The 57,671-nt window shown below is 43.9% G+C and carries 41 protein-coding genes (1 of these 41 running past the window's edge); 23 read left to right on the top strand and 18 right to left on the bottom strand.

The annotated features are described in order from the left end of the window. Nucleotides 1-1,434, bottom strand: partial view of an aminodeoxychorismate synthase component I gene (pabB, locus tag NFR56_RS07380; RefSeq protein ID WP_251458434.1) — the 5' portion only. The gene continues 294 nt to the left of window position 1, outside the view; 1,434 of the gene's 1,728 nt are visible here — the first part of the coding sequence; the start codon lies at nucleotides 1,432-1,434; its stop codon lies beyond the left edge, outside the window. 118 nt (nucleotides 1,435-1,552) lie between these two features. Between pabB and NFR56_RS07375 the strand changes: the two genes are divergently transcribed. The 7 genes from NFR56_RS07375 (at nucleotide 1,553) to NFR56_RS07345 (ending at nucleotide 13,475) form a co-directional block, all read left to right on the top strand. Continuing rightward, nucleotides 1,553-2,608, top strand: a complete 1,056-nt coding sequence (locus NFR56_RS07375; protein WP_251458431.1) for an acyltransferase family protein — start codon at nucleotides 1,553-1,555, stop codon at nucleotides 2,606-2,608. Nucleotides 2,609-2,909: 301 nt separating this feature from the next. After that, entirely contained in the window at nucleotides 2,910-8,309 is a 5,400-nt protein-coding gene (locus tag NFR56_RS07370) for a Cna B-type domain-containing protein (RefSeq protein ID WP_251458428.1), read from the top strand. 625 nt (nucleotides 8,310-8,934) lie between these two features. Further along, on the top strand, nucleotides 8,935-9,537 hold the full coding sequence (locus tag NFR56_RS07365; protein WP_251458425.1) for an ECF transporter S component: 603 nt from the start codon (nucleotides 8,935-8,937) through the stop codon (nucleotides 9,535-9,537). Beyond that, nucleotides 9,537-10,328 carry an energy-coupling factor transporter transmembrane component T gene (locus tag NFR56_RS07360; protein WP_193389732.1) on the top strand — a complete coding sequence of 264 codons (792 nt, stop codon included), beginning with the start codon at nucleotides 9,537-9,539 and terminating at the stop codon, nucleotides 10,326-10,328. The genes NFR56_RS07365 and NFR56_RS07360 overlap by 1 nt, the downstream gene beginning before the upstream one ends. Beyond that, entirely contained in the window at nucleotides 10,304-11,140 is an 837-nt protein-coding gene (locus NFR56_RS07355) for an ABC transporter ATP-binding protein (RefSeq protein ID WP_049490421.1), read from the top strand. Before NFR56_RS07360 ends, NFR56_RS07355 begins: the two co-directional genes overlap by 25 nt. Continuing rightward, on the top strand, nucleotides 11,127-11,927 hold the full coding sequence (locus NFR56_RS07350) for an energy-coupling factor ABC transporter ATP-binding protein (RefSeq protein WP_134974624.1): 801 nt from the start codon (nucleotides 11,127-11,129) through the stop codon (nucleotides 11,925-11,927). Before NFR56_RS07355 ends, NFR56_RS07350 begins: the two co-directional genes overlap by 14 nt. Before the next feature lie 609 nt (nucleotides 11,928-12,536). Further along, the gene (locus NFR56_RS07345; protein WP_134974623.1) at nucleotides 12,537-13,475 is read left to right on the top strand and encodes an AEC family transporter; all 939 of its coding nucleotides are present in this window, start codon (nucleotides 12,537-12,539) and stop codon (nucleotides 13,473-13,475) included. Nucleotides 13,476-13,523: 48 nt separating this feature from the next. On the opposite strand, the gene NFR56_RS07340 is transcribed toward NFR56_RS07345, so the two are convergent. Genes NFR56_RS07340 through NFR56_RS07330 form a run of 3 tightly spaced genes read right to left on the bottom strand, consistent with a single transcriptional unit; the run spans nucleotide 13,524 to nucleotide 14,916 of the window. Further along, nucleotides 13,524-13,856 carry a glucuronide permease gene (locus NFR56_RS07340; protein ID WP_134974622.1) on the bottom strand — a complete coding sequence of 111 codons (333 nt, stop codon included), beginning with the start codon at nucleotides 13,854-13,856 and terminating at the stop codon, nucleotides 13,524-13,526. 34 nt (nucleotides 13,857-13,890) lie between these two features. Continuing rightward, a complete protein-coding gene (locus tag NFR56_RS07335) occupies nucleotides 13,891-14,361 on the bottom strand; it encodes an HXXEE domain-containing protein (protein ID WP_251458422.1) in 471 nt (156 codons plus the stop codon). A 15-nt stretch (nucleotides 14,362-14,376) separates the two neighbouring features. Continuing rightward, the gene (locus NFR56_RS07330; RefSeq protein ID WP_251458442.1) at nucleotides 14,377-14,916 is read right to left on the bottom strand and encodes a TetR/AcrR family transcriptional regulator; all 540 of its coding nucleotides are present in this window, start codon (nucleotides 14,914-14,916) and stop codon (nucleotides 14,377-14,379) included. 132 nt (nucleotides 14,917-15,048) lie between these two features. Here NFR56_RS07330 and NFR56_RS07325 point away from each other — a divergent pair, with 132 nt between their 5' ends. Further along, nucleotides 15,049-15,954, top strand: a complete 906-nt coding sequence (locus NFR56_RS07325) for a cation diffusion facilitator family transporter (protein WP_251458420.1) — start codon at nucleotides 15,049-15,051, stop codon at nucleotides 15,952-15,954. 78 nt (nucleotides 15,955-16,032) lie between these two features. Then, nucleotides 16,033-17,070 carry a zinc-binding dehydrogenase gene (locus tag NFR56_RS07320; RefSeq protein ID WP_251458417.1) on the top strand — a complete coding sequence of 346 codons (1,038 nt, stop codon included), beginning with the start codon at nucleotides 16,033-16,035 and terminating at the stop codon, nucleotides 17,068-17,070. A 58-nt stretch (nucleotides 17,071-17,128) separates the two neighbouring features. On the opposite strand, the gene NFR56_RS07315 is transcribed toward NFR56_RS07320, so the two are convergent. From NFR56_RS07315 to NFR56_RS07300, 4 genes are all read right to left on the bottom strand, one after another. Continuing rightward, complete coding sequence (locus tag NFR56_RS07315; RefSeq protein WP_251458414.1) at nucleotides 17,129-19,843, bottom strand: DEAD/DEAH box helicase family protein; 2,715 nt, start codon at nucleotides 19,841-19,843, stop codon at nucleotides 17,129-17,131. A gap of 149 nt (nucleotides 19,844-19,992) precedes the next feature. After that, a complete protein-coding gene (locus NFR56_RS07310) occupies nucleotides 19,993-21,411 on the bottom strand; it encodes a VWA domain-containing protein (protein ID WP_251458411.1) in 1,419 nt (472 codons plus the stop codon). A gap of 301 nt (nucleotides 21,412-21,712) precedes the next feature. Continuing rightward, the gene (locus NFR56_RS07305; RefSeq protein ID WP_251458408.1) at nucleotides 21,713-22,588 is read right to left on the bottom strand and encodes a LysR family transcriptional regulator; all 876 of its coding nucleotides are present in this window, start codon (nucleotides 22,586-22,588) and stop codon (nucleotides 21,713-21,715) included. Between the two features lie 111 nt (nucleotides 22,589-22,699). Continuing rightward, a complete protein-coding gene (locus NFR56_RS07300) occupies nucleotides 22,700-23,050 on the bottom strand; it encodes a helix-turn-helix domain-containing protein (protein WP_003008684.1) in 351 nt (116 codons plus the stop codon). Between the two features lie 392 nt (nucleotides 23,051-23,442). Here NFR56_RS07300 and NFR56_RS07295 point away from each other — a divergent pair, with 392 nt between their 5' ends. After that, nucleotides 23,443-25,068, top strand: a complete 1,626-nt coding sequence (locus NFR56_RS07295; RefSeq protein ID WP_118228478.1) for a malolactic enzyme — start codon at nucleotides 23,443-23,445, stop codon at nucleotides 25,066-25,068. A gap of 83 nt (nucleotides 25,069-25,151) precedes the next feature. After that, complete coding sequence (locus NFR56_RS07290; RefSeq protein WP_070665571.1) at nucleotides 25,152-26,099, top strand: AEC family transporter; 948 nt, start codon at nucleotides 25,152-25,154, stop codon at nucleotides 26,097-26,099. A gap of 90 nt (nucleotides 26,100-26,189) precedes the next feature. On the opposite strand, the gene NFR56_RS07285 is transcribed toward NFR56_RS07290, so the two are convergent. After that, nucleotides 26,190-26,999 carry a Cof-type HAD-IIB family hydrolase gene (locus NFR56_RS07285; protein ID WP_251458405.1) on the bottom strand — a complete coding sequence of 270 codons (810 nt, stop codon included), beginning with the start codon at nucleotides 26,997-26,999 and terminating at the stop codon, nucleotides 26,190-26,192. A gap of 12 nt (nucleotides 27,000-27,011) precedes the next feature. After that, nucleotides 27,012-27,755: a DeoR/GlpR family DNA-binding transcription regulator gene (locus tag NFR56_RS07280; protein WP_118227854.1), complete on the bottom strand. Its 744-nt coding sequence runs from the start codon at nucleotides 27,753-27,755 to the stop codon at nucleotides 27,012-27,014. Nucleotides 27,756-27,932: 177 nt separating this feature from the next. Here NFR56_RS07280 and NFR56_RS07275 point away from each other — a divergent pair, with 177 nt between their 5' ends. The 10 genes from NFR56_RS07275 (at nucleotide 27,933) to NFR56_RS07230 (ending at nucleotide 43,174) form a co-directional block, all read left to right on the top strand. Beyond that, nucleotides 27,933-28,502, top strand: a complete 570-nt coding sequence (locus NFR56_RS07275) for a sugar O-acetyltransferase (RefSeq protein WP_049490387.1) — start codon at nucleotides 27,933-27,935, stop codon at nucleotides 28,500-28,502. Continuing rightward, the gene (locus NFR56_RS07270) at nucleotides 28,499-29,263 is read left to right on the top strand and encodes a nucleoside phosphorylase (protein ID WP_251458388.1); all 765 of its coding nucleotides are present in this window, start codon (nucleotides 28,499-28,501) and stop codon (nucleotides 29,261-29,263) included. Before NFR56_RS07275 ends, NFR56_RS07270 begins: the two co-directional genes overlap by 4 nt. A gap of 31 nt (nucleotides 29,264-29,294) precedes the next feature. Continuing rightward, nucleotides 29,295-30,677: a TrkH family potassium uptake protein gene (locus NFR56_RS07265; protein ID WP_251458385.1), complete on the top strand. Its 1,383-nt coding sequence runs from the start codon at nucleotides 29,295-29,297 to the stop codon at nucleotides 30,675-30,677. Nucleotides 30,678-30,686: 9 nt separating this feature from the next. Continuing rightward, nucleotides 30,687-31,352 (top strand): potassium channel family protein, encoded by a 666-nt coding sequence (locus NFR56_RS07260; RefSeq protein ID WP_151190945.1) that lies wholly within the window; start codon nucleotides 30,687-30,689, stop codon nucleotides 31,350-31,352. A 122-nt stretch (nucleotides 31,353-31,474) separates the two neighbouring features. Next, nucleotides 31,475-32,233, top strand: a complete 759-nt coding sequence (locus tag NFR56_RS07255) for a CPBP family intramembrane glutamic endopeptidase (protein WP_247923613.1) — start codon at nucleotides 31,475-31,477, stop codon at nucleotides 32,231-32,233. Between the two features lie 147 nt (nucleotides 32,234-32,380). Further along, complete coding sequence (locus NFR56_RS07250) at nucleotides 32,381-34,612, top strand: glycoside hydrolase family 31 protein (protein WP_251458382.1); 2,232 nt, start codon at nucleotides 32,381-32,383, stop codon at nucleotides 34,610-34,612. A 68-nt stretch (nucleotides 34,613-34,680) separates the two neighbouring features. Beyond that, entirely contained in the window at nucleotides 34,681-36,288 is a 1,608-nt protein-coding gene (locus tag NFR56_RS07245; RefSeq protein WP_251458381.1) for an alpha-glucosidase, read from the top strand. A gap of 578 nt (nucleotides 36,289-36,866) precedes the next feature. Continuing rightward, a complete protein-coding gene (gene metE / locus NFR56_RS07240) occupies nucleotides 36,867-39,116 on the top strand; it encodes a 5-methyltetrahydropteroyltriglutamate--homocysteine S-methyltransferase (RefSeq protein WP_251458379.1) in 2,250 nt (749 codons plus the stop codon). A gap of 113 nt (nucleotides 39,117-39,229) precedes the next feature. Beyond that, nucleotides 39,230-40,105 (top strand): methylenetetrahydrofolate reductase [NAD(P)H], encoded by an 876-nt coding sequence (gene metF / locus NFR56_RS07235; RefSeq protein ID WP_251458378.1) that lies wholly within the window; start codon nucleotides 39,230-39,232, stop codon nucleotides 40,103-40,105. A gap of 132 nt (nucleotides 40,106-40,237) precedes the next feature. Then, nucleotides 40,238-43,174, top strand: coding sequence for an ATP-binding protein (locus tag NFR56_RS07230; protein ID WP_251458377.1), 2,937 nt, complete (start codon nucleotides 40,238-40,240; stop codon nucleotides 43,172-43,174). 143 nt (nucleotides 43,175-43,317) lie between these two features. Here NFR56_RS07230 and hutG read toward each other — a convergent pair whose 3' ends face one another. The 8 genes from hutG to NFR56_RS07190 form a co-directional block, all read right to left on the bottom strand. Further along, nucleotides 43,318-44,310 carry a formimidoylglutamase gene (hutG, locus tag NFR56_RS07225; protein ID WP_024054987.1) on the bottom strand — a complete coding sequence of 331 codons (993 nt, stop codon included), beginning with the start codon at nucleotides 44,308-44,310 and terminating at the stop codon, nucleotides 43,318-43,320. Between the two features lie 82 nt (nucleotides 44,311-44,392). Continuing rightward, nucleotides 44,393-45,934: a histidine ammonia-lyase gene (gene hutH, locus NFR56_RS07220; RefSeq protein ID WP_251458376.1), complete on the bottom strand. Its 1,542-nt coding sequence runs from the start codon at nucleotides 45,932-45,934 to the stop codon at nucleotides 44,393-44,395. Between the two features lie 217 nt (nucleotides 45,935-46,151). Next, on the bottom strand, nucleotides 46,152-47,495 hold the full coding sequence (locus NFR56_RS07215) for an APC family permease (RefSeq protein ID WP_251458374.1): 1,344 nt from the start codon (nucleotides 47,493-47,495) through the stop codon (nucleotides 46,152-46,154). A 21-nt stretch (nucleotides 47,496-47,516) separates the two neighbouring features. Beyond that, on the bottom strand, nucleotides 47,517-48,095 hold the full coding sequence (locus NFR56_RS07210) for a HutD/Ves family protein (protein WP_003013270.1): 579 nt from the start codon (nucleotides 48,093-48,095) through the stop codon (nucleotides 47,517-47,519). A 15-nt stretch (nucleotides 48,096-48,110) separates the two neighbouring features. Continuing rightward, complete coding sequence (locus NFR56_RS07205; protein WP_003008645.1) at nucleotides 48,111-49,784, bottom strand: formate--tetrahydrofolate ligase; 1,674 nt, start codon at nucleotides 49,782-49,784, stop codon at nucleotides 48,111-48,113. Between the two features lie 35 nt (nucleotides 49,785-49,819). After that, the gene (locus tag NFR56_RS07200) at nucleotides 49,820-50,449 is read right to left on the bottom strand and encodes a cyclodeaminase/cyclohydrolase family protein (protein ID WP_070466505.1); all 630 of its coding nucleotides are present in this window, start codon (nucleotides 50,447-50,449) and stop codon (nucleotides 49,820-49,822) included. A 12-nt stretch (nucleotides 50,450-50,461) separates the two neighbouring features. Next, nucleotides 50,462-51,361 carry a glutamate formimidoyltransferase gene (ftcD, locus tag NFR56_RS07195; RefSeq protein ID WP_118227864.1) on the bottom strand — a complete coding sequence of 300 codons (900 nt, stop codon included), beginning with the start codon at nucleotides 51,359-51,361 and terminating at the stop codon, nucleotides 50,462-50,464. An 83-nt stretch (nucleotides 51,362-51,444) separates the two neighbouring features. Then, nucleotides 51,445-53,475, bottom strand: a complete 2,031-nt coding sequence (locus NFR56_RS07190) for a urocanate hydratase (protein WP_049490357.1) — start codon at nucleotides 53,473-53,475, stop codon at nucleotides 51,445-51,447. A 199-nt stretch (nucleotides 53,476-53,674) separates the two neighbouring features. Between NFR56_RS07190 and hutI the strand changes: the two genes are divergently transcribed. Together hutI and NFR56_RS07180 are read left to right on the top strand one after the other, a co-directional pair. After that, entirely contained in the window at nucleotides 53,675-54,922 is a 1,248-nt protein-coding gene (gene hutI, locus NFR56_RS07185; RefSeq protein WP_118227865.1) for an imidazolonepropionase, read from the top strand. Nucleotides 54,923-55,213: 291 nt separating this feature from the next. Then, nucleotides 55,214-57,598, top strand: a complete 2,385-nt coding sequence (locus tag NFR56_RS07180) for a phosphoketolase family protein (protein WP_049517932.1) — start codon at nucleotides 55,214-55,216, stop codon at nucleotides 57,596-57,598. The last annotated feature ends 73 nt before the right edge of the window (nucleotides 57,599-57,671 follow it).

Genomic DNA, 57,671 nt, shown 5'->3' with positions numbered 1-57,671 from the left:
CGTTTTGAAATAAGTAAATGGCGTCGCTAAATCAAGCTTTTGCTCGGTCAGTTGGGCCTGTAGATAGCTAGCGGGCAAGTCTGTCAGCTCCGTGATTACTAGGTGAAAGGTCCCGTTTTTTTGCAAGGCGATCCGACAACGATAGTCAAGGTTGGATTCCAAATGAGCAAGCTCTTCTTGAAGTTCTTTCAGGAGTTTGGGTTCATCATAAGGATAGGCAAAGTAGCGACTAGCTTCTCTCAAGCGTGTTACATGTTTGTCTAAGAAAGTCAACTCTCCTTGGTGGATGCGGCCGGTCGTCAGGAGCTCAAAGTGAGGCTCTTGCCGGTAAAGGACAGCTGATTTTTGCTTGGTTTCCTGGTATTCACTTTCCCATTTACTGTCCCAAGTGATGCCTCCTCCCACGCCATAGATGGCTTGATCCCCCTGCATTTGAAGGGTCCGGATGGCTACATTAAAAATCCGTTTCCCTTTTGGAAGAAGGATGCCGATCGTTCCACAGTAGACACCTCGAGGAGCCTTCTCTGTCTTGTGGATGATTTCCATAGTGGAGATCTTCGGTGCTCCTGTAATCGAGCCACAAGGAAAGAGAGCTCGGAAGGTTTGGACCAGGTCGACCTCAGCTCGCAAGCGACTTTCAATAGTCGAGGTCATCTGCCAAACGGTGGAGTATTGCTCGACTTGGCAAAGACGGGTCACCTGCTCACTTCCAATCTCCGAAATCCGGTTCATGTCATTACGGAGGAGATCCACGATCATCATGTTTTCTGCTCGATTTTTTGGATCGGCTTCTAGCCAAGCAGCTTCTTGAAGATCTGCTTGGTTAGTGAGACCACGGCGCATCGTTCCCTTCATAGGGCGCGTGGTCAGCAGCCGGTCGTCTTGCTCAAAAAAGAGCTCAGGGCTGATGGAGAGGATGGAGACATCATCGTGCTGGATGAAGGCATTGTAATGGGCTTTTTGCTCAACCACTAAGCGGTTGTAGATGGTCAAAGGGTCAGACTTTAGCTCTTGAGAAAGCTGGACGGTGTAGTTGACCTGGTAGGTATCTCCTTGGCGGATATGGTGATGGATGGTCTCGATGGCTTCTTGATAAGCAGGCGCCTCTACCTCTTCCTTCCAATTGGCTGGAAGATCCACAGCTTCATAGTGCTCTGGGAAAGGAAGGGTTTCGACCTCCTCGTGGATCGTAAAATAGAGGAGATACTCTCCCATAAGAGGTGCTGGATGGACAGCAAACTTCTTCTCAAAAGCAGGAGCAGCCTCATAGCTGACATAGCCAACAGCATAAAAGCCTTGCTCCTGGTAGGCTTCGACTTCTCTAAGAAGAGCCTCTACCTGGTCGAGGTTTCTAGTTTTTAATTCCTTTATAGGCTTGGTGAAAAGGTGGCGCAATCCAAGCTCTTTAAAATCAATAATCGTTTGTTTATGCATGCTTTGAGTATATCAAAAATAGAGGAAAAAAGGTAGATAAGGATGTAAGATTCCTTGCTTGGCCTTCCCTTTCATGCTAAAATAACCATAGAAACTGCTTTGGGCAAGGAGTAGGAATATGCAAAAGAATCCCCTCTATAACACCTCTAGTATCAGCTTTTTTCAATACCTCTTTGCGATTGCAGTGATTTTGGTGCATAGTGGTCGTTTAACCTCTTATGAGCCACTGCATTTTGGTCTCAAGAGTATGCTCGGCCGGCTAGCGGTGCCATTTTTTATCGTCTGTGCCAGCTTTTTCCTCAAGCAATCACTAGGGAATTCTAAGAAAATGAAGACCTATCTGGCCAAAATCGTAAAAACCTATTTGTTTTGGAGTTTTGTTTACCTTCCTTATGCCTGGCTCTTTTTCTCTAGTCTCCATCTTCCTATCTATCTTTTTCCAGCAGGTGTTCTCATTGCACTGATCTATCTGGGGATGTGCTACCAACTCTGGTATATCCCAGCCTTTTTGCTGGGTTTTGTTTTGGTCAATCAATTGGTCAAACACCTAGGTATGGTTTGGACGGGGTTGATCACCTTTCTTCTTTACTGCTGGGGCTTGATCGAGACCTATTCGGCTTATCTGGACACCACAAGTCTTCTCAAAGGTTACCAGCTCTACAGCAATTTATTTTTTACAGCGCGAAATGGTCTCTTTTACACGCCCATTTTTATTTATATGGGTTATTATCTGTATGACCATTTTCATGCACAAACTTTTAGAATTCACCGTTGGCAAAAGCTAGCACTTGCCTTTGGTTTGTTCTGTATGGAAGGCATCATCATTTTTCAACACCAAGGAATTGATAAGAACTTTTTCTTTCTTCTTCCTTTTGTGACCGTTTATTTGGTCAATGCCTGCCTGCGATCGTCCTTTTTGAAAAGCTATGATTTACAGTATTTAAAGCAAATGAGTATAGCTCTTTACTTTTCGCATCCGATCTTTATCGAGTGGGCTCGCTATGGCTTTAGCAGCCTCCCTCTCTCTTATCCAGACAGGGGCAAGCTGATTTTTGTGACGGCCTTGTTTGGCAGCCACCTCTTTGGACTAGCCATGCTGTGGGTACGAGAGAGAAGGGAAAAACAAAAGATTCCTTCAAATGGTGAAGAGTTAGATAAAATAACCAACCAATAGTAGGGTGTACAAAACTCAAGCAGATGTGTTTGAGTTTTTTATATATAGAAAATCAAGGAAGAATAAGAATTGGCAGACTGCTCCTCCTTGTTTATAAATGTTTTATTTTCTTGCCCTTGGATAGAAGAAAGGGGAAATCAGTACCAGATAGTGATTTATAATATAGACATCATTGCAAATAATGTCTATATTATTGAATAGTGATGATTTAATTTGAAAAGCAAAGGATATTTTAAAAAATAAGTGATAAAATTAAAGGGAGGGCCTTTTGGAAGGCTAACAAAAGTAAAGGAGATAAGACATGAAAAAGCTTCGTTCATTATGGAAAGACTTTTTGAAAAAAGGTTTTGCCATTTTAACAATTTTCATGATGCTAGGCCAGCTTGGTCAAGGGGCGATCACAGCCTTTGCCAATGAGCTAGCAGTCGGGGATAATGGGGCCTTGGATGTTACCCTTATGTATGGGGATAAACAGAACCATCCAGATGGGATGTCCTATTACACAGGAGATACCATGTCTGGTTATATCCAGATCACCCCTAAGAATTTGACAACGGATATTAATGAAGTAACGGTGACCTTGAAGGTTCCTGGAAAGTACTTACGAGAAGTTAGTTTCCCTGACTTCAATAGTGCTTCAGAGCATGACAAACCAACGGTTACAAAAGTTGGAGATGATTATCAAGTCACACTTCACTTTAACAATTACCAAAAGTCAGAGGTCCTAACTCTACCATTTATTGGAAAATTTAAAGTCGGTTATGCACCGACCAATTATTCATTGGATATTACGGGTACCTTGAACATCAATGGGCAGGAAACAGCGCTCAATGATATCATTTGGAAACCCAAGTACAACGACTATCGCTTCACCAAGTACATCAACCAAAACTTGAACGAAGCCATGTCTAAGGACTATGCGGAAGCAATGCCAGGTATTGTCAAAGGTGTGGATGGTAAGAACTATATTGAAACACCAACTTCTGTCCCATTTGCCTTCCAATTGGACGGAATGCGTGGTCAATACGGTGGTCAATACCGTCAGTTAGAATCAGCAACGATCACTGATAAGTTACCAACCTATACAGATAAAAGTGGGAAGACTCGTACAGCTGTTCTTGATACAACCAAGTCTGAAGGCTGGGTAGACAATGGAGATGGTACAGTTACGAAGACTTTCAAGGCGGATGCAAACGACAATCCAGCAGCTTATCACCAAGAATTTATGACCAAAATCAAGGATACAAGTTACCTCTACTTGAAATTCCCTGATTTGGTCTTAGAAAAAGACCAAACCCTCAAGGACGTTCTTAGTAAGGATTTGACCAATACTGGTAGCATCGTAGGAATTCCTGCCAACCGTGGAGAGGGAGAACCAGATATTACTGCGGAAGATTCTCTTATTTTCCGTTTGACTTCACGTGACCTTGAAGGGGCTGGAAGCTTTGCTAAAAAAGCAGATGGTGATGTCTATGATTCAACTGAATACAAGGCAGCAAACTATAAATGGATCATCGCTTTTGATAATAAAACTCCTTCGACACAAAAGAATTTTGTTTTCTATGATGAGACAGTGGACTCTCGGTTAAAATTCACCAAGATTGATTACGCTCGTCTTATGCAAGGAAATTACGGTATTGGTGAGCATATCAGTAAATACGTAAAACGCTTGACCCTTACTTTAGAAGATGGTAGCCAAAAAGAAATTCAGCCGGAAACAGACAAAGATGGCAATGGCTTGATTGATTTAAGCAAGTATGGAACCGTTGTCGGTTGGCGGATGGAAATGAAGGATGATTTTGTCCTAAAATCTGGTCAAGGAATTCGCCTCAATACCTATACAAGCTTCAAAGATCCAGAAAAGACTCGTTACGATGAAAATGATGCGACCAAGAATGAATTCAAGAATACAGGTCGTGTCACTTATCAAACACAATCAAATATTGCTAAAGACCAAACATCAGATTGGACCTTTAAGCTGATTCCTTTGAAGGAAAGCTTTGAGATTTCAAAAACGACGGATTACAATGATGTTCGTTATACTGATGGACAAAATATTCGTTTTGGTTTGATGGCAACCAAAGTAGTTTTAGATCCTGATAAGGATTATGGAGACCTGCGAATCATTGATCTTTATGATCCAAATACCCTTAAAGTCGACTATAAAGATTTTGAGAGAAACCTTGCCTCTAATGAAAAAGGGATGAAATTCTTAAAGAGCTACGATGTCATTGAAAACTACCACAATTCTGGACGGACAGCTCTCATCATGCATTTGGACCAAAAAGAGTTTATTAAAGCTTCTCTTCAAGATATTAATCGCGTGCGTCTACCATTTATCGTGGCCGATCTGAAAGGGAAAGACGATGGTGGGACTTTCACCAATAAAGTTTATGTCGCTGGAAACGGCATCCACGATCTTGAAAATGCCAACCCTGATCGGGTAACGGAAGACGTTTACGATCTGAACGGGAATGGTTCAACAACAGATAAGATTCCATATGCCCAATCAAACTATACAATTGTGGCTGCTGAGGGAATCTATGCCCGCAAATACATCGCTAAAAATGATGACCTGTCAGACGCTTCGATTGTGACACGTACCTTCAAACCAGGTGAAACCTTTAACTACAAACTCACCATTAAAAATAATACGGATAAGGCAGTAGAAGACGGAGTCGTCTATGATGTCCTACCAAAAGTAAAAGACGTTAACACACTAGACGGATCTGGTCGGATGACAGAATACACGGTCAGCCTTCGTGGACCAGTGACAGCTCCAGAAGGATGGACGGTCTACTATACAACTGATACAGGCGTTACGACAGATACCATGGCGCAAGCTGCTGACAAGGATATCTGGACGACAGCTGTGGCTGATTACAGTCAAGTAACAGGAATCAAGTTAGTTGCAAATGCTGGGACTACGATTCCTGCGCGTGGAGAAGCAAGCTTTGGTGTCCCAGTTGTAAATCCAAGTGAATTGACTGATGAAGTCAAGGCCTTGATGCAAAAACGCACCAAAGATAATGAAGATAACGGCGGTCGTTCTGGTCTTGTTCAAGCCCATAACCAGTTTGGTTACAAGGCGAAAGGTCATGAAGGAAATCGTGAGTCTAATACCGTCACTGCACAAATCTTCTCGGCTGCTTTCCACGTCAAGAAGGTGGACAAGGATGATCCTAAGAAAGTTCTTGAAGGTGCTGAATTTACCTTAACTGATGCAAATGGCGCGGTTGTTGCGACGGCAACTTCTGATAAAAAAGGGGAACTTTCCTTTAACACCTTAACAGAAGGAACCTATACGCTCAAAGAAACCAAAGCACCTGAAAACTACAAGTTGGATGAAACAGAACATGCTGTGGTTGTCACCTATGATGCGGACAAACAAATCTACCACGTCACGGTGGATGGAAAAGCGGTTGGATCAAAAGCAGTCCCAGTTGAGATCGCTAATGAAGCAGATATCAAGTATCTCGATCTTGAAGCTTCAAAAGTTTGGGATGACCAAGACAACCAAGAAGGGCTTCGCCCAGAAAGTGTGGAATTCCAACTCTACAAGAATGGCAAAGCTCAAGGAAAACCAGTCACGGTTTCAGCCGCAACAGACTGGAAAGCCCACTTTACGAATCTTCCGGATAAAGACAGTGATGGCAAGCTCATTACCTACACTGTCAAAGAAGTGAAAGTACCGACTCATTATACGGTCGATACAGAAGAAGCTAGCTTCACAGATGGAAAAGCCACCATCACTAACAAGCGCACTCCTGAGACCACGACGGTTACAGTCAAGAAAGTCTGGGATGATGCACAAAACCAAGATGGTCTTCGCCCATCTACCATCAAAGTTCACCTCTTGGCAAATGGAACAGAGGTTCAAGCTCTTGATCTGACTGGTGAAGGAGATGAATGGACTCATACCTTCTCAGATCTACCAGTCTATAAAGATGGACAAAAAGTTGTCTACACAGTGACAGAAGACAAAGTGGACAATTACACCACTAAGATTGATGGCACTACAATTACCAATACTTACAAACCAGGTAAGACAAGCCTGACTGTTACGAAAAACTGGAAGGATGCCAATAACCAAGATGGCCTTCGTCCAAAAACAATCAAGGTTCAATTGTATGCTGGTGATCAAAAGGTTGGTAAGGCTGTTGAATTGTCAGCAGATAACAAATGGACCCATACCTTCTCAAACCTAGATGAGAAGAAAGCTGGCCAAGTTATCAACTATACAGTCAAAGAAATCGATGTTCCAGAAGGCTACACACAAGCCGTCGAAGCAAGCAATCCAGGTCAAGTAGTCGTGACCAACACGCACGAACCAGAAAAGACCAAAGTAGAAGTGAGCAAGAAGTGGGAAGATGGAGACAACCAAGACGGCCTTCGTCCAGCCAGCATTCAAGTTCAATTGTACAAAGATGGTCTTGCGACCGATCAAGTATTAGAACTTTCAGCTGCGAATGACTGGAAAGGTGCATTTGAAAACCTTGATGCCAAGGCAGCTGGAAAAGCAATTGCATATACAGTCAAAGAAGTAACTGTCCCAGATGGTTACAAAGTAACGGTAAATGATAAGGACAAGGCCAATGTTGTCTTGACCAATACGCATGAACCAGCTTTGACAGAGATGAAAGTCACGAAGAAATGGGAAGATGCCAACAACCAAGATGGTCTTCGTCCAAAATCCATTAAGGTTCAACTCTATGCTGGGGATGAAAAAGTAGGAGACCCAGTTGAATTGTCAGCGGACAATCAATGGACTCATACCTTTAGCAAATTAGCTGAAAAGAAAGCTGGTCAAGCTATCAGCTACCGTGTGGAAGAAGTCTCTGTTCCTGAAGGCTACCAAGTCACTGCCGATACCTCTGACGCTGCTCATACGATCTTGACCAATACGCATACGCCAGCGGTGATCGATATTCCAGTGACCAAGATTTGGAATGACCAAGACAATCAAGATGGTCTTCGTCCAGCAAGTATCGTTGTGAATCTTCTTGCCAATGGTGAAAAAGTTGCTCAAAAAGAACTCACGAATGCGACAGATTGGAAAGAAAGTTTCACAGGTCTACCAAAATTCAAGGATGGAAAAGAAATCGTCTATACTCTTCAAGAAGAGAAGGTAGCTGAATATACGACTACAATTGATCAGGCTGCTTATACCATTACCAATACCCATGCACCTGGTAAGACAAGCGTCACGGTCACTAAGAAGTGGGATGATGAGAATGACAAGGATGGAATTCGTCCGAAGAGTATTCGCGTTCAACTCTATGCCAATGATCAAAAAGTCGGTCAAGAAGTAGAATTGTCAGCTGAAAACAAGTGGACCCATACCTTTGCAGATTTAGATGAAAAAGCAAATGGAAACACCATCACTTATACAGTGAGAGAAGTCAGTGTTCCAAAGGGCTATGAAGCTCGTAACGACGAGGATGGTAAAGGAAATGTTGTGATTACTAACAAGCATGTTCCAAAAGAAACTCCAAAACAACCAACTCCTCCAAGTTCATCTGAACCAAAGAAACCGGGTCAACCTGAACCTAAAAAACCAAGCCAACCAGAGCCGAAGAAACCAGGCAAAATCTTAGGATTCTTACCAAATACAGGTACGACCATCTCTATTATTAGCTTAGTTTTAGCCTTTGTCTTGGCAAGCATTGCAGCTTATATTTTGAAGAAAAAGAAAAAATAAGCTAGTGCTTCCTTTATAAAATGAAACAAACACCAGAAATGGTGTTTGTTCATATTAAAGACAAAGTCATCTTAGAAACTTTCCATAGGTGAGTGCGGACGTCAGCGAACTTCGAAGAAGTTCCATGACTAATTATTGAGCCTAAGGTCTCAATAATTCCGAGTGCTAGAAACATTATTGTTTCTAGCACTTTTCTCACAGAGGAAAGTTTCAGAAGATGGTCGAATAACACCAATAAATAAAACTTTAAAGAAGTTATTAGATTTATATAAAAGAACAGTTTTTCTCTGTTCACAACAAACACCAGAAATGGTGTTTGTTTTTTGTTCTTCTGGTACAGAATGATCGGATGATGGGGAGTTACAACCCTTTCAATTAGGGTTAGGGGAGTAGTTGAAACCCATTTTCCGAACATTTTCAAGAAAATTTTAAAAAATCCTTGACAATTTAGGGAAAGGGAGTATGATTAATTGTGAACTGTTGAACAAGTGTTTTCAAGGAGAGGATCCGATGTCGACTAAGGTGATTCTGCTAGAATGAAGGCAGTTCAACCATAAAAATCTATAGAGCGTTGCGTCCGAAAGTCTAAACAGACACGGCTCTTTAAAAACAAAAGGAGAAGATTATGAAAACAGAACCGATTCATCGTACCAGTATGTGGAAATTTAAGTTAAGTGCTGCCACCATGACTTTGATTCCCGCTGCCGTGGGGATTAACTATGTTGCTAAAGCCTTGGCGGAGGGGTTAAAGTTGCCCGTTTGGCTGGGGTCTTTGGGAACCTTTCTTGCCAGCATGTTGGCTGGGCCGGTTGCCGGTGCCATCAGTGGTTTCATCAACAATGTGATCTATGGGCTGACCTTATCGCCAATTTCAACCGTGTATGCGATTACCAGCATCGGAATTGGGATTGCTGTCGGAGTTTTGCACGCCAATGGGTGGTTCTCGTCAGCGCGACGAGTATTTGTTTCTGCTATTATTATTGCCATCGTTTCAGCTGTCATTTCAACGCCACTCAACGTCATCTTTTGGGGTGGTCAGACCGGTATCGCTTGGGGTGACTCATTGTTTGCGGTAATGGTCGCCAATCATGTACCAGTGTGGCTGGCCTCATTTACCGATGAGTTTGTCTTGGATATTTTGGATAAAGTCTGCGTGGCCTACCTGGCATTCTTCATCTATCGTCAGCTGCCGAAGCGGATGGTGCACTTCTTTAGCGGTGATAAATGATGACTGATCAAACATTGATTTCTGGAGCGCCACGGGTCAAGCTCAAGTGGTACCAGGTGATCGATCCGATTACTAAGCTCTTGTTCATCTTGGACATGACGTTGTTGAGCTTTGCCAGTATGAATTTATTGCTTCAGGTCGGATTAATTCTTGTCGCAACACTGCTATTGTTATTTTCCAAATTGAGTTCTACCACCTTTAAGGCGCTAGGATTCAGCCTGTTTCTGATTTGCACTATGCTGATCATCCAAGGGTTATTTTACAGTCGGAATCAAACTGTGCTGTTTTCTGTGCTTGGGGTATCGTTCTACAAAGAAGGCCTGATTTACGCCACCACTCTGGGTTGTCGAGTATTGGTGATTATTTTGACCAGTGGCTTTTTTATGGTGACCACGAGTATTTCAGAAAACGCGGCCTATTTGGAACTGTCCGGATTGTCTTATAAAACCGTCTACGTTCTGATGTCGGTCTGTTATATTTTGCCGGAAATGATGCGCAATATGCGGAAAATCCAGCAGGCACAAAAAGTTCGCGGAACCAATCCGCAAAAAACGTTGATTCAGAAATTAAAGTCAGTCCTGCCGGTTCTAATTCCATTGGTGATTAAGACCTTGGATCAATCGATGGCGCGGTCGATTTCTCTCCAACTGAGAGGTTTTGATAATCCCAACCGGACTGTCAGAACCTCCCAGCGCGTGTATCGCCTGTCGCGGACGCTGCACATTGGTCTGACTGGATTGGCAATTTTATTGATTGGGTGGAAGATATGGACGAAGATAAACGGATTGTAATTGAAAATTTGACCACCCGTTATCCGGGTACTGAGCAACCACAACTGCGTCAAATTAACGCGGAGGTTCATACCGGCCAGGTGGTTGGGATTATCGGGAATAGCCACTCCGGCAAATCGACTTTGTGCCGTGTGCTGGCAGGAGTCATTCCCAAAATTGTGTCTGCTGAGATTGAGGGCGACTGGCACATGTTTGGCCAGCGAGTGTCCGACAATTGGCCGGTTTATAATGCCATGAATGGAGTTGTATTGCAAAATCCAGCTGGCCAACTAAGCGGGTTGGCAGACACGGTTGCCGATGAAATCGCCTTTGACTTGATTAATCAGGGAATGGCTGAAGGACTGATTCAAAAACGGGTTGAAGAAGTTGCCACGCAAATGGGGCTGATTGAACAGCTGAATTTGCGTCCCGAGAGCCTTTCCGGTGGTCAGATCCAGCGGTTGGCAATTGCCACGGCGATTGTGGCTAACCCGGCTGTTTTGATTATGGATGATCCGACCAGTCAGATGGATCCCCTTGGCCGCCGACAATTTTTCCAATGGCTGGCCCAAGTCAAAGAGACGACTGTCTTCATTGTCACCAGTGAAATTGACGATTTGTGCGAAGTCGCCGACGTTGTGTGGGTGCTGCACGAGGGTCAAATGGTAGCCCAGGGCAGGCCGGGTGAGGTGTTTAATCATTTGGCAGCTGACTGGCAGATTCCAGCCCCGACAATCCAGCAACTTGCTCAAAAAATGGATTGGCACTTGGCTGATGGCCGGTATCCGGTGAATGACGCTGAACTGAAGGAGGTTCGTTATGTCCACAATTGAACTGAAACACCTGACGTTCACTTATCCGGAACGGTCCTTTAGCTTGGATGTTGAAGACAAACACTTCGCCGATCCGATGGTGGCGATTGTCGGCCAAAATGGTGCCGGCAAATCAACGCTCTTCAAATTGTTGACGGGCTTGCTGACACCACAAACCGGTGTGATTAAGATCGATGGAGAAAATTTTAATGATCTTAAACCAGTCGAAAAGTTACTGAAGGTTGGGATTACTTTTCAGAATCCTGACGATCAGCTTTTCAACCCGACCGTTCAACGAGAGGTGGAGTGGAGTGTCGCGCAGGTCATGGATGACCACGACACGATTACGAGGCGGGCTTTAGCGGCTCTAAAAAGAGTTGGCTTGGATGATAAAACAGCTGAAAGTCCATATGACCTGTCATTGTCGGAACGCAAGCTGTTGAGCGTTGCCACAGTTTTGGCAGTGGATCCGGCGATTTATTTATTTGATGAGCCGATGATGTCGCTTGATTGGGAAAGCCGGCGCAAGTTGACCGCAATTTTCCATCAGTTGGCTGATTCGGGCCACCAAGTTGTGACCATCACCCATGACATGGATTGGGTCGCCGCCGAGTTTGAGTCGGTGTATGTTATGGAATACGGGAAGTTTGGCTTCGCCGGCAGTCCACGGGAATTATTCAGCGATCACGAACTTGTCCAGCGAGTGGGATTACTACCACCGCGGATTATGGACATAGCGAAGTCGCTGGGTGATTCACAGACATATTTATCGGTTAATGATTATTGCCAGAAAAATCGAGATGTATAGAAAAAGTCACCTCTGCGGGTTTTCCAGGTTGAAGGATTAACTTCAGCTTCTGGCAAGAACTCACATGGGTGACTTTTGTGTTTAATAACGTTTCATGATCATCGGGTGCTTCCTCAGATCACTCGGTTTGGTTTTACTTTATTTCATGGTCATAATCATATACCATTTCTTTTGGATCTTTTGTTTGACTAATACAAAATAGGTCTTCATAGGTCTTCGCATTTTTAGCGCCCATTAGGATCATCAGTATAATTTTCTGAATTAGGAGACTGTCCCATCACTATTCGAACTTCGTCTCCCAACTTACGCTGTTCCCATTCATCCGCGAATCCTTTAATCGCAATTCTGGAACTTTCTTTTTAACTGAATCATCTATTTTCGCCATAGTCCCCACCATTTTATTGGTTTTTCTTGATTTACCTTATCAACAGTCTGGTTGGTTGGTACCAATGGAGTAAGGCAGCTAAGAAAGGCTACTAGTAACAATCAATAAAATACAAGAGGTTGGGCATGTTGCTCCACCTCTTTTTGTGATATACTAGAGTAGTTTTTAAGACTTGTAAAAAATGAGATTTTCTAGTTCAAATTTAAAAAAGAAAAGGGGAGAACATGGACATCTTTTTGAGGAGCATATCAGGGATTCTCGTCATCCTGGGTATGATTTTAGTGGGCTTTGTCATTGGTGAAAAAGGCTGGTTCGATGATAAGTCGCGTGGCCTACTCGCTAAATTGGTCACTCAAGTTGCTCTTCCCTGCTATATGCTCTACACCATTACGCAGCGCTTCACAGCAGCAGATCTGCTTAAAATGTTGCCAGCCTTGCGGTTTCCTGCCTTGTCTATGGTTATTTTGCTTGGCATCGCGACAGCAGTAGCCAAGATCTTTGCAGTAAGACAGGACCGTCGTGGCCTCTTTATTTCCATGTTTTTTAATTCCAATACGATTTTCGTAGGGCTTCCCATTAACCAAGCCCTCTTTGGAGATGCCAGCATTCCCTATGTTTTGATCTATTACATGTGTAATACGACCTTTTTCTGGACTTTGGGAACTTATCTCATCCAGCGGGATGGTGAGGGAGAAGCGCAGTTTGATCTCAAAACCAGTCTGAAAAAAGTCTTTTCTCCGCCCCTCATGGGCTTTCTCTTAGGTCTAGTCATGGTGATGCTGCAGATCAAGTTGCCAGCTTTTCTAGCCAGTGATTTGCAGTATCTGGGCAATTTAACGACCCCCTTATCCATGATATTCATCGGTTTGTCAGTGTCTCATGTAGGCGTGAAGCAGTTGGTTCTGGGAAAAGATCAGCTATTGATTCTACTAGGTCGCTTCCTGGTTGCCCCTCTCTTGATGGCCTCCATCGTCTACTGGGTGCCTCTTCCAAGCTTGATGAAGCAAGTCTTTATCATCCAGTCCGCCATGCCTGTGATGACCAATGCGCCAGTTGTTGCCAGACTTTACGGAGCTGATAGTGATTATGCAGCCGTCATGGTGACAGAGACGACCCTTGCAACCATGGTGGTGATCCCTATTCTCATGCTGTTGATGGCTTAACAAATAGAAACTACAAAAGCTCAAGTTTTTTGAAAACTTGAGCTTTTCTTATAACAAGGCTAACAAGATGGTAAGGACCAGAGCGATGCCCACCCGAATCAGGTGGTGGGCTGGGTGGAAGTTTTCTTTGTGTTTCCCATTCCAATAGGCCCCGTAGCAAATCAAACCACAGCCGATCAGCCAAAGGACTAGAGCGACAATCGGTAAAAAGAAGTAGAGGATGAGAGATAAGGTCGCAAGGCTACTTCCGATGAGGAGAAATGTATTTCCTAGAGTGTGATTCCCTTTTTTAACTTCAGAAAGAGAAGCCAATAAGTGAAGAAGAGCAAAAGCAAGGGCAAAGAAGGCTGTAAAAAAGCCGAGAAGAATGTGGAAGAACATAGGGTTTCCTTTCTAAGATATGATTGCCTGAGTACTATTTTTTATGACTGATTTTATGAAGAATCATAAATGATACTACAAGATTTAAAATAATAACCAATAAGATAAAAAGAGAGTAACCATAAAGTTTAATTGGAAATTCATTTTTGAGATTGCAAAGAGTAAACAAACTCGTTAAAATGCCCGTCAACAATCCAGGCACATATTTTCGAATAACGACTGTCTGAATCAGATGTCCTAAGACATGGTAGATATAAGCGATTATGATGCTTGCGTAAATGCTATAGTTGTTAAACTGGTAACTAAGATATAGCGACGTCATTAGGATGAGAAATTGTTCCAAGACAATAAAGTTGAAAGCAAAAGGAGTGTAATAAGTTAGGATTCGATTGTTTGGATACTGGATTGATATTTTTTTGACAAAGGATGGCATCCAAACGATTTCTTCGAGTTCGTGAAGCATGAAGAGTGATGGAAATAGAAAGTAAAATTGCACGCTGGTCATTGAAAATACTCCCTTCTAGTTCGAACCCACTTTCAGAATCTCCAAATAAAATTGGATCACTTCTTGTTCGGTGTAGGACTTGCCTTTTTTCAACCACCAGCTGAGGGTTTCGATGAAATAGCTGACGACTAGGTGTTTGAGGTAAGAGTGAGGGAGAGTTGGATGGGCCTTGATGAGTTCGTCGGCTACCATTGGGTAGACATCGTGTTCTAGTTCTTTTCGCAGTTGCCGGATAAAATAATCATTTTTAGAGAGCAAGAGACTAGTCACATGGTCTTGATTTTTTTTGAAATGCTGGAAGATATGAGCCAGGTAGTCTTGTGGAGAGAGGTGTTCAGCACGCTCAAAGAGATGGTGAAAGAGCTTTTGGCAGAGTTCATCTAGCAATAATTCCTTACTTTCGTAATGGCTGTAAAAGGTTGATCGCCCCACATCGGCTAAGTCAATGATTTCCTGAACCGTGATGGCCTCGTAGTCTTTTTGGTTGAGTAATTGTAAAAAAGCATTATAGATGGCTTTTCGAGTCTTAGTAATACGACGATCCTGAGCAGTCATATGGACACTTTGAACAAACTGTTCAGTAACGTACACCCTAAACGGTTTGCCCCTATCCTTTCTGTTGTGAATGTTAGATAATGATAATGAACATGATGTTCATGAATCTATTATAACAAAGGAAATAGGATTATGAAGACAAAACATGCGGTCTGGATCGCTTTTTTCTTGAATTTGAGTTATGCCATTGTTGAGTTTATTGCAGGAGGGATTTTTGGATCCAGCGCTGTCCTTGCGGATTCGGTCCATGACTTGGGGGATGCGATCGCTATTGGGATCTCCGCCTTTTTGGAGAGCATTTCTAACCGTGAAGAAGACAGCCACTATACCTTGGGCTACAAGCGCTTTAGCCTTTTAGGGGCCATGGTAACGGCAGTGATTCTCATGACAGGGTCCGTTCTGGTTATTTTAGAAAATATAACGAAAATATTTCACCCACAACCTGTCAACGATGAGGGCATTCTCTGGCTTGGAATCATAGCCGTCAGCATCAATGTGCTAGCGAGTCTCGTCATTCGCAAGGGGCAAACCAAGAACGAATCCATTCTCAGCCTGCATTTTCTGGAAGATACTCTGGGCTGGGTGGCTGTCATCCTAATGGCCATTGTCCTCCGATTTACCGACTGGTATATTCTGGATCCGCTCTTATCTCTTGCCATTTCCATCTTTATTCTGTCAAAAGCCATTCCACGTTTTTGGAGCACGCTCAAGATTTTCCTGGATGCCGTGCCAGAAGGAGTAGATATCCAGCAAGTCAAGAGTGATTTGGAGCAATTGGACCATGTGGCTAGTATCAATCAGCTCAATCTTTGGACCATGGATGGTTTGGAAAAAAACGCCATTGTCCATGTTTGTCTAGAGCATGTCAACCACATGGAGGTTTGCAAAGAAGCGATTCGTACCTTGCTCAAAGATTGTGGCTTTCAAAACGTCACCATTGAGGTTGATGAAGACTTGGCAACCCACCGAGCCCATAAACGCAAGATCGAAGAGTTGGAAGTGGATCAACATCATGGGCATGATCATCACCACCATTAATGACGAGTTGGTCTGAGCAGAAGCTCGATAAAAAGTGTATACTGTAGATAAGTAAGCAATAGAAAGTAGGTTGTTCCTATGAAGAAAACAGTCTATACAAAAGCTGGGCAAGTGGGTCTAGTAGAAGTAGAACGTCCACACATTGAAGCGCCAGATGATGTCATTCTCCGCATCGTTCGCACCTGTGTCTGTGGATCCGATCTCTGGAGTTACCGTAATCCTGATATTGAAGCAGGTCATCAAAATAGTGGCCACGAAGCTATTGGGATCGTCGAAGAAATCGGTGAGTCCATTACAACGGTTAAGCCAGGAGACTTTGTCATTGCGCCTTTCACCCATGGTTGTGGGGAGTGTGATGCCTGTCGTGCTGGTTATGATGGGACTTGTGACCGCCATATTGGCACCAACTGGTCTGACGGGGTGCAAGCAGAGTACATCCGTTTCCACTTTGCTAATTGGGCCCTTGTCAAGATTCCAGGGCAACCGTCTGATTATACAGAAGCCATGCTCAAATCCTTCTTGACGTTAGCGGATGTCATGCCGACGGGCTACCATGCAGCGCGTGTAGCAGACGTGAAGCCTGGTGACAAAGTAGTGGTCATCGGGGATGGAGCAGTGGGTCAATGTGCGGTTATCGCAGCTAAGATGCGGGGAGCATCGCAAATCGTCCTTATGAGCCGCCACCAAGATCGTCAACAAATGGCTTTGGAATTTGGTGCAACGGCGGTCATAGAGGAGCGTGGTGAAGAAGGCATTGCCAAGGTCCGTGAAATCCTTGGCGGCGGAGCAGATGCAGCTCTTGAATGTGTGGGTACAGAGGCGGCTGTTGAGCAGGCTCTTGGAGTCCTCCATAATGGCGGGCGCATGGGTTTTGTCGGCGTGCCTCATTACAATAATCGTGCCCTTGGTTCGACCTTTGCTCAAAACATCTCGGTGGCAGGTGGAGCAGCCTCGGTCACTACCTACGACAAACAGTTCTTGCTTAAGGCTGTCCTTGATGGCGATATCAATCCAGGTCGTGTCTTTACTTCAAGCTATAAACTGGAAGATATCGACCAAGCTTATAAGGACATGGATGAACGTAAGACTATTAAGGCTATGATTGTACTTGAGTAATGAAAAAGTCTAGTAGAAATGAAACTACTAGACTTTTCTTTTATTGTGAAATAAATTCTTATTTCAAATTCGACATCACTTGTTTCTTGGTGAAGGTGCGCTCTTGTTTGTTGGCTAGGGCCTTGATGCGCGCATCAAGGAGAATGGCGCGGCCTTCGGCACTTCGGGTATAGACGAGGTCATACTTACCCAGGCTCTTTCGGATTTGCGCCACAAAGGCTTGGGCATCTTCTTTTCGTTTGTCAAAGAGGCTTGGTACAGCGAAATATTCTGTCTGATCAGATACCTTTTCTTGTGCTTTTAGGATGTAACGTTGATTTTCAATGGGTGCAAAAAATTCGATCATGGTTTGCGAGAAGAGTTCCTTCTCCCGCATGGTTCCGCCCTTCAAATAGATCAGCGTGTTGATGGCATCCTTTCTGTCTCGTACGACTTGGATGCGGGTTTCTTGGGTCTGGATCTGTCCAGAAAGGAGGAGGGCTTGGTGAATAGCCTGGCCGAAGACTTCTAACCGTTTATAAGGGCTCTTATAGAGATAGTAGCGCAGCCAAGCAAGGAGAGCGAGAACAGCTAAGACGAATAGAAGAATTAGAGACGCTGTATTCCCTCCTCCTCTATGTGAGTAGTAAAAAAGATTGGCGAAAGCATCGGTCAAAGCGGCGGCTGTCAGCCAACGAGCTAGCTTCCTGGCATCGAAGAATAGGGCCAGAGGCAGGAAGTGTTTATCCACTTGGACCTCGTTTGCAATCTCCATATTCTCCAGAATAGGCAGGGCTGATTGCCAGCCGTCTCGGAGTTCTTGACGATGAGTGGAGCGCTCTAAGGTTTCTTCATTGAGTTTTTGCAACTGTTTTTTGGTATAGCGGATATTGTCAAAGGCTAGACGTTCGATGCCAGATTCGATGAAGGGTTCCTTGTAATGGAGGCCTAAAAATTGCTTCATCCGTCTTTCTAAGAGCTCCAGATCAGGACTATATTCTTTCAGTTGATCAGTGATAGCCTCGATTTCTTCCTTTTCAAGATCGGACTTTTCATACCATTTCTTTAGAGAAAGATTGATGGAGACTAGATGCCAGATATTACTGGTCTTATTTGGATCTTGGGGCCACACTCGGATGGCACGACCTCGCATTTGGTTGCTGAGCATAAAACTGCCGACAAAACTCGCTAGGATTAGGGAATTGACGCAAGGAGCATCCCAGCCTTCTCCTAGAAGCGACTTGGTTCCAATGACGACTTGGATAAGCCCTTCTTGAAAGAGCTGGGTTACAGCTGTCACCAAATCATGTTGAGAACCGACCAAACGAACCTTGAGAAAGTCGTCAGAAGCTAATTGGCCGATACTTTGATAAGTCAGTCTGTCCGCCCCTAGAAGCTCTTCTAATCTTGGCTTAGCGACCGTAGGGATGATGACGATGCTGCCGGTCAAGACAGCGATGGCAGGAGGAGTTGCTTGCTCTAAGCTTTCCCTGCGAATAGATTCAAAATAGGAGAGAACTCCCAATTGAGTGAATTGGGCATCCTTATCCCCGAGATGAACTTCAAAATCTTGACGAATATAGTCTGTTAAGACCAGTTGTCGCAATTGGTTTCCGAGGGCCTGGTATTCCGCCTTAAAAATCTCTCGAACCGCATTAAGTTTTCCGAGGGACTGGTTGAGCAGAAGGTCTTGTTTTTTGTTGCGGACCAGTTTGACTTGTTTTCGATCGATCAAGCTGGCTGCTTTTAATTCATGAAGCAGTTGCTTCTCGTATTCCTCTGGTAAATTGTACCAGTGAGGCACCTGAAAGAGCAGGCCTTGCAGTAGGATTTCAAGCCAGTCCAGGGTGAAAGCAGGTAGTTTCTTGGCTCCTAAAAGCTCCTGGAAACGTTTGGGAAAGGCGATCCCCTTGCTTCGAAGAAAGATCAGGGTAGCAGAGAGATACTTGGGATCATTGAGCAATTCATCATCGCTGATCTGCCCCGATAAGGCTTGGCAGTTTTGGAGGTATTGGCAAAAGAGGGGATCGGAAGTCAGTTGTTGCAAGAGAGCATTCTTTTGTTGGCTAAAAGCATCCAACTGCTCTTGCTCTTCCTTGGTTGGAAAGGCAAAGTAGACATAGTCTTGGTGAGGACAAAGGGTCTCTTCCTTGACCAATTCGGGAACCGTAATTTCCTCGTCAATCTCACCACACATGCGGATATAGCGATCCCAAAGGGCAGGATCCCCTTCATAGGGAGGGGTAGCAGTAAGCGAGATCATCTTTAAGTCAGGGAAGGCTTGACGAAAGGCTTCCAAACTCTTCCACCATTCATTGCGTAAGTGGTGGCACTCATCTAAACAAAGGGTCCCGAGTGAGATGGCTTTGAAAGTAGTAAAGATATCAAAGCCTTTGAAATCAAATGTTTCAATCTCTGCCTGGTCATCGGTATCCTCAGCTTGTGATTGACCGACGACCTGGTTCATGGCGCTGTGTAGGGCCTGATAGGTAGCCACTGTAATCAGCTTAGGATGTTTGAGGTCCTGAGAGATCAATTGCTCCGCTTGGCTTTCATCACTCAAGAATGCCTGGATAATCCGGTCCACCCATTGCTGACGAATGGTGACAGTAGGAGCTAAGATCAGGGTTGGCTGACCAAAGCGCCGGATAAATTCGATACCCAGGGTTGTTTTCCCAGAGCCAGGCGCTGCTACCAAATGCAGATGGCCATCCGCCATAAAAGCGTCACTCTTATCGAGAACGCGTTTTTGATAGCGTCTCCATTGGCCTGTAAAGGCTAGTTCTTGTAACATTGGTTTCCTCCCTTGTACTGTCCCCATTATATCATAGCGGAGGACAAGAATCTCTTGGTAGAAGTTGAAGATTTCCGCTTTCTAATGAAAATAGCAAAGGGGAAATTTTGAGTGATAAAAAGCCCAATCAACGGATTAGGCTTTTCATGTTAGTCTTTCTTTGTTTTACGAGAGAGGCCAAAGGCAGCACCCATGCTAAGAAGACCAAGACCTAGAGTCGTCAAAGCAATTGAGGTCTTGCTTCCTGTATTTGGAAGACTTGCTTCTTTTTGAGGAAGAGCTGCTGGTGCGATATAAACTTCCGTTTTCACAGGCTCGTTTTTAGCAGGTGTAAATACGGTCGGTTTCGCAGGTGTTACAACAGCCGGTTTTTGAGGAGTAGGAGTCGGTGTTGCAGGCGTTTGGATGCTAGGTGTTTGTGGTTTTGCTTTCGCCACGCGATGAGTTTTTGAAATCAACTCATATTTGTCTGTTTGTACCTTGAAGACACGACCTTTTTGGACGGTTTCAACGACTTTATTGGCAAATTGAACGTTCAACAAGTTAGCAAAGTTTTTGTCGATATCTAAGTAGAGACCATTTGTTCCATTGATCAATGGATCAAAGTCTTTTTTTTCACGTGTTTCACCAACCACTGTCAAAGAGATACCAGCATCTTTAAGGGCTTTCAGTGTCGCTTCTTTTGTTGGTGTATCCTTTGTAAGATCAATGTCCTCATCTGTAATCAAGAAAGCAAAGCGATGGTTGTTTGCCCCAGTCCCCCAGTTGTAGTCTCCTGAAGTAGCGATATGATGCAATGGAACAGTAGCATTTTCATAGTAGCCTTTAGTTTTGATGGTTTTCAAAGCAGAAATGAAACTTTCTGTATCACTTGTGAACTTAGATCCATTGAAATCATGGTATTTAACTTCACTAGCTCTTTCGTATTCAACCAATCCTAAACGAGCTTGAATATTTTTTGCCGATAGATTGCGAACGAAGGTCTCGACATTCTTCATCGTATCCCTGATGTGAGAATCCATTGAAGTTGATTTGTCGATGACAAAGACGATGTCGGATGTTCCTTGAACTTCTTTTTTATTGACGATATCGGCTTCTTTTGTAACTTCGACCACAGTTGTTTTATTGACTGTTTCAGTTGTTGTCTCAGTGTAGTCAGCTGTTTCTTTAGTGGATGTAGCTGTCTTGGTAGAAGAGACTGGTTTTGAAGTGCCAACAGGTGTGTCTTGATCTGCTAAGCTAGTCGTTTTGATGGTTGCTGTTGAGGTAGTGGTTGTATCTGCACCGTCTGTTTTAGCAGATGGGCCAGTTTTTTTAACGTCCACAGCGATAACATCCCCAGTTTTTGCTTTATCAACAGGAACAACTGGTGTATTGGCTTTGGCGTTGATTTCTTCGGTTGCAGCCGTGATAGGCGATTTTGCTGCTGTAGTAGCTGCAGGAGTAGCTTGGGTTGTGCTAGGTGCAACGTCGTCAGCAGAAGCAATAGTCGTTCCTGTGAAGACAGTTCCTAAAACAACAGAAGCTAAAGTTAAAGTTTGTTTACGTGAAATAGTATATTTTTTCAAAATACGTCCCCTTTTTAATAAACTTTTTTCTATCATACAGGTTTTTGAAAAACTTGTCAACGGTATAATAATCAAGGGTTTTACCGGCTTTTATATCCCTAATTATTGATAAAAAGCTGAGTAAGAAAAACATACACAAAATAATTTAAATATACAAATTGAGCAAAAGAAAATAGGATTCCCACAAATTTGCAGGAATCCTTATTTTATCGGCATTTCTACTATATTTTTTAGTCGTAAAAAATACTAGCTAGTCACTTTATTTATGTTTCTAAATCAGGACAAAGAATGGAGGTTGTGATTAGCTTAGTAATTTTTCAAAGAATTGGATGACCTCCGGTTTGAGATTACTTTCCCTCGGTTCAACTAATGAAACGTAAAAGCTGATCCGTTCGTCTTCATCCATCGGAATGGCAATCAATTCCTCTTCATCATCTGTTAGTGCAAGATCTGCTAGTAAACTGATCCCCACTTGTTTACGAAGAAGTTGTTTTAGGAGCTGAATATCATCCGTCTGAAAGAAGGGCGTAGCCTCATGGTGATAGCGCTCATTCAACAGTTCAAAGGCTTTTAAATGAACAAAGTGCTCATCTGGAATGATAAAATCTTCATCGATGACGTCTGAAAATTGTAATACTTTTTTTGAGGCTAGTGGATGGTTGTGATGAAGGATATAGAAGAGATCTCGTTTGGCCATTTCTCTTACCTGGAAGCGATGATCTTTAATCGGTTCTAAACTCCCTAAAAAACTAGCATCTAGTTCTCCTTTGGAAAGTAATTCCAAAAGTTCGACAGACCCTTCTTGAACAGGATGGATACTTTGAAGAGCTGCAACATTACTGATAAATGCGGGTTGTTTTCGGACAAGATAGTCAATGATGATTGGTGGGAAACCAATCGTATTGAATTGAGAGAGACTCCGGAGGATCTCTTTTTTAGCCCCTTGAATCTCAGGTAGGACCTTTTGAATATGTCGTAGCAAGATTTCTCCTTGGGGCGTTAATTTGAAAGTACGGTGAGAAGGATCGTGCGCGATTAATGGGCAGTGAAATTCCTTTTCTAGTCGTTTAATCGCATAGGAAACGGATGGTTGACTGATCCCGTGTTTTTGGGCAACCCCAGTAAAGGATTGCTGTTGACTAAGATCAAGAAAATAATAAAAGTCCTTAAGATTCATTGGGCTCCCTCTTCTAAATAGACAGACATGGATAAGCAAAAATTATCCGTGATAGCTAATTTGACTATATGATTTTTTGTTTGTTACAATCTGAGGTGAGTCAGAGGACCATTAAAGGCTATCTAAAAGATCTTCGAAAATCGTTAGGATCTTCTCCCTTTTTCCAACTGGAAGTTGCTTAATTTTCATATTTACTCTCTTAAGTGAAAGATTGTCGTTAGGATCTGAAGATGATTCAAGTGAATTAAAATTGAAGAATTCTTCAGGCGTTAACTCAAGAGCAGAAATGACTTTTTCAAGACTGTGAATGGTCAGATTCACGTTTTGATTTTCCAATTGATTGATGTATTTTAATCCAAGATCTGCCCGTTCCGATAGCTCCTCTTGACTCATGTTTTGTTTTTTTCGCAAATATTTGACCTTTTGCGCTATATACCGTTGTAAATAATGTTTTGTTTTCATGTAACCAGAATACAAGTTTTAAATGACAAAAATAACACCTTAAACAAAACAAAGTATCTTATAAAAAACATATTTTGGATTTATTATCTATGGTTTTTATAGGTATTGATCATCATAAGAAGAAAAAAGAATACCTGAAAACAGTGGATCTTTTGATGAGAATAACCTTCTAAAAGGTGGAAAGGAACAGGCTTTTTTAAGAGATGACTATGACTATCTAGGAAGTGATGGATAAGCCTATTATTTTGTTATCTTTTGAAATCGCATCATTTTCGGTTGTATCGCCTGAACTTTCATTGACTGATTCATTCATATTGTATCATATATAGAACAAAGTGTCATTTAATGCAAATAAGTGGTATAATAAAATAAAATAATAAGGAGGTCACATGATGACTGCACATGATATTTTAAACAACCCTTTCCTCAATAAAGGAACTGCCTTTACTTTAGAGGAACGTAAGCAACTAGGTCTCATTGGCCTCCTGCCACCTTACGTCCAAACTATTGAAGAACAAGCAGCGCAAACTTATGCGCAAATGCAAACGAAGGTTAACGATTTGGAAAAACGTTTGTTCCTAATGGAAATTTTTAATACCAACCGTACCCTTTTCTATTACCTGTTTGCTCAACATTTGGAAGAATTTAATCCCATTGTCTATGACCCAACCATTGCCGATACCATCGAAGGCTATAGCGATCTTTTTGTAGACCCACAATATGCCGCCTATCTTGATATCAATCATCCTGAAAATATCGAAGCAACTTTGAAAAATGCAGCAGGGGACCGTGAAATTCGTCTTATTGTTGTGACAGATGCAGAAGGTATTCTTGGTATTGGAGACTGGGGAACAAATGGTGTCGATATTTCTGTTGGGAAACTGATGGTCTATACTGGAGCTGCAGGAATCGATCCTTCAACGGTGCTTCCTTTGGTCATTGATGCAGGTACCAACCGTGAAGAATTGCGTAACAATCCTAATTACTTAGGAAATCGTCACGAACGGGTTCGCGGAGATCGTTACTACGACTTCATTGACCAATTTGTTCAAACAGCAGAACGTCTCTTTCCTAAACTCTACCTTCACTGGGAAGATTTTGGTCGCTTGAATGCAGCCAATATTCTTGAAAAATACCGGAAACAAATTCCAACTTTTAATGATGATATTCAAGGTACAGGAATCGTTACCTTGGGTGGTATCTTTGGTTCACTGGATATTAGTGGTGAAAAATTAACAGATCAAGTTTATCTCTGCTATGGTGGTGGTACTGCGGGCGCAGGAATTGCCTCTCGTGTTCTTCGTGAAATGGTGAGTGAAGGTCTTTCTGAAGAAGAAGCCTATAAACGTTTCTTTATGGTTGATAAACAAGGTCTTCTCTTTGATGACATGGATGACCTAACCCCTGAACAAAAACCGTTTGCTAAGAAACGTGCTGACTTTAGTAACGCAGACAAGTTGACTGACCTGCTTGAAGTAGTGAAGACTGTGAAGCCAACCATTCTTGTAGGAACTTCAACTCAACCTAATACCTTCACTAAAGAAATAGTAGAGGCTATGTGTGAAAATACAGAGCGTCCGATGATTTTCCCTTTGTCAAATCCAACCAAACTAGCAGAAGCTAGTGCCAAAGATTTGATCGAATGGTCAGATGGCAAAGCTTTTGTCGCAACAGGAATTCCTGCTGATACAGTTTCTTATAAAGGTGTCGACTATGTGATTGGTCAAGCCAATAATGCCTTGATTTACCCAGGTCTTGGTCTAGGTATGCTGGCTTCTGAAGCAAGTCTTTTGACTGATGAAATGATTGGAGCAGCGGCTCATTCATTGAGTGGTATTGTCAATCCAGGCCAACCAGGAGCTCCTGTCTTGCCACCATTCAAGTATGTAGCAGATGTTTCTATTAAAGTAGCAGAAGCAGTCGCTAAAAAAGCACAAGAGCAAGGTCTTGCGTGTGCTAAGGAAACAGATATGGCCAAAGCAGTTCGTGATTTGAAATGGTACCCAGAATATAAATAAGTAAATTTAATTGGTGTGTACGAGTGCGACTGGATGCCTCGTACGCCTTTTACTGTATGTCCTATTATATAGAAAGGGAGACTATGGAAATCTTTATAACGTCAATTCAGAGTATTGTACCCATTATCGTCATCATCATTCTTGGTTATTTCTTGCAAGTCCGCGGTTGGTTCCAAGAGAGTTTCGGAAATGACTTGTCTAAACTTATTATGAATGTGGCCATGCCCGTTGCAATTTTCACCTCTGTTCTTAAATATTTAACTTTAGATAAGCTGATTAGCTTGTCTGGCGGTTTGCTCTATACGTTTATCGCCTTCATTCTTGGTTACCTAGCGGCCTTTATCGCGGTGAAAGTTTTTAGAGTGCGCCCAGGACGCCGAGGAACCATGATTAATACCTTTGTCAATGCCAATACCATATTTATTGGTTTGCCTTTAAATATCGCTCTGTTTGGAAATCAAGCCCTTCCTTATTTCTTAGTGTATTATATTACAAATACAGTATCTACTTGGACATTAGGTGTCTATCTGATGACTTCTGATAGTAAAGAAGGGGCTTCAAAACAGGCTCAAAAATTTAATTGGAAGAAGCTTTTCCCAGCTCCTTTATTAGGTTTTCTCGTAGCCCTCGTCTTTTTGGTGTTGCGTATTCCTGTTCCAAGTTTTGCAGAAAGCACCTTGACTTATATTGGTAGTTTAACAACGCCCTTATCTCTTGTCTATATCGGTATCGTCCTAGCTAAGGCAGGCCTTAAGACGATTCGCTTTGATAAAGATACCATTATCACACTGGTTGGTCGTTTTATTCTTGCACCTGTCATCATGCTCTTGGTTCTGAAGTTCTTCTCTCCAAATATGGTGGCACCAGAATTTAGAACCTTTATGATTCAATCAGCAACACCAGCTTTGGCAGTTCTTCCTATTCTTGCCAATCAAGGTAAAGGCGATGTTGAGTTTTCAACGAATGTGGTCACTCTCAGCACAGTCTTATTTGTGATTGTGGTTCCAATTCTGCAGACATTGTTGGGATAGCATTTATATGAAAATGATGTAGTTTTAGTGCTATACATTCGTCAAAAAGGACGTCGGATATTATACTCGACGTCCTTTTTAAACGGATGACTAGATCAACACATAGGTTTCAACCGCATGCCCAGCCCCGTTTTCATTGTTGGTCTTTGTCACGACTGCTGCTCCCTCTTTCACTTCTTGTGGAGCGTTGCCCATAGCGACACCGATGCCTGCTTTTTTGAGCATAGGAAGGTCATTGAAGTTGTCCCCCATGGTGAGGACTTCTTCTAAGCTCAAGTGGTAGTGATTAGCGAGCTCAACCAGAGCATCCTCTTTAGAGACGTGCTTAGCGGTAACTTCTAGGTAGTTGGCTTTGGAGAGATAAAAGGCGGTAGAAGGGAAGTCGTCGGCAGAAATAGCACGATAGAGGGCTTGGATCTCTTCTGCATCTCCAATTAAGAGCAATTTGTGGAGGGGCTTTGTCGTATCCAGCAAAGGATCCAATAGGGGGATGATGAGAGGTTTTTCTCCTGTAATCCGGGCCTCCTCTTGGCTCCATTGGTCGAGATGATCGGTCATCCAGTCTTTTCCACTATAGAGGTTGATCGAAACTTGAGGGAAGTGTTGGTTGGCCCAGTCGATAAAGTTCCGGGCCTCCGTCTTGTCCAAGGGATGCTCGAAAAGAACTTGTTCTCCTTTTTGAATCAAGGCCCCGTTGTAGCAGGCCATAGGACAGTCTTCTATGTCGAGCTCTTTGGCAATGGGTGCCATCCCTTTTGGAGAGCGAGCAGAGGCCAGCACGAAAGGAATGGTTTCACGCTTTAAATCCGGGATCAATGATGCTAACTGTGGATCGATCTGATGGTGGTCATTTAAGATGGTGCCATCGATATCGCTGATGATGAGACGAATGTGAGACATAAAGATTACCTCCTAATAGAGAATAGTGGTTTCGTTGCCGACTTGTTTCAGGATGTCAGGGCTTGGTTTTTGATCAGTAATCCAATAGTCAAATTGCTTGAGACGAGCGAGATAATAGTTGGCATTTTGGGAGAACTTGCTGCTTTCTGCTACAAGGATCTTGGTACGAGTTCGTTCAAAGACGAGGGATTTGACGGCAACGTCTTCGGCATCCTCAAAGGTGACTTCTCCATTGGCTAAGCTACTCGCTCCAAAAAAAGCCAGATCAAAGCGAAGATTGTCCAGTATTTGTGCTTGATTCGCGTCATAGTAGAAGCGGTTTTTGGGATAGAATTTTCCTCCTAAGAGATGAAAGTCAACCTGGGAATGGCTACTGAGTTGGATAGCATTGTCAAGGGAGTGCGAATAGACTGTAAGATCTCCATCAAGCAGGCCTGCCAGCAAAGTGATTGAGGTAGAGGCATCGAGAAAGATCACTTGGCCATTTTGGATCCATTGCAAGGCTTTTTGAGCCATGGCAGTCTTTTCCTTGTTGGCCTTTTGACTGCGGTCTAGATAAGAAGGGCCAGGTTCTTTGTTTAAGGGAAGGAGACCACCGTGTGTCCTGCGAACCAGCTGGCGTTGGCTAAGGAGAGCGAAGTCACGACGGATGGTATCTTTTGAGACCTTGAAGTAGTCGACCATTTCTTTGGCCGATAGTTGTTTTCGCTCTTCTAAAAGTTCTAGGATTTTTTCGAGTCGCTGTTCCTGATACATGAGCTTGCTCCTTATTTCTGTTCTTGCCTATATTTTACATTATCTATTAAGCCAATGCAAGTGTTTTTAATTATTTTTAAGCGTTTGTGATCTTTTTTCTTGCAAACCCTTATTCTGACGTTTGTTTTAAAGGGGGAATTCTGCTATAATATGTCAAAATAACGTGGAGGTTTCCTTATGGCCAGTGAATATGAAAAAATGATTGCGGGTGATTTTTATAGACCTGCTGACCCTGAATTACGGGCTTTGGCCCAAGCCTCTCGGGAGAAACAAGAAGCCTTTAACCAAGAGGTGGATCCCAAAAAAGGGGTAGCTATCATCAAAGAGTGGTTTGGTTCAACCGGTGAAAACCTCTATCTTAATCGCCAGGTTCTTGTAGATTATGGGGTTAATATCCATCTGGGAGAAAATTTCTATGCCAATTACAATTTGACCATGTTGGATGTATGTCCCATTACGATTGGAAAGAATGCCATGATTGGTCCTAACTGCCAATTCTTGACCCCCTTGCACCCACTGGATCCAGACGAGCGCAATTCTGGTCTCGAGTACGGGGCGCCGATTACGATAGGAGATAACTTCTGGGCAGGAGGAGGGGTCACCATCCTTCCTGGTGTCACGCTGGGTGACAATGTGGTTGCTGGCGCAGGAGCAGTGGTCACAAAATCCTTTGGAGACAATGTGGTCCTTGGAGGAAATCCAGCCCGTGTCATTAAAGAAATACCCGTTAAAAAGGAGAAGGAATGATCCATAAACATGAAATACCCATTTTAGAGTTTGATGACAATCCACAGGCAGTCATTATGCCGACCCATGAGGGGTTAGACCTGCACCTACCTGAAAAATGTGTGTATGCTTTCTTGGAAGATGAGATTGATCGCTTTGCGGAAGCTGTTGGAGCCAAACAAGTAGCTAGCTTTGTCTCAGCTACCAAGATCTATCCGGTCTATTTTATGGAGTACAAAGGAGAGGAGATCTGCTTGGCCCAGGCGCCAGTTGGATCTGCCCCTGCCGCCCAATTCATGGATTGGTTGATTGGCTATGGAGTGAAGAAGATCATATCGGCCGGTAGCTGCGGGGTCTTGGTGGACATAGAAGAAAATGCTTTTTTAATCCCGACCAAGGCCTTGCGAGATGAAGGAGCCAGTTATCATTATGTCGCGCCTTCGCGTTATATAGAGGTGGACGGCCGCGCACTGACTGCTATTGAAGCAGTTCTCAAACAAGCGTCCATTCCTTATCAAGAGGTCATGACCTGGTCGACCGATGGCTTTTATAGGGAGACACCTGACAAGGTGGCCTATCGCATCGAAGAAGGGTGTAGTGTGGTGGAGATGGAATGTGCCTCTCTTGCTGCAGTGGCCCAGCTTCGTGAGGCGGTTTGGGGCTTGCTCCTATTTACCGCAGATTCTCTAGCAGATCTGGAACATTATGACCAGCGTGACTGGGGCTCAGAAGCTTTTGAGAAGGCCTTAGAATTATGCCTAGAGATGGTTCACCACTTATAAGCCTTTTCTCTTTTTATGATATAATGAAGCTATGTTAGACAAACTATTTTTTAAACAATGGCGGGCCAAATTGACTCGCCTGTCTCCGGCAAGGCGGATCTTTCTCAGTTTTGCTTTGGTTATCCTGTTGGGATCGCTCTTACTGAGTTTGCCCTTTGTCCAGCAAGTAAGCTCAACAGCAGGCTATATCGACCATCTCTTTACAGCGGTCTCCATGGTCTGTGTGACGGGGCTCTTTACCCAGTCGGTGGCTTCGACCTATAATGGTTTGGGACAATTGATCTGTATGCTCTTGATCCAGATCGGAGGCTTAGGGATCTTGACCTTTATCGGTCTCTTCTTTATGGAAGGTCGCCAAAAACTTAGTTACAAGGACCGGCAGACCATTCGAGACAGTTTTAGTTTTAGCAATAACCAGAGCTTGGCCCGTTTTGTCCGCTCCATCTTTATTACCACCTTTACCATCGAAGGAGTGGGGGCCTTGCTCCTCATGACCCGCTTTATCCCTCGCTTTGGCTGGGGGCATGGGATCTTTAACTCCATCTTTGTTGCGGTCTCGGCCTTTTGTAATGCAGGTTTTGATAATTTTGGGAGCGATAGTATGATGAGTTTCCAGACCGATTGGTTGGTCAATCTGACCTTGTCTGCTCTGATCATTACTGGGGGCTTGGGCTTTATGGTCTGGTTTGACCTAGCCACCAAGGCCCGTAACCAATCGGGACGACGGACTCTTCGTTTCCATACTAAGGTGGTTCTCTGGTTGACAGCTGCTATCCTTCTCTTTGGGACAGTGACTAGTCTTTTGACAGAGTTTAATAATCCAGCAACGATTGGGTCCCTTCCATTGGGAGAGAAGATCTTGGTCAGCTTCTTCCAAACGGTCAGTATGCGGACGGCTGGCTTTGCCTCACTGGATTATACAGCAGTCCGACCTGTAACGCTCTTTGTCTATATCCTCCAGATGTTCCTAGGTGGGGCACCAGGTGGGACAGCAGGAGGGATGAAGATCACCACCTTCCTGGTCCTCTTGCTTCTGGCTCGGAAGGAATTGTTGGGGCTACCGCATACTAACTTGGGAAAACGAACGATTTCACCAGACATTGTTCAACGTTCCTTTGGGACGGCGGTGATTTTCCAGTTGACCTTCTTACTGGGTCTGTTAGGAATCTGTTTGGTGACCCCGGATGGCCAACGCTTTATTTATCTGGTCTTTGAGGTGGTGTCGGCTCTAGCGACAGTCGGAGTGACGGCTAATGTCACCTCAACCTTAAATGGAGCGGGACTAGGCATTATCATGGTGCTCATGTTTATCGGACGGATCGGTCCCTTGACCCTTATGGTCAGCTTGAACAATTACAAGGCCAAGAAGGCAGACACCTTGCAGTATGCCAAGGCAGACATCATTATCGGATAGGAGAAACTCATGGCGAATCGGACCATTGGAATTTTAGGATTAGGAATCTTTGGACAGAGCGTTTTAAAAACCCTGCAGGACCAGGATGTGGATATCATTGCAATTGACGATCACGCAGATGTGATCAACCAGTATGAATCCATGATTACAACTGGAATTGTCGGAGACATTACAGAAATGGACCTCTTGGATGCGGCAGATATTGGGAACTGCGACACAGTCGTTATCGCAACAGGTGAAAATCTGGAGTCCAGTGTGCTGGCGGTCATGCACTGTAAGGCCCTTGGTGTTGAGCGAGTCATTGCCAAGGTCAAGAATGAAGTGACCAAGGAAGTCCTTGGGAAGATTGGGGCTGATTTGGTCATCCTACCAGAGGTAGAAGCAGGCATGTCTCTAGCTAAGATGATCCTCTTCCAACACGGGATTGAAGTTTTCCAGTTGGATGAAGCAGTGGTGGTAGCCGAGTTCACGGTTCCAGCCAGCTGGGTAGGTAAAAGCCTTCAAGACTTGGCGGTCAGAGAGGAGTACCATCTCAATATTATCGGCTATCGAGATGCGGAAGACCAATCGCTTCATATTCAGATTGGTCCCGACTTTGTATGGCCGGCTGAGGTACGCGTGATGGCAGTGACAGACAACCAGTATCTGGATAGAATCCAAGATTTGTTAGACTAATGGTGTAATGGAAACGGCCGAAAGGTCGTTTTTTTCTCCTCTAGGTTAACTCTTCTTTAAGCAATGATTGCTAAAGTAAGAGAAACAAAAATACTTCCATTGTGGGAATAGAAGGATGAAAGATGACATTTTTAAACAGAATACGACCCAAACAGCCCTTAAAAGAGCTCAAATGGTTTGATATTGGTATTGTGACGGCCATTCTCTTTGGGCAATTCATTATCCGCTCGACCCAGCTGTTTTTAGCCAGTTTTCAGCCAGTCGCGCAGACTGCAGTAGCCACAAGCAGTAGCAATACCGCAAGTGAAGGAGCTGCTTATTCCAGCAATATGACCTTGCAGTTGATCTTGCTGGCTCTAGCTCTTCTTTACTTGCTGCTCCGTCGCTTTGATTTTAAACAATTGCCGATCCGCTTCAAGTGGTCCACCTTGATCTGGGTGCCTTTGCTCTTTGTAGCGATGGGACTTTTTGGGGATGTAATCTCAACGGTTTCGGGTGAATACAATTATCTAAGTCCGAGTCTTTGGCCTTTTATCGATCCTATGCAGATCCTCCACAAGTTCATGGCTTTGAGTCCCATGGCGATTGCTTATGGCTTACTCAATGGATTTTATGAAGAATTTTTCTTTTTGGGCTTAATGACTTCGGTGAGTGAGAAGAACAAGTGGAAGGCGCTGGCCTTTTCAACCCTGATCCGCTTTTCTTTCCATACCTATCAAGGGCTTCTCTGGGCCCTTGTGATTGGCGTCATTTATGGACTCTTTTATTACGTCATGTACAAGAAGGTCGTCAAGAATCTCTTGCCATTTTTCCTCATGCATGCCTTGGCAGATATGTTTGGCTCGAGTCTCATGTATCTCTTGATCAATTGGGGAAGTTGATCTTATAAAATTTTAGGAAAGGCTCTGTCAAGTGTTGACAGGCCTTTTTTTGAGTGCTATAGTAAAATCGTAAGCGCTTACCTAGTGAGGCGAACCAGATGAAAAGAGGGCTAGTCAGATGCCCTATAAAAAGAGGAGGACAGACAAATGGCAGGACCAGTGATAAAGGGAGAAAACTATCGGATCTCCGTATTAACGGAATCCTTGGTGCGCTTGGAATACTCAGAGGATGGTGTTTTTGAAGATGGTCAGACGCAAGTTGTACAAAATCGAGATTTTGGACCTGTTGCCTGTGAGGTTGTAGAGACAGAAGCTGTTCTCGACCTTCATACAGAGCATCTCCACCTCCATTTTGAAAAAGGACCTTTTGCACCGGATCGACTTTATATCGAACTCAAGGGTCAGTATGCAGTCTATGGGAGCCGGTGGCACTATGGAGATCAGCCGGAGACCTTAAAGGGGACCAGTCGGACACTTGACGAGGTCGATGGGGCTATGGAGTTGCAAGATGGAATCTTGAGCAAGGCTGGTTATGCTCTATTAGACGATTCCGCTTCCTACTTGTATGATGACGAAAGCGGGTTTAGAGCACGCTCCTATCCAGAAGTGGATCTGTATTTCTTCGGTTATGGGCGCGATTATCTAGGTGCCTTAAAAGATTTTTACCATCTGACAGGACAGCCCCCACTCTTGCCACGTTATGCTCTGGGAAACTGGTGGAGTCGCTATTGGCCTTATACCAGTCAGGAGTACACAGATTTGATGGATCGATTCAAAGCAGAAGGGGTGCCTCTTGCGGTCAGTGTGATCGATATGGACTGGCACAAGACAGCGATCCCTGCTCGCTTTGGAAGTGGTTGGACGGGCTATAGTTGGAACCGGGATTTGATTCCTGATCCAGCTACCTTCTTAAATGGCCTACATGAGCGTGGTTTAAAGGTGACCTTAAATGTCCATCCGGCAGATGGAATTCGCGCCTTCGAAGATGCTTATCCCATGGTCGCAAAACGCTTGGGACTGGATGCAGAAAAAGAAGAAGCGGCTAGCTTTGACTTTTATAGTCCAGCTTTTCGCGAAGCTTATTTTGAAGATGTCCACCATCCTTTGGAAGATCAAGGAGTCGACTTTTGGTGGATTGATTGGCAACAGGGAAGTCATGGCAAGATGGATCCCCTTTGGTTGTTAAATCACTATCATTATCTAGACAATTGTCGAAAAGGCCAAGCTGGTCTCATCTTATCGCGTTATGGGGGTCCTGGCAGCCATCGGTATCCGATTGGTTTTTCAGGGGACACTATTGTGACTTGGGAATCCCTAGCCTTTCAACCCTATTTTACCAGTACAGCTTCCAATATCGGCTACACCTGGTGGAGTCATGATATCGGTGGCCATATGCGGGGCTACTATGATGAAGACTTGGCTCTTCGTTGGTTGCAGTTTGGGGTTTTTAGCCCGATTAATCGACTTCATAGTTCTTGTAATGCCTTTAACAGCAAGGAACCGTGGTTTTACTCGCCTGAGACCTGTCGCTTGATGAAGCAGTATTTGCGCCTGCGCCATGGCCTACTACCTTATCTCTACACCATGAATGTGGCGACACACGAAGAAGGGCTACCTTTGGTTCAACCCCTCTATTACCACTATCCAAATGAAGAAGAGGCTTATGAAGCGAAGAATCAATATTTCTTTGGTAGTGAACTCATGGTGGCACCAATTACCGAAGCGCTGGATCCTGTCTTTCATAGTGCTTCTGTGAGCGTTTGGTTCCCAGACGGCGTTTGGTACGATTTCTTCCATGATTGGAAGTATGAAGGAAGAGGCAAGCTTACGGTCTTTAGGACCAGCCAGGATATTCCGGTCTTTGCACGTGCAGGAGCCATCATCCCTATGGATGCACAACCACAGACAGGAGTAGACCTTCCAGAAATGCTGGACTGGCATCTCTTCCCAGGTGACAATCGTTCCTTCGTACTCGTCGAAGGAGAAGGAGCTAGCAAGGTTGAAACCCGCCTAACAGTCGATTGGGATGAAAAAAAGATTAGGATGGATCTGTCAGGTGATCTAGCCTTGCTTCCTGAAAAGAGACAGCACCGTTTCTTGCTCCATACCTTTGAGACAGCCCCTATTTTAGTAGACAATCAAAGTCAGGAAATTGCGATGGGTGAGCTGCAATCGCGTCCGATTGCCAAAGAAGATCGGATGTTTGAGCTCTTAAAATCTGCCAACCTGGCCTACGATAGGAAAAATGAATTATTTGCGGCCTGTTCAAGAGCCAAGGATTGGAAACAGTTGATGAAGGTCATCACGCCTTTGGAGGAAGGCTTGCGCCAACGTCTCTTTGAAGTGATTTATTCCAGTGAAGAGAATGAAGACTTGTAAATTCTTGCAATTTCACCCCTATTTTTGTATGATGAAAGTGATTTCACAATCATAAAGGAGAAGAAAAAATGGAACAAAAATGGTGGCATAATGCCGTAATTTACCAAGTTTATCCAAAAAGTTTCAAGGATAGTAATGGCGATGGCATCGGGGATCTCAAGGGGATCACGAGCAAGCTAGACTATCTGGAAAAGCTAGGGATCACAGCCATCTGGCTCTCACCAGTCTACAAGAGTCCCATGGATGATAACGGCTATGACATCTCGGATTACGAGGATATTGCCTCCATCTTTGGTACCATGGAAGATATGGAAGAATTGATCGCAGAAGGTCAGAAACGCAAGATCAAAATCATCATGGACTTGGTGGTCAACCATACCTCTGATGAGCATGCTTGGTTTATCGAGGCGCGTGAAAACCCAGACAGTCCAAAGCGGGATTTCTATATCTGGCGCGATGAGCCCAATGGCATTATGTCTGCTTTTAGTGGCTCTGCTTGGGAATTTGATGAAGCTTCAGGTCAATACTACCTGCATAACTTTAGTAAGAAGCAACCAGACCTTAACTGGGAAAATGAGGAGCTCCGTCATCAGATCTATGACATGATGAATTTCTGGATTGACAAGGGAATTGGTGGCTTTCGTATGGATGTGATCGATATGATCGGTAAGATCCCAGATAAGGAAATCATCAGCAATGGTCCCATGCTCCATCCTTACTTGAAAGAAATGAATCAAGCGACCTTTGGCGATAAGGATCTGCTCACGGTAGGAGAAACCTGGGGAGCGACTCCAGAGATTGCCAAGCAATACTCCAATCCAAAAAATCAAGAATTGTCCATGGTCTTCCAATTTGAACACATTGGTCTTCAATACCAACCGGGTCAACCAAAATGGCACTATGCGAAGGAATTGGATGTGCCTAAATTGAAGGAAATTTTCACCAAGTGGCAGACGGAATTGGGAGAAGAGGAAGGCTGGAATTCCCTCTTTTGGAACAATCACGATTTGCCACGGATTGTGTCCACTTGGGGGGATGATGGCGACTACCGTGTCAAATCTGCCAAGGCTTTAGCGATTCTGCTTCACTTGATGAAGGGAACTCCTTATATCTATCAAGGGGAAGAAATCGGGATGACCAATTTTCCATTTAAGAGCCTTGAGGACGTAGAAGATATTGAGTCGATCAACTATGCTCATGAAGCCTTAGAAAAAGGGGTTCCGCTCGAAGTGATCATGGATCAAATCCGCCATATTGGTCGGGACAATGCCCGGACACCGATGCAGTGGAATGATGAAGCAGAAGCTGGCTTTACGACAGGTCGTCCATGGCTTGCGGTCAACCCAAACTACAAAGAGATCAATGTAGAGGCTGCCCTAGCAGATCCAGACTCTATTTTCTATACCTACCAAGCCCTCATTGCTTTGAGAAAAGAGTACCCTTGGCTTGTGACCGCTGATTATGAATTGGTGGACGCAACAGACAAGGTTTTTGCCTACAAGCGGGTAGAAGGAGAGCAAGCCTATCTGGTGGTTGTCAATCTCTCCAGTCAAGAGCAAGACTTACCGCTCGTCAATGGGGTTGAAGAGGTTCTCATTGCCAATACCAAGGTAGAACAAGTCCTCGAATCAGGCAAGTTGGCCCCTTGGGATGCCTTCTGTGTTAAATTAGCCTAATGAGGCAAATGAAAAAATAGGGGAAATTACTTCCTCGTAGAAGCAGGTCTTTCTCAGTAGAGAAGGCCTGTCAGAATGAGGACGAAATCATCAAAAAAACTTTCCTTAGGTGAGTACGGACGTCAGCGAACTTCGAAGAAGTTCCATGACTTAGTTTTGAGCCTATGGTCTCAAAACTCCCGAGTGCTAGAAACAAGTGTTTCTAGCACTTTTCTCACGGCGGAAAGTTTCAGTAGATGATAGAATCATTCTAACGAATACATTTTTATAGAATTTCTTAGATTTGTAAACAGAAGCAGTTTGTTTATGCTTGCACAGGTCTTTCTCAATAGAGAAGGCCTGCTTTGCTTTTTAGAGGCTGTCCTTCTAGCGAAATCCGCTCAAAAATGGTTCAGGGACGCTTGGGCTATAGGAAATATTTATAAGAAGTCCTAGTTTTTGCTTTTGATTTCTGCTCTCAAGGCCCATTAAATCTGTGTTATAGTTTTTGGCTATATCAAAATTCGTGTAAAAGCAATTATACAAGACGGCTATCTTCTGATATGATAGTGTCAATTAGAATTTTTGGAGGACACAACATGTCAACTACAATTATCGGTTTCCCACGTTTGGGTGAATTCCGTGAATTAAAATTTACAACTGAAAAATACTTTAGAAAAGAAATCTCAGCAGACGAGCTCTTGGCAGCTGCTAAAGACTTGCGTGCAAAACACTGGAACATCGTTAAAGAACAAGGCATCTCAGAGATTCCTTCAAATGACTTTTCACACTACGACAATTTCCTTGATGCAGCCTTCCTTTTCAACGTCGTGCCTGCATCTGTTCAAAACTTGGATTTGACAGACCTTGAACAATACTTCGCTTTGGCGCGTGGTTACCAAGGTGAAAAAGGGGATGTGCGTGCCCTTCCAATGAAAAAATGGTTCAACACCAACTACCATTACATCGTTCCTAAATTTGAAAAAACAACAGAAGTGAAATTGGCTGGTCACAAGATTTTTGATGAGTACCAAGAAGCTAAAGAATTGGGGATCAACACTCGTCCAGTAGTCGTTGGACCATTCACTTTCCTTCAATTATCTGACTTTGAAGATGGTGTGAAAGCTGAGGACTTCGTAGACAGCTTGGTTGCTGCTTATCAAGAAGTTTTTGCCAAATTGGCTGAGCTTGGTGCGACTCGTATTCAACTCGATGAGCCAGCTCTTGTTAAAGATTTGTCAGCTGAAGAAAAAGCTCTCTTCTTGGACCTCTACAACAAACTCTTGGCTGACAAGAAAGGTCTTGAAGTCTTGATCCAAACTTACTTTGGTGATGTTCGTGATGTCTACAATGACCTTGTAAACTTGCCAGTAGATGGTATTGGTCTTGACTTTGTTGAAGGCAAGAAAACACTTGAATTGGTGAAAGGTGGCTTCCCAGCTGATAAGACCCTTTATGCAGGTATTGTGAATGGGAAAAACATCTGGCGCAACAACTATGAAAAGAGCTTGGAAATCTTGGATCAAGTTCCAGCTGAAAAGGTTGTCTTGACGACTTCTTGCTCCCTTCTTCATGTGCCATTTACAACGGCTAACGAAGATTTTGAACCAGCTATTTTGAACCACTTCGCCTTTGCAGTTGAAAAATTGGGTGAATTGCGTGACTTGGATGCCATCCGCAATGGTCAAGGGGCAGAAGCTCTTGCTGCCAACAAAGAACTCTTTGCAACTGAACGTGTCGGAGCAAATGCTGAACTTCATGCTCGTATCGCAGCTTTGACAGAAGCAGACTACACTCGTTTGCCAGCTTTCGCAGAACGTGAAGAAATCCAAAAAGAAGCCTTCAAGCTTCCAGCACTTCCAACAACTACCATCGGTTCATTCCCTCAAACCAAGGAAGTACGTGCTAAACGTTTGGCCTTCCGTAAGGGTGAATTGACTCAAGAAGAATACGATGCCTTCCTTGCTGAAACAATTGATGAATGGATCAAATGGCAAGAAGAAGTTGGATTTGATGTGCTTGTACACGGTGAATTTGAACGGAACGACATGGTTGAGTACTTCGGTCAAAACTTGTCAGGTTACCTCTTCTCTAAAAACGGTTGGGTACAATCATACGGTATGCGTGGGGTGAAACCACCAATCATCTGGGGTGACGTCACTCGTCTCAACCCAATCACTGTGAAATGGTCTAGCTACGCACAAAGTCGTACGGATAAACCTGTTAAAGGGATGTTGACTGGACCTGTTACCATCCTTAACTGGTCATTCCCACGTGAAGATATCTCTATCAAGGATTCTACTCTTCAAATCGCTCTTGCCATTAAGGATGAAGTTCTTGACCTTGAAGCTGCAGGCGTGAAAATTATCCAAATCGACGAGGCTGCTCTTCGTGAAAAATTGCCACTCCGTCGTAGCGACTGGTATGAAGACTATCTTGATTGGGCGATTCCAGCCTTCCGCTTGGTACACTCAACTGTAGCGCCAGATACACAAATCCACACACACATGTGTTACTCAGAATTTACAGATATCATCCCAGCTATCGACAACTTGGATGCGGACGTTATCTCATTTGAAGCTAGCCGTTCAAACCTTGAAATCTTGGATGAGTTGAAAGCCAAAAACTTCCAAACAGAAGTTGGACCTGGGGTATACGATATTCACTCACCACGTGTCCCACAAGACGGTGAAATTGATCACACTATCGAAGCGATCTTGGCGAAAGTACCAAGTGGCAAAGTTTGGATCAACCCTGACTGTGGTTTGAAGACTCGCGGAATTAAAGAAACAAAAGAAAGCTTGATCAAACTAGTTAATGCTGCTAAAGAAGCGCGTGAACACTTGTAAGAAAATGTTTCGAGGACCTTCTATCATCGTGTAGAGGGTTTTCGAATCATCCCTTATCCTAGAAACAGTGGCTCAGAGTTCTTGATCAACAAAACAAAAGAAAAGGATAGAATATGTCACAACACACACCGTCTCTGTCATTTGAAGTTTTTCCTCCAAATCCTGAAGTAGGCAATGCCAAACTCTTACGTGCTTTGGCAAATATGCAGGAGCTAGCTCCTCACTTTATTAGTGTGACCGCTAGCAATAATAAATACAATATCAAAGAGACGACGGTTGCTTTAGCCAATTACATTCAAAATGAATTGTCTATTCCGACGATTGCTCACTTGCCAGCCGTCTATTTGAGCAAGGAAAAAGTGGCCGATACTCTTCATGAGTTAGATGAAGTAGGGGTTCATCGGATTTTGGCTCTTCGTGGGGATATTATCCCTGGTGTGGAACCTTTAAAAGACTTTCGTTATGCAACGGATCTGATTGAATTTATCAAAACAGAAGCTCCCCATTTTGAGGTAATTGGTGCTTGCTATCCTGAGGGACACCCAGATTCTCCAAACCAAATTTCAGATATTCAAAATCTTAAAAAGAAGGTAGATGCAGGGTGCTCTAGCTTGGTCACTCAACTTTTCTTTGACAATGAGCGTTTCTATGATTTTCAGGATAAGTGTACCTTGGCTGGGATCAATGTTCCTATTCATGCAGGAGTGATGCCGATTCTCAATCGCAATCAGGCCCTTCGTCTCCTTAAGACTTGTGAAAATGTTCATATCCCACGGAAGTTTAAAGCCATTCTAGACAAGTATGAGCATGATCCAAAGTCTCTTCGCGCAGCTGGCTTGGCTTATGCAGTCGATCAAATCGTTGATTTGGTTACTCAAGATGTGGCAGGTGTCCATCTTTACACCATGAACAATGAAGATGTCGCTTACCACGTCTACCAAGCGACAAAGGATTTATTTGCTCATCAACCGAATTTTGAAGGGAATTAATCAACACTTTTAGTAGGAAGTGTAGAGATTGAGAAAGAATCGTTCTCAGTCTCTTTTTATTTGGATAAATTACTTGCTAAAAGCCAACTTTTTTTTTATAGTATTAATATGAAGTTTTTGGAGGCGCTTGCAATGAAGAAAGATCTCACGTTAAAGTTATTTGGACCCCCTAAGGTTGTTTTCAATCAGAAAGATATTCGATTTTCTTTCTCGAAGATGGAGGCCTTGCTTTATTACTTGGCAGTCATGGGGCAAGTTAACCGTGATGAAATAGCCGGTATCCTTTGGGGAGATAAGGAAAACCAAGTGGCTCGCAAAAACTTACGGAATACGGTTTATCAGGCCAATAAAATTTTTGAGGGAGATATCATTGTCTCACCAAGCCGGAGTAGTTTGGCCCTTAATCCTGACTTGAATCTTTCGTTGGATGTTCAGCTCTTTGAAAGAGATCCACTAAGTGCCTTAGATCTCTATCGGGGAGACTTTCTAGAGGGCTTCTATGTCAAGGATGATGAAGACTTTGACCAGTGGGCTTCTCGCAAACGAGATGCTTATAGGAAGCTCTATGTCGAAAGTTGTTATCAAAAAATTGAGCAGGTCGGTTTTGCAGATCCTAGGATAGAACTCTTGCTCCATCATTTGGTAGAGTTGGATGAATTTGAAGAGAAAAACTACCAGCTCTTGATGGAGTATTATAGCTTCCATCATCAGCTAGGAAAATTTTTCGAGACCTATTATAAACTTGTCGATTTATTGGATCGCGAGCTCAGTGTGCGTCCCAGTCGAGCGATTGAGGAACTTTATCACTCCGTTTTGGAAGCTAAACGAACTCATAAACTGACCAATCGCTTGAATATCCGTGAACTTTCCTTTTTTGGCCGCAAACAAGAACTCTCACAACTCGAGGAATACCTTTCCTTAGTCGAGACGGGTGAAGCAGTAGGTCCTTTTCTCGTGATGGGGCAATCTGGGACAGGTAAGAAACGTCTGTTACGACAGTTGGTCTTGATGTCCAATCGCAGTATTAACTTTATCAAGGTTGAAGGAAAAGCTACTAGTCAACGCTACGAAGGAAGCAGCTGGAATGATCTCAAACAAGCGCTAGAGAAACTGGGAGATGAGATGGGGATTCCATTTCTGGAAGGGGAGGATGATCTCATTTCAGTGTGGAATCAGCTTCAAGGCCTTAGCAAAGAAAAACCGCTCCTGATTCTTCTTGAAAATGCCCAGTGGATCGATGCAGTGTCTCTAGAAAAAGTGAAACAACTAGAAGAGCGAAGAAATCAGGAGAAATGGCAACTAATTTTTACAGCGGAAGAGCCTCTACCAGATTTCTTTGTCCATTTCTTGGGGGGCTTGAAGGTAGAGAAACGCTTGTCTCAACTAGAGTTGACCAATTTTGAACCAAGTGAAAGTCGTGCTCTCTTGAAAGGGGAACTGGGAGCAATAGAGCCGGCCGTGATAGAGCAGATGGTCGAATGGAGTGAGGGCAGTCCCTTCTTACTATCCAGCTATATCGAAGAGTGGAAAGAAAATGAAAATTTAGAACCCTTGCCTGATATCATTCAAGCTTATCTTTCTCAGGAGCTTGGGGATATGAGCAGCGAGGAAGAGGCTCTTCTACACTACCTATCTTGTTTTCATAAGCCAATTTCTCTGTCTATCTTGGCGGAATTGACGGCTACAGAGCTTCCTGTTTTGACAGAATTAATCGAGCCTTTATCTGAAAGAGCGATCGTCTCAATCGTAGAAGAAGGAGAGGCTCTCATGGTTCAATTCTGCAAGCAATTGGTAGCTATGTACTTTTACCATCTTCTTTCGCCAGCTAGACGGCGGCTCTTCCACCAACAAATTGCGCAAAAATTGGAAGAAACTTTAGAAGATTCGACGGACCTTCTTCTTTATAAGGAAATTGCCTACCAATACAAGCAATCCCAAAATCTCCTGCGCTCCATATCTTTTGAGTTGACCTACTTAGAAGAAATCCTTCAGCTGGAGCATGAGCTGTTTCCGATTTATTCCAAGGTAGATGAGGGGTTCCTATCAGATGGTACAAATAGCCATTTGGACATTTTTGGAGAGCTATCCCGCATTCGCCAAGAATTAGATAACCTCTTTTCAAGGCACCAAAGAGATAGAGAATACAAGTATTTACAACTGCGTTACTTGTACTTAGAAGGTCGCTATTTTATTCGAAGTGGGGAGTATCAAAAGGGGATTCATGATATCCAAAAAGTCATCTCCTATGCGCGGGAACTGAAGCAATCCGACTTCCTCTTAGAGGGGTATCGGCAAATCATTTATTATTGCATTCAAACGGAAAATATCTCTGAGATGGCCTATTATACAGATTTGGCTTTGGAAGATGCCATCCAAGCTAATAATCATGAGGTCATCGCGATCCAGTTGCGTTTGAAAGGCTTGTATCACCTGATGGTTGGGGATGAGGAGCAGGCGACCCGGCATCTGTATCGCTCCATTGATTGCTTTAGTTTGACTAATAGCATGCAGACCAAGTATGCCATTCAAATTGCGGCTTCTTTGGCCTATCTCGCTGAAATCGAGCAAGTGAGAGGCCATTTCCAAGTAGCCGTCACCCACTTAGAAGAGGTTCTGCGTTTAGTGGGGGATCAAGCTGTTGATTCCGTCCGTGTCGTCTTTGATATTGATCTTGGGATCGCCTATTATTGGAAGGGAGATTTGATCCAAGCTCGCCTCTGTTTTGATAGAGCCCAGAAGATTTTATCCAGTGTTCGATTCCCTTGGAAGGAAGAATTGCTCGAATTTTACCAATCCTTGATTGCTTGTCAGCAAGGGGATCAGGAGAAGGTTGCGGCTTATCTGGCTCGAAAAGAAAGGACGATGAATCCATCTGCCAATTCGCGGGATAAGGGGATGGTTCATTATCTATTAGCTTTCTTATCTGATCAAAAGGAGAAGGGAGAAGAGCTCGCTCCTGCCTTGAGTACCTTCTTGAAAGAAGATAAGAATTACTACAAGAAGGTAGCAGAGCAACACTTGAATCCCTACAGAGATCGTCAGTTTCTTAAGAAATTAAAAGACCTGTAGTGTCTCTTGCCTAAATCATAAGAGAAGGCTAAGTGGCCTGTCCTCTTTTCAGGCAAAGATCATTGTGTCTGAAAATGAAGAAAAAGCATAGAAATACCCTAGTAATGGGTGTTTCTATGCTTTTTATGTGTGTAGAAATCTTCTTAGTTCAGTTTTTGTTGCGCCAATATTTGGGTCAAGTAAAAGATAAAGGTCGCAGCAAGATTTGAAGTATGATTGTCAATGTCATGAGGAGGAGAAACTTCCACGACATCAAATCCGATTAGCTTACCACTAGCAGCAATGTGTTGGAGAAGCAGGAGGGCTAGTTTAGGATCGACACCAAGTGATTGGATGGCGCTAACACCTGGAGCAGAACCGACCGCAAAGCAGTCCATATCGATAGACAGATAGATTGCGGTTTGGTTTTCTAAAAATTGATCGATTCGATCCAGAATGGCTTGGTGGCTCATCTGGAAGAGATCTTGGCCAGTTAAAAAATCAATGCTTGGTGTTTTAGCAACGTAATTAAAGAGGAAGAGGTTGTTATTGTGCTCTTGGATCCCCAGGATGAGGTAAGGGAAGTCCTGACCTTTTTCTTTCGCATGATCAGCCATTTGACGAAAACCTGTTCCAGAATTGGGACCGGTTTGGTCGTAAGGTCGCAAATCAAAGTGGGCATCCAGATTGATCACAGCCAGTTGTTCATCTTTTTCTAAACTGGATTGAATCCCTAGATAGTGGCCGTAAGCAGTTCCGTGACCGCCTCCTAGGACAATGGGTTGGATCCCTAATTGGTACATGCGCTGGATCGCTTGTGAGAGACTTTCTTGGAGTTCTTCTAGTGAATGGTTAGGCCCGTCAATATTTCCCACATCATACACTGTCACATTGGTTCCCCAGTGCCATGGAAGTTTAGCGATTTGAGAACGGATGGCTGTAGGACCCTCGACTGCTCCTACACGCCCATTATTGATATAGACTCCTTTGTCGCTCTTAAAGCCGATGATCCCAAAGGTCATCCCCTCAAATGGAGTGAGGGTCTCGTCGTTTAGGTCTAAAAATTTGGTGACCATTCCCCATTTGGCCGTGTAGGGATTGTCCTCGATGCTACCTTGGTAGTAGCTGTAGGTCATTGGATAGTAGTTTGTGAGCAAGCTTGTCGCCTCCCTTATTTTTCTGAAAGCAGGCAGAGGCTGAGAAGATCGCCAGCCTCTGTTTTGCTTTATTCTTACTGTATCAGTATTGAATGCTTAAGTCAACTGCTTTTTCGATGGTTGCTAAGAATTCTTCGCTTTCGACAACAGCAGATGCTTTATTAAGTTCTTCAAAGATTTCGATATCTTTGTCAAATTCAATGAAGTTCAGTTTTTGACGAATCAGCTCATAAGCTGGTTTTGTACCTTTACCAAGTTCATGATTTTCTGGCTTGAGATCCAAAGCTTGGCAAGCTGCCATGATTTCAGTAGCAACGATGCGACGTGAGTTTTTAAGAATTTCTGCTGCTTTACGAGCGGCAGTCGTTCCCATGCTGACGAAATCTTCTTGGTTTTCACAAGATGGAATAGAATCGACACTAGCAGGGTGAGCCAAAATTTTATTTTCCGATGCAAGGGATGCACAAGCATACTGGGTAATCATGAAGCCTGAGTTGAGTCCAGGGTGTTTGACCAAGAAGGATGGTAATTTACTGAGTTGGCTGTTGACCAAGCGTTCCACCCGACGTTCAGATACGTTCCCAATTTCAGAAAGGGCAATGCCTAAGAAGTCAAATGGTTGCGCCATTGGTTCACCGTGGAAGTTACCTCCTGAGATGACGTGTCCTTCTTTGGTAATGATTGGGTTATCTGTGACAGAGTTGATTTCGATTTCAACTTTTTCTTTTACGTAAGCAATAGAATCCTTGCTGGCTCCATGTATTTGAGGGATACAGCGAAGTGTATAAGGATCTTGGACCCGTTGTTGAGTCGCAACAGTGGTATTCTTGCTTCCTTCAAGAAGGTTACGGATGTTGCGAGCAGTTGCCAATTGTCCACTTTGAGGACGGATAGTATGGAGGTCTTCTTCGAATGGACTGGTAATCCCATTGTGGACTTCCATTGAGAGAGCACCGGCAATGTCAGACAGTTTGAGCAGTTGGATACCATCATAAGTCGCAAGAGCACCGATACCCGTTAGGACGGTCGTACCGTTGATCAAGGCAAGCCCTTCTTTGGCAGCCAATTGGATCTTTTCAATACCAGCACGATCTAAGGCTTCTTGGCCACTGAGAAGTTCTCCTTTGTAGTAGGCGCGTCCAAGACCTAGCATTGGTAAAACCATATGAGCAAGTGGTGCTAAGTCTCCAGAAGCTCCGAGAGAGCCTTTTTCAGGAATATAAGGAGTGACTCCTTTATTGAGCAATTCCAACAGTTTTTCAACAGTTGACAGACGAATGCCAGAATAGCCTTTCAAGAGCGAGTTGATACGGATCAGCATGATGGCACGAACGGCATCTTCAGGAAGTGGATCACCGAAACCAGATGAGTGTGTTCGGATCAAGTTTTCTTGCAGTTGAACAGTATCTTCTGGAGAGATGCTGACATTACAGAGGGAACCAAAGCCAGTGGTCACACCATAGACAACTCGTTTTTCACGGACGATATCATCGACAATTTTACGGGATGCGACGACAGCTTCTTTTGCTTGTTCGTCAAGCTCACATTGGGCACCATGGCGAGCTACAGCGATGACGTCTTCGAGTGTTAAGCTATTGCCGTCTAAATGAATCAATTGAGTCATATAAAACCTCCGATTATGAATAATTGTTCTGTGGAAGTAGATGTGTATACTTCAGTTTGAATACCAAACATGAGCCCATTGTCTATTGATCTTAAGAAGTTTGAGAAGAGTCTTAGAGAAAAGGGCCCAGGTTTGACATTCGTGGAGTCCTAGATGGGGTAGGGAGCAAAACCGAGCTTCGCTCCCGTCTCTGTTCCCATCTACTGTGTAAAGAAAATTAGTGAGGAAGGACTTTAGATTTGTGTAGTTTATCACCGTGGAAAACAAAGTAGAGTCCACTTGCGATCACGAGACCGATGGCACCCCAAACAAAGTTCATCATGTTGTCCCCTGCAATCATCAAGATACTGATGACAACAGCTAGAACTGGGATAACGGGACCAAATGGTACTCGGAAGGTAACCTTTTTGTCTGGGTACATTTTTCTGAGTTTGATAGCTGCCAAAGCAGTTGGAATGTATTGGAAGAAACGGAAGACAACACTGAAGGTTGCTAATGATTCGAAAGAGCCAGATAACAAGAGTAAGAAAGCGAAGATACCAGAGATGATAATGGCAATGACAGGGGCATTCTTAGAGTTTGTTTTTCCAAGCCCTTCTGGCAAGAGTTTTTCAGTTGCTAATGCGGCACCAAAACGAGGGACCATGATGGATTCACCGATGTTTAGACCGGCGATTGAAATGAGGGCTCCGTAAGAAACAAGTGGAGCTCCGATAGGGCCAATCATTTCGACAAATGCATCTTGTACTGGTGCACCAGTTTGCATAATGCGACCACCAAGCATGGCGATTGTTCCTGCGATGATCAACATGTAGAGAACAGATACAATACTGATAGAACCTAGAATAGCGCGGGGAACGTTCTTTTCAGGGTTGCGCATTTCCCCTGCAACGATAGACATGGTTTCAAATCCGATGAAACCGTAGAAGATGTAGACGGCTGTACTAGAAATAGAACTGAAGAGGCTTGTTCCACTTTCCAATTGAAGGAAAGGTGTGAAGTTGCCCTTGCTCACCCCACCGGAAATGAAGAAGATGGCAAAGAGTGAGAAGAGGACAATTGGAATTAATTTTGCAACGGTAGCTGTCAGAGTAAACATCTTAGAGGTTTTCAGACCAGCAATGTTCATCAGACTCAAGAGAATCAGCATACCGATACTGATCGGAAGGTTGTAGCCTTCAAATGCTGGGAAGGTGATGATGAAGATCTTAGCAAAGCCGGCTAACATGGCAGCCCAAGCGATAACAGTAACGGCCCAACCGAGAATCCCAACGTTAAAGCCAACGAAGTCTCCGAAAGCGGCTTTTGAGTATTGCATGGCTCCACCGTTTTTGTCGAAGTAGCCAGCTGTTTCAGCCAGACAGGCTGATAGTAGCATGACGAGAATAGCAACCCCGAACATGACAGCTAGAGAAGCTGGTCCGAGGCCAGAATAAATTTTTTGAGGGAGGAGAAAGATACCAGATCCGATGACGGCGTTGATACCGTAAAGAGTGGCACCGCTAAAGCTGAATTTCGCTTTTTCTTGTTCCTCAATCGACTGTTTATGTGCTCCGTTCATAATGTTTCTCCTTTGTGAACATTATTGTAGTCCAGTCCAGATAGCAATCGGTTGCTCCCCAGACTGATGGGGTAAAAACGTGATTGTCATCTCTTGAAGAGGAGATGCTTGTTCGATCACCAGGAGCTCGTGAGTTTGGAGGGTTTGAGAATGATTGGTTCCCCATTCGAGTGTTAGTGGACAGAGAGCGTAGATCAATTGATAGCGACTCTGACTTTTGACACTCTCTTTTGGGGATATAGCACTCATATGCCCCTGATAAGAAGGTTTGTAAATCAAATTAAAGTCTTGACAAGTCCCTTGGCTAGATACAGGATCTCCCCCATCAAAGAAGTAGCTTTGAAAGGGGTTCAAAACCACTTCTTTATGGTGATGGGTGAGCCTAATGGAGGCATTCAAGGGCATCAAGATTCGGTGGTAGCCGGTAAGATCGGTAAAGTTACTTTTTTCAACCTCTACCGTTGCAGTAGAGAGGCGGAAGTCAAAGGTCCGATCTGGATAGCTTCCTCCCTCTGGGGAGAGAAAGAGTTGGGTGGTTTGGCCACCGGACCAGGTAGAAATTTGATAATCTGCGGGGGTAAGATGAAGGAGAGTCACCATAGGACGCCTTCTTTCTTAAAAGAGACCAGTGATATTGCCGTGGGCATCGATATCAATCTTTTCACTGGCAGGAACTTTAGGTAGGCCAGGCATGGTCATAATGGTACCAGTGAGAGCTACAATGAAGCCAGCTCCGGCAGCCACCTTAAGATTACTGATTTTAACAGTGAAGTCTTTTGGTGCTCCCATCTTCTTCGCATCATCTGAGAAGGAATATTGGGTTTTGGCCATACAGATTGGGTAGTTTGAGAAGCCCAGAGCTTCCAATTCTTTGAGTTCGCGCTTGGCCGCTGGTGTTAAGCTGATGCCTTTACCACCATAGACTTTTGTGACGATCTTGGTCAATTTTGTTTCAATGCTGTCTTCTTCATCATAGACATAAGAGAAGTGGTTTTCTTCTTGAGCCAGTTGAATGACTTTTTCAGCCAAGTCACGACCACCAGCTCCACCTTTTGCCCAGACATCTGAAATGACCACATCTACATTGCGTTTCTTACAAGATTCATAGACAGCTTCTAGCTCAGCTTCTGTATCCAGCGGGAATTTGTTAATGGCAACGACCACAGGTAGTCCATAGACTTCTTGGATGTTGGCCAAGTGTTTGTCTAGGTTTGGTAGTCCATCAATAACGGCTTGGACATTTTCAGTAGCCAGGTCCGCTTTAGCAACTCCACCATGCATCTTGAGAGCACGGATGGTTGCGACGAGGACAACGGCAGCAGGTTTGAGCCCGGCCATGCGGCACTTGATATCGATGAATTTTTCAGCACCGAGGTCTGCTCCGAAGCCAGCTTCTGTCACGACATAGTCTGCATATTTGAGGGCTAGTTTAGTAGCCAGCACACTGTTACAGCCATGAGCAATATTGGCAAATGGTCCGCCGTGGATGATGGCAGGAGTATGCTCCAAGGTTTGCACCAAGTTTGGATGAATGGCATCTTTAAGGACGGCAGCCATAGCACCGCCCGCTTTGAGGTCTTTGGCTGTCACTGGTTGTCCTTGGTAGTTGTACCCAATGATGATGCGATCGAGGCGTTCTTTGAGGTCAAGGATATTTTCTGAGAGACAGAGAATGGCCATGATTTCAGAAGCCACGGTGATGTCAAAGCCATCTTCACGAGGAACCCCGTTTGTTTTTCCTTGAAGGCCGTCGACAATATGGCGGAGTTGACGGTCGTTCATGTCGACCACCCGTTTCCAGGTGATGCGACGAGAATCGATGCCCAACTCATTGCCATGATGGATGTGGTTGTCAATCAAGGCTGCAAGCAAGTTGTTGGCAATCCCAATGGCATGGAAGTCTCCGGTAAAGTGAAGGTTGATATCTTCCATTGGAACCACTTGGGCGTACCCGCCACCGGCAGCTCCACCCTTGATCCCAAAGACAGGGCCAAGAGAAGGCTCGCGCAAGGCAATGACGGCTTTTTCACCAATAGCTGAAAGAGCATCGACCAAGCCAACAGAGGTGGTTGTCTTTCCTTCTCCAGCAGGTGTTGGTGAGATGGCTGTCACGAGGATCAGCTTTCCATCTTCCTTATCCTTGAGTTGTTCCAGTTGGTTGCTATCAATTTTTGCCTTGTATTTTCCGTAGAGCGAAATGTCGTCTTCAGTCAATCCAAGTTCAGCAGCGATATCGGTGATGGGCTTCATTTGGACAGAATTGGCAATTTCAATATCCGATAAAACCATAGAATCCCTTCTTTCTTTATTTTTATTTGCTAGGTTTAAGATAGACTTTCTAAAATGGTTTGGTAAATATTATCTGCAAGATCAGAACCGGTTTGGAGAAGTTTGAGTCCCTTGCCGTGGTATTCTTGGATGAAGTCTTGGTCCTTGATTCCTGAAATGTTGATCAAGACATTGAGCCAAGCACCTTGAAGGCCAGCTTTAAGATTCAGAGCAGCTACCCCTAGGTCACTAGCCGCATTGGTGTTGGACTTGCCAACAGCTTCTTTGGTGGTTTCAAGAGCTTCAACGATGAGTTCCATCATAGAGAAAGGAGATACTGTCGCATGTTTCAGAGCTTTTTGCATGGCTTCACGACGAGCAGCTTTCTCTTCTTCGGTTTCTTTTGGAAGATCAAAGACAGCTGATACGACGTTGAAAGCTTCTGTATCCTTGTCGATGGCTTCTAGTAATTGGTCTTGGAGTTGAGCGCTTTTTTCATGAACCCCTTTGATATGGTCTTCAAATTCTGCGTATTTTTTCTTTCCAATGGTCAGTTCACAGACCATTTTTGTAAGGGAAATCCCATTCGCAGCAGATAGAGCAGCAGCAGAACCACCACCTGGAGCTGGAGCATCTGAACCAAGAACTTTGGCAAACTCCGTAATACTTAAGTCAACTAGTTTCATAGAACTCCCTTTCTAACCCAACAAGTGATTTTCCAAGACTTGTTTGCTGTAGTCAAAGTCTTCTAATTGCAAGTAGTATTCAGCAGAGTCGATCAAAGCCTTAGCAGGAGCCAGTCCGATAAGTTCTGTTCCGATGATGCGAACACCGTAACGTTGTGCTTCGAAACGAACGGTTTCCACAACACGATACAATGGGAATTGTTCCAAGTTGACCATGTTGATGGAGACTTGGGCGATGTTGCGATCTTCTAGCATGACACCGATCGCTTTACAGTATTTGTATCCACCGCTTGATCCACGAATGATTTTAGAAATCTTATTGGCAATCTCTAGGTCGTCTGTATCAAGGTTGATATTGAAAGCAACGAGTGGCATCCGGACACCGACAGCTGTAACCCCTGCAGTTGGGTGAATCTTGCGTTCACCGTAGTCTGGCTTCCAGTCTTCTTCCAACAATTTTTCTGGCATTCCTTCAAATTGTCCTTTACGCACTTTAGCCAAGTTCTTCCGTTCTGGGCGAGTTGCAGCATCTTCGTAAAGGAAGATTGGAATACCTAATTCACGATTGATGCGTTCGGCCACTTTATTAGCAATCTCAACGCATTCAGCTGTAGTGATATCTTTAACGGGAACGAATGGACAAACGTCTGTTGCCCCCATACGAGGGTGTTCGCCTTCGTGCTTGGTCATATCAATGTTTTCAGAAGCGTATTTCACCAATTGGAAAGCCACTTCTTGAATGCTTTCTTCATCCCCAACGAGTGTAAAGACGCTGCGGTTGTGACTGGTGTCAGACGAGTAGTCTAGTAAAGTGACACCTGGAATACTTTTTGCTGTTGCTGCTAATCCGTCGATCACAGCTTGATTGCGTCCTTCAGAGAAGTTTGGAATACACTCAACAATTTTTGCCATATGATTACCTCTTTTTATAGGAGAAGTTGGGGAGGAGGAGTCTTTGCATTTTCCTCCCCTTTCTCAGTTTTTATTTTTTGATGTTAAAACAATTTTTGAACGGCTTCTTTGACCAAATCTTCATCTGCCAGATACGGAATGGTGATGTGGTCTGTTCCTGCATGGAGACGGTTGTACTCGATCGCTGTTTCAATGGCATGGTTATTCCGTGCCCAGTTCCGACGAGCAACCCCACCCATAGTGTCCCAGGCAATGGCAGACTTGATGATTTCATCGATCCGGTGGCTACCGTCTAGGACGAGACCAAATCCACCGTTGATAGCTTTACCGATACCAGTACCACCACCGTTGTGGAGAGCGACGAGACTCATACCTCGAGCAGCGTTACCAGCGTAACATTGAACCGCCATGTCACAAGTGACGTTCGAACCATCTTTGATGTTTGATGTTTCACGGAATGGAGCATCTGTACCAGATACGTCGTGGTGGTCACGTCCGATCATGACCGGTCCGATCTTGCCTTGGCGAATGAGTTCATTGAATTTCAAAGCAATGTTGACACGGCCCATGCAATCTTGATAGAGGATACGTGCTTGTGTACCAACCACCAGTTGGTTCTTTTCCGCATCGCGAATCCAGTTGTAGTTGTCGCGGTCTTGGTAGCGACGAGTTGGATCGATCGCTTCCATGGCTGCATGGTCAGTTGCAATCAAGTCTTCGTGTTTACCGCTGAGGCAGACCCAACGGAATGGACCATAACCATAGTCAAAGAGCATAGGTCCCATGATATCTTCTACGTAAGATGGCCAAATGAAGCCGTCTTTGTCATCCAAGCCATTCTTAGAAATTTCCTTGATGCCTGAGTCGTAAACAGATTTCATGAAGGCATTACCGTAGTCGAAGAAGTAAGTACCTTTAGCTGTCAAGGCTTTGATCACTGCAAAGTGACGAGCCAAGGTTTCATCAACCAAACGGCGGAAGGTTTCTTTGTCTTCTGCCAGCAAACGTGTCCGTTCTTCAAAACTAATGCCAACTGGGCAATAGCCACCATCATAAACGTTGTGGCAAGAGGTTTGGTCAGACAAGAGATGAACATGGACTTGGTGTTCGTTGACATATTCGAGCAAGTCTACGATATTACCATGGTAGGCAATCGAAGTGGATTCACCAGCTTCCAGTGCTGCTTGAGCTAATTTCACAGCTTCTTCGGCACTGTCTGTCACTTGGCTAATCCAGCCTTGAGAGTGACGAGTTTCGATCCGAGAGCGGTCCACTTCAGCGACGATGGCCACCGCTTTTGCGATTTCAGCTGCTTTCCCTTGAGCTCCGCTCATTCCACCGAGACCAGATGAAATAAAGAGTTTACCGGTCAAGTCGCCATCATCAGGCACACCGAGTTTGAGACGACCAGCATTGAGAAGGGTGTTGAAAGTACCGTGAACGATCCCTTGTGGACCGATGTACATCCAGCCACCAGCCGTCATCTGACCGTAGTTGGTCACTCCCATCTCTTCAGCAATTTCCCAGTCGCGCATGTTGTCATACTCACCGATCAAGAGACCGTTGGTAATGACGACACGAGGAGCTTCTGGTTTCGATTTGAAGAGGCCAAGAGGGTGACCAGATTCAACCACCAAGGTTTGGTCTTCTGTCATGACTTCCAAGTATTTCTTGATCAAGTTGTATTGCATCCAGTTGGCACAGACAGATCCTGTTTCCCCATAAGTGACCAATTCATATGGATAAAGAGCAATTTCAAAGCTCAAGTTGTTGTCAATCATGACCTGCATAGCCTTAGCAGCTGTGCATTTTCCTTTGTACTCATCGATTGGTTTTCCGTAGATCCGATCTTTTGGACGGAAGCGATAGCCATAGATCCGACCGCGAGTTCTCAGTTCTTCCAGAAATTCTGGGATCAACTCTTGGTGGAATTTTTTAGGAATGTAACGCAAAGCATTTTTAAGGGCAATTTCAGTCTGAGCTTGCGTTAAGCGGAAGCCTCTATCAGGTGCACGACGGATGCCTTCTTGAAAAGTCGCCTTTTCAGGTAGGACATCAAAGTCAAGTTTGACAGACATAGCAGCTGCAATTTCTTTCTCGTCTATAAATGACATAGCAGAACCCTCCTTATAGTTGGACTGTGAATTTATATTTTCTTTATTGTATCGAAGAAACGTCAATAAAGAGTCAAAAAAAAATATAATTTTTAATAAAGCAAAAAAAAATGAGGGAAAAACTTTTTGACTTTTTTTTGACGCTTTTCCTGTAGAATTGTAAAATGAATAACAATGGAAATAGAAAGGAATGTTTCATATGTCTGCTGATATCCTATTAACCCACTTTAACCAATTGTTTTGTCCGAATGATCTAGGTCATCCTCTCTATGGCAAGGAGATGGCAGAGGCAAAAATTCTTTCCGATGCTTATATCGCCATTAAAGATGGAAAGATTCTTGCAGTTGGGACAGGTCAACCAGATCCAGAACTGATTGATGACCATACGGAAGTGAAATCCTGTGAAGGAAAAGTTGCGACTCCTGGCCTGATTGACTGCCACACCCACTTGGTCTATGGAGGCAGTCGTGAACATGAATTTGCGAAAAAGTTAGCAGGTGTTTCTTACTTAGACATCCTCGCTCAAGGCGGTGGAATTCTGAGCACGGTTCGGGCGACACGAGAAGCTTCCTTCGATAATCTCTATGACAAGTCCGAACGACTGTTGGATTACATGTTGCGTCATGGGGTGACTACTGTCGAAGCCAAGAGTGGCTATGGTTTGGATTGGGAAACTGAAAAACGCCAACTAGATGTAGTAGCTGCCTTGGACCGGGATCATGAAATTGATCTGGTATCAACCTTTATGGCAGCCCATGCGATCCCAACAGAATACAAGGGCCGTTCCCAAGAATATTTAGATCTCATTGTGGAGCAAATGCTTCCCAAAGTGAAGGAAGAAAAGCTAGCTGAGTTCTGTGATATTTTCTGTGAAAAAGGTGTCTTTACAGCAGATGAATCCCGCTATCTTCTTTCTAAAGCTAAGGAGATGGGCTTCAAACTGCGGATTCATGCCGATGAAATCGAATCCATTGGTGGTGTTGACGTGGCGGCTGAATTGGAATCTACTAGTGCAGAACACTTGATGGTGATTACGGATGAAGGGATTCAAAAACTAGCAAAAGCCAAAGTTATCGGCAATCTGTTGCCTGCTACAACCTTCAGCCTCATGGAAGATACCTATGCACCGGCTCGTAAGATGTTGGACGCTGGGATGGCTATCACCCTAACAACGGACAGCAACCCAGGGTCTTGTCCAACAGCCAATCTCCAGTTTGCCATGCATCTGGGTTGCTTCATGATGCGCCTAACTCCAGTAGAAATTCTCAATGCGGTGACCATCAATGCAGCCTATTCAGTTGATCGTGCTAAAACAATCGGCTCTTTCGATGTTGGCAAACAGGCTGACATTACCATCTTTGATGCACCAAATCTAGATTATCTCTTCTATTTCTTTGCGACAAATCTCGTGACAGATGTCTACAAGAAAGGTCAAAAAGTCATTTAACCGACTCCATTTCATTTGGGACTTTGCTCGTTTGCAAAAATCAGCAAAGTCTTTTTTTAAAACCTATCCCTGTAGGGAATAGGACCACTTTAGTAGAAAATTAAAATTTGATGTTCAAAGAATATTTTTCTTACTTTCTAATGTACAAAAAGGGAAATTCTTGATAGAATAGAAGTAATATTGAATATTTTCTTCAATATCATCTGTTTGACTGGAAAACAGATTGTTTAAATTATTCATCAAACGTACAGGTTGTCCAACAGACCTGTCTAGAAATTGTGAGGAGACAAGATGACTGTCGATTATAACAGCAAAGCTTACTTGGATAAAGTAGACGCTTGGTGGCGTGCAGCCAACTACATTTCAGCTGCTCAAATGTACTTGAAAGATAACCCATTGTTGAAGCGCGAAGTCGTTGAAAATGACTTGAAAGCTCACCCAATCGGACACTGGGGAACTGTACCAGGGCAAAACTTTATCTATGCTCACTTGAACCGTGCCATCAACAAATACGACTTGGATATGTTCTACATTGAAGGACCAGGTCACGGTGGACAAGTAATGGTATCAAACTCATACTTAGATGGTTCTTATACTGAATTGAATCCAAACATCCCTCAAAATGAAGAAGGTTTCAAACACTTGTGTAAGATCTTCTCATTCCCAGGAGGAATCGCTTCTCACGCGGCGCCTGAAACACCAGGATCTATCCACGAAGGTGGAGAACTTGGTTATGCCCTTTCTCACGCTGCAGGTGCTGTATTGGATAATCCAGATGTGATTGCTGCCACAGTTATCGGTGATGGTGAAGGTGAAACAGGTCCATTGATGGCAGGATGGTTGTCAAATACCTTCTTGAACCCAGTCAATGATGGGGCTATCCTTCCAATCTTCTACCTCAACGGAGGGAAGATCCACAACCCAACCATCTTCGAACGCAAAACAGACGAAGAATTGGCCCTCTTCTTTGAAGGTCTTGGTTGGAAACCAATCTTTGCGAATGTCACTGCAATTTCAGAAGACCACGAAGCTGCACACGCTTTGTTCGCTGAAAAATTGGATGAAGCAATTGAAGAAATCAAGAAAGTCCAAGCAGAAGCTCGTAAAGGTTCTGCTGAAGAAGCAACTCAACCAGTATATCCTGTCTTGATTGCTCGTATTCCTAAGGGTTGGACTGGTCCAAAAGCATGGGAAGGAACACCAATCGAGGGTGGATTCCGTGCGCACCAAGTTCCAATCCCAGTAGATGCTCACCACATGGAGCATGTCGATGCCCTTCTTTCATGGTTGGAATCTTACCGTCCAGCTGAATTGTTCGACGAAACTGGTAAACTAGTTCCTGAAATTGCTGAAATTGCACCAAAAGGTGACCGTCGAATGGCTATGAACCCAATCACAAATGCTGGTGTGATCAAACCAATGAACACAGCTGATTGGAAGAAACATGCCCTTCAATTCAACACACCAGGTGAAATCATGGCTCAAGACATGATCGAATTTGGTAAGTATGCGGCAGACTTGGTAGATGCGAACCCAGATAACTTCCGTATCTTTGGTCCAGACGAAACCAAATCAAACCGTCTTCAAGAAGTCTTCACTCGTACAAGCCGTCAATGGTTAGGACGTATGAAACCAGACTACGATGAAGCCTTGAGCCCTGCTGGTCGTGTCATTGACTCTCAATTGTCAGAGCACCAAGCAGAAGGTATGCTTGAAGGATATGTCTTGACAGGTCGTCATGGATTCTTTGCTTCTTACGAATCCTTCCTTCGTGTCGTGGATTCTATGATTACTCAACACTTCAAATGGTTGCGTAAGTCTAAGACACATACAACATGGCGTAAAAACTACCCAGCCTTGAACTTGATTGCAACTTCAACTGTCTTCCAACAAGACCACAATGGTTACACTCACCAAGATCCAGGTATCTTGACTCACTTGGCAGAAAAAACTCCTGAATATATCCGCGAGTACTTGCCAGCAGATACCAATAGCTTGCTTGCGGTGATGGATGAAGCTTTCAAGGCAGAAGATATGATCAACTTGATCGTTTCTTCTAAACACCCACGTCCTCAATTCTACTCAGCAGCTGAAGCAGAAGAATTGGTTCGTGAAGGATACAAGGTGATCGATTGGGCATCAACTGTTTCAGCAGATGAAGAGCCAGATCTTGTTATTGCAGCTGCAGGTACAGAGCCAAACTTAGAAGCTCTTGCAGCTATCACAATCTTGCACAAAGCCTTCCCAGAATTGAAGATCCGCTTTGTCAACGTTGTGGATATCTTGAAATTGCGTCACCCATCCGTTGATGCGCGTGGACTTTCAGATGAAGAATTTGACAAAGTCTTCACAACTGATAAACCAGTTATCTTTGCCTTCCATGGTTACGAAGGCATGATCCGTGATATCTTCTTTAACCGTCACAATCATAACCTTCGTGTACATGGTTACCGTGAAAACGGGGATATCACCACACCATTTGATATGCGTGTGATGTCTGAGTTGGATCGCTTCCACTTGGCACAAGATGCAGCTAATGCAGCTCTTGGAGAAGCAGCAAGCGCATTTGCAGCGAAGATGGATGAAACAATCGCCTTCCACCATGACTACATCCGTGAAAACGGAGACGACATTCCAGAAGTTCAAAACTGGAAATGGGAAAACGTGAATAAATAAGAAAAGAGAGTGGGACAGAAATCGGTAATTCGTTAGAATTCGATTTCGTCGTCCCACCTCCGCACAGTTGAGT

It is taken from the genome of Streptococcus caecimuris (assembly GCF_943193075.1).
GTDB lineage: Bacteria > Bacillota > Bacilli > Lactobacillales > Streptococcaceae > Streptococcus > Streptococcus caecimuris.
This window is presented reverse-complemented; position numbering and strand designations above follow the sequence as displayed.

Excerpts from the sequence above, each read along its gene's own strand:
- NFR56_RS07375 (WP_251458431.1), top strand. The coding sequence starts at position 1,553 with ATGCAAAAGAATCCCCTCTATAACACCTCTAGTATCAGCTTTTTTCAA.
- NFR56_RS07370 (WP_251458428.1), top strand. The coding sequence starts at position 2,910 with ATGAAAAAGCTTCGTTCATTATGGAAAGACTTTTTGAAAAAAGGTTTT.
- NFR56_RS07365 (WP_251458425.1), top strand. The coding sequence starts at position 8,935 with ATGAAAACAGAACCGATTCATCGTACCAGTATGTGGAAATTTAAGTTA.
- NFR56_RS07360 (WP_193389732.1), top strand. The coding sequence starts at position 9,537 with ATGACTGATCAAACATTGATTTCTGGAGCGCCACGGGTCAAGCTCAAG.
- NFR56_RS07355 (WP_049490421.1), top strand. The coding sequence starts at position 10,304 with ATGGACGAAGATAAACGGATTGTAATTGAAAATTTGACCACCCGTTAT.
- NFR56_RS07350 (WP_134974624.1), top strand. The coding sequence starts at position 11,127 with ATGTCCACAATTGAACTGAAACACCTGACGTTCACTTATCCGGAACGG.
- NFR56_RS07345 (WP_134974623.1), top strand. The coding sequence starts at position 12,537 with ATGGACATCTTTTTGAGGAGCATATCAGGGATTCTCGTCATCCTGGGT.
- NFR56_RS07340 (WP_134974622.1), bottom strand. The coding sequence starts at position 13,856 with ATGTTCTTCCACATTCTTCTCGGCTTTTTTACAGCCTTCTTTGCCCTT.
- NFR56_RS07335 (WP_251458422.1), bottom strand. The coding sequence starts at position 14,361 with ATGACCAGCGTGCAATTTTACTTTCTATTTCCATCACTCTTCATGCTT.
- NFR56_RS07330 (WP_251458442.1), bottom strand. The coding sequence starts at position 14,916 with ATGACTGCTCAGGATCGTCGTATTACTAAGACTCGAAAAGCCATCTAT.
- NFR56_RS07325 (WP_251458420.1), top strand. The coding sequence starts at position 15,049 with ATGAAGACAAAACATGCGGTCTGGATCGCTTTTTTCTTGAATTTGAGT.
- NFR56_RS07320 (WP_251458417.1), top strand. The coding sequence starts at position 16,033 with ATGAAGAAAACAGTCTATACAAAAGCTGGGCAAGTGGGTCTAGTAGAA.
- NFR56_RS07315 (WP_251458414.1), bottom strand. The coding sequence starts at position 19,843 with ATGTTACAAGAACTAGCCTTTACAGGCCAATGGAGACGCTATCAAAAA.
- NFR56_RS07305 (WP_251458408.1), bottom strand. The coding sequence starts at position 22,588 with ATGAATCTTAAGGACTTTTATTATTTTCTTGATCTTAGTCAACAGCAA.
- NFR56_RS07300 (WP_003008684.1), bottom strand. The coding sequence starts at position 23,050 with ATGAAAACAAAACATTATTTACAACGGTATATAGCGCAAAAGGTCAAA.
- NFR56_RS07295 (WP_118228478.1), top strand. The coding sequence starts at position 23,443 with ATGACTGCACATGATATTTTAAACAACCCTTTCCTCAATAAAGGAACT.
- NFR56_RS07290 (WP_070665571.1), top strand. The coding sequence starts at position 25,152 with ATGGAAATCTTTATAACGTCAATTCAGAGTATTGTACCCATTATCGTC.
- NFR56_RS07285 (WP_251458405.1), bottom strand. The coding sequence starts at position 26,999 with ATGTCTCACATTCGTCTCATCATCAGCGATATCGATGGCACCATCTTA.
- NFR56_RS07280 (WP_118227854.1), bottom strand. The coding sequence starts at position 27,755 with ATGTATCAGGAACAGCGACTCGAAAAAATCCTAGAACTTTTAGAAGAG.
- NFR56_RS07275 (WP_049490387.1), top strand. The coding sequence starts at position 27,933 with ATGGCCAGTGAATATGAAAAAATGATTGCGGGTGATTTTTATAGACCT.
- NFR56_RS07270 (WP_251458388.1), top strand. The coding sequence starts at position 28,499 with ATGATCCATAAACATGAAATACCCATTTTAGAGTTTGATGACAATCCA.
- NFR56_RS07265 (WP_251458385.1), top strand. The coding sequence starts at position 29,295 with ATGTTAGACAAACTATTTTTTAAACAATGGCGGGCCAAATTGACTCGC.
- NFR56_RS07260 (WP_151190945.1), top strand. The coding sequence starts at position 30,687 with ATGGCGAATCGGACCATTGGAATTTTAGGATTAGGAATCTTTGGACAG.
- NFR56_RS07255 (WP_247923613.1), top strand. The coding sequence starts at position 31,475 with ATGACATTTTTAAACAGAATACGACCCAAACAGCCCTTAAAAGAGCTC.
- NFR56_RS07250 (WP_251458382.1), top strand. The coding sequence starts at position 32,381 with ATGGCAGGACCAGTGATAAAGGGAGAAAACTATCGGATCTCCGTATTA.
- NFR56_RS07245 (WP_251458381.1), top strand. The coding sequence starts at position 34,681 with ATGGAACAAAAATGGTGGCATAATGCCGTAATTTACCAAGTTTATCCA.
- metE (WP_251458379.1), top strand. The coding sequence starts at position 36,867 with ATGTCAACTACAATTATCGGTTTCCCACGTTTGGGTGAATTCCGTGAA.
- metF (WP_251458378.1), top strand. The coding sequence starts at position 39,230 with ATGTCACAACACACACCGTCTCTGTCATTTGAAGTTTTTCCTCCAAAT.
- NFR56_RS07230 (WP_251458377.1), top strand. The coding sequence starts at position 40,238 with ATGAAGAAAGATCTCACGTTAAAGTTATTTGGACCCCCTAAGGTTGTT.
- hutH (WP_251458376.1), bottom strand. The coding sequence starts at position 45,934 with ATGACTCAATTGATTCATTTAGACGGCAATAGCTTAACACTCGAAGAC.
- NFR56_RS07215 (WP_251458374.1), bottom strand. The coding sequence starts at position 47,495 with ATGAACGGAGCACATAAACAGTCGATTGAGGAACAAGAAAAAGCGAAA.
- NFR56_RS07210 (WP_003013270.1), bottom strand. The coding sequence starts at position 48,095 with ATGGTGACTCTCCTTCATCTTACCCCCGCAGATTATCAAATTTCTACC.
- NFR56_RS07205 (WP_003008645.1), bottom strand. The coding sequence starts at position 49,784 with ATGGTTTTATCGGATATTGAAATTGCCAATTCTGTCCAAATGAAGCCC.
- NFR56_RS07200 (WP_070466505.1), bottom strand. The coding sequence starts at position 50,449 with ATGAAACTAGTTGACTTAAGTATTACGGAGTTTGCCAAAGTTCTTGGT.
- ftcD (WP_118227864.1), bottom strand. The coding sequence starts at position 51,361 with ATGGCAAAAATTGTTGAGTGTATTCCAAACTTCTCTGAAGGACGCAAT.
- NFR56_RS07190 (WP_049490357.1), bottom strand. The coding sequence starts at position 53,475 with ATGTCATTTATAGACGAGAAAGAAATTGCAGCTGCTATGTCTGTCAAA.
- hutI (WP_118227865.1), top strand. The coding sequence starts at position 53,675 with ATGTCTGCTGATATCCTATTAACCCACTTTAACCAATTGTTTTGTCCG.
- NFR56_RS07180 (WP_049517932.1), top strand. The coding sequence starts at position 55,214 with ATGACTGTCGATTATAACAGCAAAGCTTACTTGGATAAAGTAGACGCT.